Source organism: Enterobacter cloacae complex sp. P29RS (assembly GCF_014893445.1).
Classification (GTDB): domain Bacteria; phylum Pseudomonadota; class Gammaproteobacteria; order Enterobacterales; family Enterobacteriaceae; genus Enterobacter; species Enterobacter intestinihominis.
The window spans coordinates 114,189-169,648 of the sequence record NZ_JADBPZ010000009.1; the positions used below are offsets into that span (position 1 = coordinate 114,189).

Below are 55,460 nucleotides of genomic sequence, written 5' to 3' on the forward strand. Positions count from 1 at the left end.
CTTGCCGGTACGGGCGAAGCCGGTTTGCACTTCGTCGGCAATCAGTAAAATCCCGTGGGTATCGCACAGGGCACGCAGCGCCTGCATAAAATCAGCGGGCGCGACGTTGAATCCGCCCTCGCCCTGGACCGGTTCAATAATGATTGCCGCCACCTGATCGGGCGCGATATCGGCTTTGAAGATGCGCTCCAGGCTTTTTAACGCTTCGGCGGTACTGACGCCGTGCAGGTTGTTGGGGAATTGCGCGTGGTACACCGAGCCGGGGAACGGGCCGAAGCCGAGCTTATAGGGCGCCACTTTGCCGGTCAGCGCCATGGTCATAAAGGTACGGCCGTGGAACGCGCCGCCGAAGGTGATAAGGCCGGGACGTCTGGTGTACGCGCGGGCAATTTTCACCGCGTTTTCGACCGCTTCTGCACCGGTTGAGAAAAAGGCGGTTTTGGCTGGCCCCTCTATGGGTACGCGCTGGTTGATGCGCTCGGCAAGCGCCACATAACCTTCATAGGGGACGATCTGGTAAGCGGTATGGGTAAAGGCATGAAGCTGTTTTTCGATGGCGGCGATAACTTTAGGATGGCGATGCCCGGTATTCAGCACGGCGATCCCGGCGGCAAAATCAATATACTCGTTACCTTCTACATCCCACACCGTGGCGTTTTCGGCTTTATCGGCATAGAAGTTACACATGACGCCGATACCGCGCGGCGTCGCCTGTAAACGCCGGTCGTTCAGTTCGTTATTTTTCACCCTGTCACCCTCTGAAAGTCGCCTGCTTAGCGCATCAGTAAGTGTTTGCCAGGGGGAAGAAATTCGCCAGAGCGGGCGCTAAAAAAACAAAACCCCCAGACTCTCATCCAGGGGTTCTCGGTGTACTTCGCGGAAATTACGCTTCGATAGCGGCGCGAAGTTTTTTCATGGCGTTCTTCTCAAGCTGACGCACACGTTCAGCGGAGACGCCGTAGCGGTCGGCCAGTTCCTGCAACGTGGACTTGTTATCTTCGTCCAGCCAGCGGGCACGGATGATATCCTGGCTACGCTCGTCGAGGCCTTCCATCGCGAAGGTCAGCTTGTTTGCCGCCTGGTCTTCCCAGTTATCCTCTTCAATGCCGTCAGCAAAGTTAGAGGTTTTATCCTGCAGATACAGGACCGGGGCCATCGGCTGGCTGTCGGAGGCATCGTCGTCGGCAGACATATCAAACGTCATGTCCTGCGCGGCCATACGGGATTCCATCTCGCGGACGTCTTTGCTGGAAACGCCCAGCTCGCGCGCCACCATTTCTACTTCATCCTGGTTGAACCAGCCCAGACGCTGCTTGGTTTTACGCAGGTTGAAGAACAGTTTGCGCTGCGCTTTCGTCGTGGCGACTTTCACAATACGCCAGTTACGCAGGACGTATTCGTGAATTTCCGCTTTGATCCAGTGCACGGCGAAGGAGACGAGTCGCACACCCACTTCCGGGTTGAAGCGACGTACCGCCTTCATCAGGCCAATGTTACCTTCCTGAATCAGGTCCGCCTGCGGCAGGCCGTAGCCCGCATAATTACGAGCAACGTGAACAACAAAGCGCAGGTGAGACAGGATCAGCGTTTTAGCTGCTTCCAGATCGCCCTGGTAATGCAGCTTTTCAGCAAGCTCCTTTTCTTCCTCAGCCGTTAACATCGGCCAGGTGTTCGCAGCCCGGATGTAAGATTCCAGGTTACCAACAGGGGCTAAAGCTAAAGTTTGCATTTCTTTGGTCATTCATTCCTCTCAATGTTTCTTCTGGTCCAGGTTGTCCCCGTCAGGCAACAACCATGCCAAAGCGTTTGAGCAACGAGATTAGCATTCACTCTTTTATCAGACAGTGATTTTATCCACAAGTTCCAGGTGCAACAGTGAATAAATTACGCACAAAATGTGACATGAAGATGATTACAGGGGAAGAGACAACAGGGACGCTTTCCCTGCAAGCGAACATCTCGGTGCAGGGAAAGATTATATCACGCTTTTATTAGTCGGGAGTAAAGTGGCGTAAATGTTGAACCGTTGCCAGCCATGCCGCCACCCAGCCGATCATGGAGCAGACCAGCAGCAACAGCAGGCACTCATCGAACCCTAAGCCACTGATATCAAACTTCGTTCCGAAAACCTGCGCCACCTCGGTGACGGCAGACGACAGCCGCATCACCAAAATTTCTGACAAAATCAATGAAAGAAATGCACCAGAAAAACCTAATAACGCGCCGCCATAGAGGAACGGGCGGAGGATGAAACCATCCGTTGCGCCAATCAGTTTCTGCACGTTGATGGTATCGCGACGGGCGAAGATGCTCAGGCGCACGCTGTTACCGATGACGAGGAACACCGCCGCCACCATCAGCACGCCGATCATCGCCGATACGCGCCCCACCAGCCCGGTCAGGGCGGCAAGGCGGGCAAACCAGCTGTCGTCCATGCGCACTTCATCAATCCCATTGATGCGGGTAATGCGGTCGCGCAGGGTGTTGAGCGAATCGGTGCCCTGGAAATCGAGCTTCGGGATCACCACCGCCACGGCGGGCAGCGGGTTCTCTTCCAGCATATCCAGCGCGCCGCCGAACCCGGACCAGTTGCGGAACTCGCCCAGCGCTTCATCGCGGGAAAGATAGTTCACCTTCTCCACGCCCTGCTCGGCCTGAATCTGCCCCACTACCTGAGCCGCCGCGTTATCGTCGAGGGCTTTATCCAGATAAACGGTAATCTGCGGCGACGGATAGTACTGGGATGCCGCCTGGTTCACGTTTTTGTAAACCATGTAGCAGACGCTGGGCAGCGTCAGGGAGATGGCAATCACCATCACCGTCAGGAACGTCGCCAGCGGTTTGCTTTTTAGATCCTGCAACGCGCCCTGGAAGGCGTAGCGCACCTGTTCGTTGAAGACGTTGGTTTTGCGGGAGTTCGGTTTCGGTGTCGCTTTGGCACGCTTAGGCGCATGGCGATTGCCGTCCCCGCCGCCCTGAGGCTTGCGGAAACGGTCAAACCGGTTGCTGAACTGCCGAATCTGGTTCATTGCATCACGCTTATTCACCGTGGCCTCCGTGCAAATGCCCGTCGCTCAGGGTCAGCATGCGGTACGAACGGCGTGAGATAAGCCCCATGTCGTGCGTCGCCATCAGTACCGTGACCCCCACGCGGTTAAATTCCTCAAACAGACGCAGGATCCCTTCAGAGAGGGCATCGTCCAGGTTACCGGTCGGTTCATCCGCCAGCAAGACGGCAGGCTTGTTCACCACCGCACGGGCGATGCCCACGCGCTGCTGCTCACCGCCGGAGAGCTGGATCGGGAAGTTCTTCGCTTTGTCCAGCAGCCCGACCTTATCCAGCGCCGCCGAAACGCGTCGGCGGATATCATCGTAACTGGCGCCGGCAATAATCAGCGGGATAGCGACGTTATCGAAAACCGTGCGATCCATCAGCAGGTGGTGATCCTGGAAAATCATGCCAATCTGACGACGCAGGAACGGCACTTCACGGTTCTTAAGACGGCTAATTTCATGGCCGCTGAACCAGATTTTCCCGGCACTTGGCCGCTCGATCCCACAGATCAGCTTGAGCAGGGTACTTTTCCCCGCGCCGGAATGGCCGGTCAGGAATGCCATCTCGCCTGGCTGGAGGTGGAATGTTACCCCCTGCAGCGCTTGTCTCCCGCCGAGATAGGCCTTGCTGACGTGTTCAAAGCGAATCATTGTTAGTCCTCTCGGGCAAATAGTGCCTCAATAAAGTCGTCCGCTTTAAACGGACGTAAATCCTCAATACGCTCGCCCACACCGATATAACGGATAGGAATGCCGAACTGGTCGGCCACGGAGAAGATCACCCCGCCTTTCGCGGTGCCGTCCAGCTTGGTCAGCGTGATCCCGGTCAGTCCTACCGCTTCATTGAACAGCTTCGCCTGGCTGATGGCGTTCTGTCCGGTGCTGGCGTCGATAGTCAGCATAATTTCATGCGGTGCATCTTCGTCCAGCTTCTTCATGACGCGAACGATTTTCTTCAGCTCTTCCATCAGGTGCGATTTGTTCTGCAAACGCCCTGCGGTATCTGCAATCAGCACGTCCACATTACGCGACTTCGCCGCCTGGATGGCATCGAAAATCACGGACGCGGAATCCGCGCCGGTGTGCTGGGCAATGACCGGAATATTGTTGCGCTGGCCCCACACCTGGAGCTGTTCCACCGCTGCCGCACGGAACGTATCGCCCGCCGCCAGCATCACCGATTTGCCCTGCTGCTCAAACTGGCGCGCCAGCTTGCCGATGGTGGTGGTTTTACCCACGCCGTTGACGCCAACCATCAGAATAACAAAGGGCGTTTTGCCTTCAATATTAAGCGGTTCGTCAACTTTTGCGAGAATTTCACCCATCTCGTCTTTCAGCAGGCCGTACAGCGCCTCGGCGTCACGCAGCTGTTTGCGGTTCGCTCCTTCGGTCAGGTTGGCGATGATTTTCCGGGTGGTCTCCACGCCCACATCCGCAATCAGCAGTTGCTCTTCCAGCTCCTCAAACAGATCGTCGTCGATCTTCTTGCCGCGGAACAGACTGATAAATCCGGAACCTAAGTTTTCTTTGGTTTTGAGCAGGCTGCGCTTCAGGCGCGCGAAGAAACCTTCTTTGGTCGGTTTTTCCTGCTCCTGAACGATCTCTTCTTCGGCCTGCTCTTCCACCGGCACGACGATGACCGCTTCTTCAGCCGCTTCCGCCGCCAGCGCCTGGGCCTCCAGCTCTTCGTCGGTCAGCTCTGGCTCAAGGGCCGCTTCTTCTTCCACCGCCTCAACAATTTCAACGGTTTCCGCTTCGGCCTGCCACTCTTCGGCAGAAACTTCTTCAGCTTTCACCTCTTCCGGCAGCGGCAGCGCTTCGTGTTCGATAGCGGCCTGCGGCGCTTCGGTAAGGGTTTCAACGATAACCGGCTCTGGTTTTTCGCTCTCCTGAACCTGTTCGGTAACCTCAACCACCTCTTCGGCAAAGGATTCAATCTCTTCTTTGCTGTGGGCTGGCTCTTCCGCTTCGACAACCGCAGCGGTTTCGACAGGCGTTTCAGGCTGTGACTGCTCTTCTACAACCTGCTGTTCTTCGGTTTTCTGTTCTGTTTCTTGCTCTTTTTCACCGAAACCCAACCAGGAAAAGAAGCCACGTTTTTTTTGTTTTGCCATCTGCGACTACACTCCTCGCGGCGCTATATACAGGGAAGCTAAAAAAATGATGAAATAGTCTAACACTTTACTTAATTGACATCACCGCCCGCAATCGCAGGGCATTGTTAACAGAGCTTTCCTGAGATGAAGAAACCCACCCGCGCCCCGGCCGGTCAAATTCGCATTATCGGCGGTCAGTGGCGAGGCCGGAAATTACCGGTGCCGGACAGCCCCGGTTTACGCCCTACCACGGACCGCGTTCGCGAGACGCTGTTTAACTGGCTCGCCCCGTCAATGGTAGACGCCCATTGCCTGGACTGCTTCGCCGGAAGCGGTGCATTAGGGCTGGAAGCGCTGTCGCGCTATGCTGCGAGCGCCACGCTGCTGGAGATGGAGCGCGGCGTCGCGCAGACGTTGCAGCAAAATTTGGCTACGCTGAAAGCAACCAACGCCAAAGTGGTGAATACCAACACGCTGAGCTTCCTCGCGCAACAGGGGACGCCGTTCAACGTGGTGTTTGTTGACCCGCCGTTCCGTAAAGGGCTGCTGGAAGAGACATTATCGTTGCTGGAAAAAAATGGCTGGCTGGCAGACGACGCGCTGATTTACGTTGAAAGCGAAGTGGAAAATGGTCTGCCGCCCGTTCCCGTTCACTGGGATCTGCACCGCGAGAAGGTCGCCGGCCAGGTGGCTTATCGTCTGTATCACCGTCAGGCACAAGGAGGATCCGATGCCAGTACTGATTAACGTAGGGCGCTTGCTGATGCTGGGCGTCTGGGCATTTTTGATTTTGAATCTGGTGCACCCGTTCCCGCGTCCGCTGAATATCTTCATTAACGTGGCGCTGATTTTCACCGCGTTCATGCATGCCTTGCAGATGGTGATGCTGAAAAACGGACTGCCGAAAGATAGCCCACCGATGACCGGCTGGCAGCAGCTACGGGTGTTTATTTTCGGCGTATTTGAGCTGCTGGTGTGGATGAAGAAGTTTAAGGCGCAGGTGAAGAAGTAACCGCCTCACCCTAACCCTCTCCCACAGGGAGAGGGGACGCTTACACCCTCTCCCCTTCGGGGAGAGGGCCGGGGTGAGGGGAAAATTACTGCTCCGGTTCAAACCCTTCAAACCGCGACCCTTTGTAGCTCAGCGTGCCTTTCTCCCCCACCGTCAGCTGGTGGTACTGCTGCGCCTCCAGTCGGAAGGTCATCTCCAGCCCGCCGGTTTCCGGCTTAAAGCTCGCTTCATAGCGCATCGTTGTGCCCGCAGGCGTCACCTGCTGCTGGCGGGATCGGCTGTCATTAAGCGGTTTCTCGCGCTTGTTCGTCACCACCACGCGCTTTTGCATCAGCGGCGCGGCATCGTTGTCGGCCTTCTCACGGCGCTGCTGCACGAAGCGAAACGAGGCGGCAATGACGATAATCGCCAGCACGACAATAAAAAACAGCGGCATCTTGCTCATTGAAAAATCCCATCAGATTATGCGGAATTCAGGATACCTCGCCTGCCCCGGCATTGCCAAACGCCCGCTCGCGTCACTACACTGGATCAGAAACTGATCATTCAGCCTCAACAGTTACAGGGAGTTAATATGCTTTGGTCATTTATCGCTGTCTGTTTTTCCGCATGGCTTTACGTCGATGCGTCTTACCGTGGCCCAGCCTGGCAGCGCTGGTTGTTTAAACCCGTCACGCTATTGCTCCTGCTGTTGCTTGCCTGGCAGGCACCGATGTTTAACGCCATCAGCTATCTTGTCCTCGCGGGGCTGTGTGCGTCCCTGATTGGCGATGCCTTAACCCTGCTGCCGCGCCAGCGTCTGCTGTACGCCGTGGGGGCATTCTTCCTGTCGCATCTGCTCTATACCATCTACTTTGCCAGCCAGATGACGCTCTCCATCTTCTGGCCGCTGCCGCTGGTGCTGCTGGTGATTGGCGCCCTGCTGATCGCGGTGATCTGGTCGCGTCTGGAAGAGATGCGTCTGCCGGTGTGTACGTTTATCGCCATGACGCTGGTGATGGTGTGGCTGGCGGGCGAGCTGTGGTTCTTCCGTCCGACAGCGCCTGCGATGTCCGCGTTCTTCGGTGCCGCACTGTTGTTGTTGGGTAACATCGTCTGGCTGGGCAGCCACTATCGCCGCCGCTTCCGTGCGGATAATGCGATTTCTGCCGCCTGTTACTTTGCCGGACACTTCCTGATTGTGCGTTCACTGTATATCTAAATAACGCTTGACTCTGGAGTCGACTCCAGAGTGTATGCTGCGGTTAATGAGAAAATTATCATTACCGGAGACTGCCATGTCGACTCCAGAAATACCTAAAAAAGTTCCCCAATTCTCGGCACTTAAGCTCAGCCCGGTTCCGCCAAAAGAGGACTGCTGCTGCGAGGGCGCATGCGAAACGCAAACTCAAACGCTGCCTGAAAGCGGCAATCACTACAGCTGGGTCGTCAACGGCATGGACTGCGCGGCCTGCGCCCGCAAAGTGGAAAACGCGGTGAAGCAGGTGCCGGGCGTGAGCCACGTTCAGGTGCTGTTCGCTACCGAAAAGCTGCTGGTCAGCGCCGAAAACGACGTCAGCAGACAGGTTGAAGCCGCCGTCAGCAAAGCGGGTTATACCCTGCGCAGCGAAACGGCGCCCGCAGAAAAAACGTCCCCGCTAAAAGAAAACCTGCCCCTTATCACCCTCATCATGATGATGGCCCTGAGCTGGGGGCTGGAGCAGATCAACCACCCGTTCGGCAACCTGGCGTTTATCGCCACCACGCTGGTTGGCCTGTTCCCGATTGCCCGTCAGGCGCTGCGTCTGATGAGAAGCGGCAGCTGGTTTGCCATCGAAACGCTGATGAGCGTGGCGGCTATCGGGGCGCTGTTTATTGGCGCGACGGCGGAAGCGGCGATGGTGCTGCTGCTGTTCTTAATTGGCGAACGCCTTGAGGGCTGGGCGGCGAGCCGGGCGCGTAAAGGGGTGAGCGCGCTGATGGCGCTAAAGCCGGAAACCGCCACGCGGGTTATTGATGGTCAGCGTGAAACGGTCGCCATCAACACCCTGCGCCCGGGTGACGTGATTGAAGTGCCCGCAGGCGGACGTCTGCCAGCCGATGGGGCCCTCGTTACCGCCACCGCAAGTTTTGACGAAAGTGCCCTGACCGGGGAATCCATCCCGGTAGCGCGCGCGGCGGGTGAAAAGGTGCCTGCGGGCGCCACCAGCGTCGACCGACTGGTGCAGTTGACGGTCCTTTCCGAACCGGGCGACAGCGCCATCGACCGCATCCTCAGGCTGATTGAAGAGGCCGAGGAGCGCCGCGCGCCAGTAGAACGCTTTATCGATCGCTTCAGCCGGATTTACACCCCCGCCATCATGCTGGTGGCGCTGCTGGTCACCGTCGTCCCGCCGCTGTTCTTCGGCGCACCGTGGGAGGGCTGGATTTACAAAGGGCTGACGCTGCTGCTGATCGGCTGTCCGTGTGCGCTGGTGATCTCCACCCCGGCGGCGATTACCTCCGGGCTGGCGGCGGCGGCACGTCGCGGGGCGCTGATTAAGGGCGGCGCGGCGCTGGAACAGCTGAGCCAGGTCCAGCACATCGCCTTCGATAAAACCGGCACGCTGACCGTCGGCAGGCCGCAGGTGACCGGCGTGTATCCGCAGGACATCAGTGAAGACGCCCTGCTGACGCTGGCCGCTGCCGTGGAGCAGGGTTCCACCCACCCTCTGGCGCAGGCGATTGTGCGTGAAGCACAGCGCCGCGGGCTGAACATCCCTCCGGCAACGGCCCAGCGAGCGCTGGTCGGGTCAGGGATTGAAGCTGTGGTCGAAGGCAAAAAAGTGCTGATCGCCGCGGCGGACGCGCGCTCTACTCCACAGGTTGAGGCGCTGGAGCAGGCCGGGCAGACGGTCATTACCGTGATGCAGGACGGTGTGCCGATGGGCATGCTGGCGCTGCGCGACACCCTGCGTGACGATGCGAAAGACGCCGTCGACGCGCTACACAGGCTGGGAGTACAGGGCGTGATCCTGACCGGCGATAATCCGCGCGCGGCGGCGGCGATTGCAGGCGCGCTGGGGCTGGAGTTTAAGGCCGGATTGTTGCCTGCGGATAAAGTCAGCGCGGTAACCGAGCTGAACAGCAACGCCCCGCTGGCGATGGTCGGGGACGGAATAAACGATGCCCCGGCAATGAAAGCTTCCAGCATCGGCATTGCGATGGGCAGCGGCACCGACGTGGCACTGGAGACCGCCGATGCGGCGCTGACGCACAACCGCCTGACCGGGCTGGCGCAGATGATAGAACTTGCGCGGGCGACGCGCGCCAATATTCGGCAGAACATCGGCATTGCGCTGGGTCTGAAGGGGATTTTCCTGATCACCACGCTGCTCGGCATGACCGGACTGTGGCTGGCGGTACTGGCGGATACGGGGGCGACGGTGCTGGTTACGGCGAACGCGTTGCGGTTGTTGCGTCAAAGGTAAAAGTGAAACGGCAACCGGGTTGCCGTTTCTCGTGTTTGCCCCCTCTCCCCGCGGGAGAGGGCCGGGGTGAGGGCATCAGGCCGCACGCGTCACTGCATCCCTAACAGCCCCGGCAACCACAATGAAATCGCCGGAATGTACGTCACCATCCCCAGCACGACCAGCAACATACCGTAAAACGGCAGCATCGCCCGCACCACGTGTTCGATCTTCTGCTTACTCACCGCGCTCGCCACAAACAGCACCGACCCGACCGGCGGCGTGATCAGCCCAATCCCCAGGTTAACCATCATGATCATCCCAAAATGCACCGGGTCGATACCCAGTGCATTGGTCACCGGCAGCAGCACCGGCGTGAGGATCAGGATGATAGGCGCCATGTCCATCAGCGTGCCAATCAGCAGCAGCATGATGTTGAGGTACATGAGGATCACGTACTTGTTATCGGAGAGCGATGTGAAGAATTCGGTGATGCGCATCGGCAGTTGCATGTAGGTCATCACCGCCCCAAACGCCGCGGCAAAGCCGATTAAAATCATCACGATGGTGACGGTTTTCACCGTGCGGCACATCAGCTTCGGCAGTTCGCTCCACTTGTAGTCGCGGTAGATAAACATGGTGACGAAGAACGCCCACAGACAGGCCACGGCGGCAGATTCGGTGGCGGTAAAAATCCCGGACAAGATCCCACCTAGGATAATCACCACCGTCATCAGCCCCCACAGGGCATCGAGCATAATTTTCAGCGCCTGCCTGAACGGGATTTTGTCCCCCTTCGGGTAGCCGCGCTTGCGGGCGAAGCACAGGCAGAGCACCATCAGGCTCACCCCCAGCAGCAGGCCCGGCAGCACGCCCGCGATAAACAGCGTGGCGATGGAGACCGTTCCCCCCGCCGCCAGGGAGTAAATCACCGAGTTGTGGCTGGGCGGGATCAGAATCGCCTGCACCGACCCGCTGGCCGTCACCGCCGCCGCGTATTCGCGCGGATAACCCTTCTTCTCCATCTCCGGGATCATCACGCTGCCGATAGACGCCGTATCCGCCACCGACGAGCCGGAAATCGCGCCGAAGAACGTCGAGGCGACAATGTTCACCAGCGACAGCCCACCGCGGATAAAGCCGACGAACACGTAGGCGAAATTCACCAGCCGTCGGGCAATGCCCCCTTCCGCCATGATCGCCCCGGCAAGAATGAAGAACGGGATTGCCAGCAGGGTAAATTTATTGACCCCGCTGGTGATCTGGATCATCAGCGCCTCCAGCGGCAGGTCAATCCACAGCGCGCCCGCCACGGCGCTTAAGCCGACGGCGAAGGCCACCGGCATCCCCAGCGCCAGCAAAATGGCGAGGGTGAATAACAAAACAAAAGCATCCATTGTTCACCCCTTAACTGTGATTGCCGATCAGCACGACCGGACGGTTTTCCTGCGAGCCAAACAGCAGGCGTTCAAGCACAAACAGGATCAAAATGGCCGACCCGACAGGCAGCGGCAGATAGCTTTCGCCGGAGGTCAGGAGCGGAAACTCCGCCACCGGCTGCTCCCACAGCTCAACGCACAGCCAGTAGCTGTACCAGCACATCAGGCCAGAAATCAGCAGCATCAGCAGATCCACTACCCGCGCGCACAGCCTTTGCAGCGACGCGGGCAGGCGGTCGGTAAGCATGTTGACCGCTATATGCGACCCGGCGCGGTAGCTCACCGCCGCGCCGATGAAGGTAAACGTCACCATGCAGATAATGGCGATCGGTTCCGGCCAGGATTCGCCGCGATTGAGCACGTAGCGTGAGAAGATGCCGATGGGGATCACTATCGTCATCACCAGCAGCGAGAGACCCGCCACCGCCATGGCGAGCAGGTACAGACGATCCATCCACTTCAGGTAGAGTTCGGACATACGTACTCCGGATTACTGAACGTCAGCGATGGCTTTCATCAGATCCTGATGCTTGTCGCCATACTGCGCGCGCACCGGCTCTGTCGCCTTGATAAACACCGTTTTATCGATGTCGTGGAACTGCACGCCGCCGGCCTTCATTTTCGCCAGCGCCTGGTCGTTATACGCATTCCACAGCTTGCGCTGCTCGAACTGCGCTTCGCGGGCCAGCGTCAGGATCTTTTGCTGTTCGTCAGCGCTGAGTTTGTCCCATTTCACTTTGGAGTAGAGCAGCATTTCCGGAGTGATAAAGTGGCCGCTCAGCGTGTAGTTTTTGGCGATCGGCATGTAGTTGTGGGCGATAAAGGTTGGCGGGTTGTTCTCCGCGCCATCGATCACCCCGGTCTGCATGCCGCTGTAAACCTCGCTGACGCCCATCGCCACCGAGTTCGCCCCCATCGCTTTCAGCGTGGCCAGCGCCACCGGGCTACCCTGGACGCGGATCTTCTTCCCTTTCAGGTCTTCCGGTTTAACGATCGGCGCTTTGGTGATCAGGTTGCGGGTGCCGGAATCCATCCAGCCGAGGAAGACCAGGCGCGATTTCGGGTTGGCGGTCAGCTTGTCGCCAATCTGCTTGCCGATATCCCCGTCGATCACCTTGTGCATGTGGTCTTCATCGCGGAATACGTAGGGCAGCGTAAACACTTCGATATCCGGCAGGATGGCGGCAACCGGCGCCATAGAGACGCGGATCATGTCAATCGCCCCCATCTGCGCCTGCTCAATCATCTGCTTTTCATCCCCCAGCACGCCGCCGGGGAAGACCTTAATCTCCAGCTTGCCATCGGTTTGTTGTTTGAGTTTTTCACCCATCTGCTGAACCGCCACCACGTTCGGGTAGCCTTCAGGATGCACATCGGCGGCTTTGATGGTCTGGGCAGAAACGGTGCAGGCAAAAGCAGACAGGCACAGAGCAGCCAGTAACGGCTTGAGGGTCGTTTTCATTGAGTCAACTCCAGGGTAGTGAAATAAGCGTTAAAACGATGTTTTAGTTTTTGACGTTTAAAAATTAGACTACGGCTGGAAAAAGGAGGGTGAAGCGCCTCACAAAAAGCGCGAAATTTTGAAACGATGGTTCGAAATTGTGATGAGTACTTGTCGGGTGGCGGCTGCGCCTTACCCGACCTACTACACCCGTAGGCCCGTGCAAGCGAAGCGCCGCCGGGCGTCAGGCCGCACTTACCCCTTACGAATCAAATACCGGTACGGCAAGGTCTCGGTTTGCTGCGCCACCAGCTCATGTTCCATAAAGGTACAAAAGCCGGGGATATCACGGGTGGTAGCCGGGTCATCGGCGACGATCAGCAGCGTTTCGCCGCTCTGCATGTTACGGACGGTCTTACGCACCATCATTACCGGCTCCGGGCAACGGAGGCCCTGAGCATCAAGCGTGTGGTCTGGGCTGGAAAACAGGTCGGTCATGTTCTTCTCGTTCAGGTAAAAACGGCTGTAGTTTACGCCCCGCTATCGCCAATGCAAACCAGGTTAACGATTGCGTGAAAATTAGCCATTGCAAAGTGTCGTTAAAGCAGTATCATGCGGCGGCTTTATTGGGTTCCCTCACCCCAAATATTAATCAAAAAGGTACAATATGAACTCCTTTACACAATCGCAGCGCGTCAAGGCGTTGTTCTGGCTTTCGCTATTTCATCTGCTGGTGATCATCTCCAGTAACTATCTGGTACAGCTCCCCATCTCCATTTTTGGTTTCCATACCACCTGGGGCGCGTTCAGTTTCCCGTTCATTTTCCTTGCGACGGATTTAACCGTGCGTATTTTTGGCGCACCGCTGGCGCGGCGGATTATTTTTGCGGTGATGATCCCGGCACTGTTTGTCTCCTACGCCATCTCCTCGCTGTTTTACATGGGAAGCTGGCAGGGCTTCGAAGCCCTGACGCATTTCAACCTGTTCGTCGCGCGTATTGCCGCCGCCAGCTTTATGGCCTATGCCCTGGGGCAGATCCTCGATGTCCACGTGTTTAACCGCCTGCGTCAGAACCATCGCTGGTGGATGGCACCAACGGCTTCCACGCTGTTCGGTAACGTGAGCGATACGCTGGCCTTCTTCTTCATTGCCTTCTGGCGCAGCCCGGACGCCTTCATGGCAGAACACTGGATGGAAATCGCTCTGGTGGACTACGCCTTTAAGGTGCTTATCAGCCTGGTCTTCTTCCTGCCGATGTATGGCGTGCTGTTGAATATGCTGCTGAAAAGACTGGCAGATAAATCTGAAATCTCCGCATTGCAGGCAGGTTAAGGGTTCGCTTTATCAGTTGTGATAAGATGAACGAATGAGCCGCTATGGCCGTTTATCGAAAGGAAGAAGTCAATGCGCAATCTGGTTAAATATGTCGGGATTGGCCTGCTGGTTGTTGGCCTTGCAGCCTGTGATAACAGCGACACCAAAACGCCTGCTCAGGGCGCGTCAGCAGAAAGCAACGCCACCGGTCAGCCGGTGAGCCTGATGGATGGCAAACTCAGTTTCTCTCTGCCCGCGGACATGACCGATCAGAGCGGTAAGCTGGGCACCCAGGCGAACAACATGCACGTCTACTCCGATGCCACCGGGCAAAAAGCAGTCATTGTGATTGTCGGTGACGATACCAGCGAAGATCTGGGTGTGCTGTCCAAACGTCTGGAAGATCAGCAGCGCAGCCGCGACCCGCAGCTTCAGGTGGTGACCAATAAGTCTATCGAGCTGAAAGGCCACACGCTGCAACAGCTGGACAGCATCATCTCCGCCAAAGGCCAGACCGCTTACTCCTCCGTGGTTCTCGGCAAGGTAGATAATAAACTGCTGACCATGCAGATCACTCTGCCTGCAGATAATCAGCAAAAAGCGCAGGCAACCGCTGAAAACATCATTAACACCCTCGTGATCCAGTAATCGTTCACCAGGATGACGTGGCCTCCGTCGCTTGCGCCGGGGGCCATTTTTTTTCCATGACTTTAAGACTAACGCTCCAGACGAAGCGAATCCGGCGCACTACAATTAGCAAGCCCCCCGGAAAAAGGAATTCTTATGACTGCCAGCCCGCCCGACAAAGCCGGACTTCATATTTTATTAAAACTCGCCTGCCTGGTGGTTATCCTTGCGGGTATCCATGCGGCGGCGGATATCATTGTTCAGCTTCTGCTGGCGCTGTTTTTCGCCATCGTCCTCAACCCGCTGGTGACGTGGTTTTTACGCCGGGGCATCAGCCGCCCGGTCGCGATTACCATTGTGGTGATGGTGATGCTGGTTGTCCTGACGGCGCTGTTCGGCGTGCTCGCCGCCTCGCTGAGCGAATTTTCCACCATGCTGCCGCAGTACAATAAAGAGCTGACGCGCAAGCTGGTCGATCTCCAGCGCATGTTGCCGTTCGTTAATCTGCATATCTCACCGGAACGGATGCTGCGCCGGATGGATTCCGAGAAGGTGATGACCTACGCCACCACGTTGATGACCGGGCTTTCCGGGGCAATGGCCAGCATTCTGCTGCTGGTGATGACGGTGGTGTTTATGCTGTTCGAAGTGCGCCACGTGCCGTATAAGCTGCGTTTTGCCCTGAACAATCCGCAGATCCACATTGCCGGCTTGCATCGCGCGCTGAAGGGTGTGTCCAAATATCTGGCGCTGAAAACGCTGTTAAGCCTGTGGACCGGCGTGATCGTCTGGCTGGGGCTGGTGCTGCTGGACGTGCAGTTCGCGCTGATGTGGGGCGTGCTGGCGTTTTTACTGAACTACGTGCCCAATATCGGCGCGGTGCTTTCTGCCGTTCCGCCGATGATCCAGGCGTTCCTGTTTAACGGTTTTTATGAGTGCATGCTGGTAGGAGCGCTGTTCCTCGTCGTGCATATGGTGCTGGGCAATATTCTCGAACCGCGCATGATGGGTCACCGTCTGGGCATGTCGACGATGGTGGTGTTTTTATCGTTACTGATCTGGGGATGGCTGCTGGGACCGGTGGGCATGCTGCTCTCCGTGCCGCTCACCAGCGTCTGTAAAATCTGGATGGAAACCACGAAAGGAGGCAGTAAACTCGCCATTCTGCTGGGTCCGGGTCGGCCAAAAAGCCGTTTGCCGGGATAACCGGGTGGAAAGGGTTAAAAGTGACGTTTATTCGCCAGCGCGACGACAACATTGTACGATGTGCGCAGCAAATCGCGCTGGCGAAGAAAAAGTCACAGAAACAGGTTTATCGCGGACGCGCGTAGATGAAATTTACACTTACCCTTATCGACTGGCAGGCAAGAGCGCCAGGACTCAGCGATGCCGACGAATGGCAGGCATGGTCACGCCGGTCTGACGCCATCGATCCTGATGCACCGCTGGCGAAACTGACCGATCTGCCGATGATGACCGCCCGCCGCCTGAATTCAGGCAGCAAGCTGGCCGTTGATCTTGGCCTGATGATGCTGCGCAAACACCGCATCGACGCCGTCGTCTACAGCAGCCGTCACGGGGAGCTGGAACGCAATTTTCGTATTCTCCAGGCCCTGGCGGCAGATCAGCCCGTTTCCCCCACCGATTTTGCCATGTCGGTACACAACTCGGCGGTCGGCAATCTCACTATCGCCGCGCGTCAGCCTGTTGTCTCTTCGTCGGTTTCCGCCGGTATGGATACCTTCCAGCAGAGCTTATGCGAGGTGCTGAGCCTGCTGCATGCGGGCTACTCACGCGTGTTACTGGTAGATTTCGACGGTCTGCTGCCGGAGTTTTATCACGCCGGGCTGCCGCCGCAGATGCCCGTCTGGCCCTACGCGCTGGCGCTGGTAATTGAGGCCGGAAATACGCTCAGCTGTGAAACGCACGCCAACCGCAGGCCTGAAGAGCCCGCGCTGCCGCAAAGCCTGCAGTTCCTGCGCCATTACCTGCGGGACGAGCGCCAGTTTACCCTGCCGGGCGAGCGCCTGCTGTGGCAATGGACGCGCCAATGAGAGGGTTACGTTCCCGCCTCGATCGGGTATGGCGCATGCTGATGACCGGATTGTGCTTCGCCCTGTTCGGCCTCGGCGGGCTGACGCTGTCGCTGGTGTGGTTTAACCTGCTGCTGATTTTCCAGCGTGACCGCACCCAACGTCGCCGCCTGGCACGCCGCACTATTTCTGCCAGTTTCCGCCTGTTCCTCGCGGTGGTACGCGGTGTAGGGGTACTGGATTACCGTTTCAACAACCTGGACGTTTTGCGCGCAGAGCGGGGCTGTCTGGTGATTGCGAACCATCCCTCGCTGCTGGACTACGTTCTGCTGGCGTCGGTGATGAACGAAACCGACTGTCTGGTGAAAAGCGCGTTGCTGCGTAACCCGTTCGTCAGCGGCGTGATCCGCGCGGCGGACTATCTGATTAACAGCGAAGCCGACACGCTGCTTGCCGCAAGCCAGCAGCGTCTGGCCCAGGGCGACACCCTGCTTATCTTCCCTGAAGGCACCCGCACCCGGGTGGGGGAAGCCATGACCCTGCAACGTGGGGCGGCGAATATCGCCGTTCGCTGCAACAGCGCCGTGCGCGTGGTGGTGATCCACTGTAGCGAACGGATGCTGGATAAACAGAGCAGCTGGTATAACGTGCCCCCCAACAAACCTGTTTTCACCGTGGATGTTCGCGAACGCATCAACATTCATGATTTTTATGATGCGAGTCAGCACGAACCCGCGCTGGCGGCAAGGCAGTTAAACCGGCATATGCAGCATCAGTTAACAACCGGTCTTCAATCTTTGTCAGGAACGAAAGATGCAAGCGCTCTATCTTGAAATTAAGAATCTCATTATCTCTACGCTGAATCTGGAAGAACTTACCCCAGAGGATATTGATACAGACGCCGCGCTCTTTGGCGACGGCCTCGGTCTGGACTCAATCGACGCCCTTGAGCTGGGGCTGGCGGTAAAAAATCAGTACGGCGTAGTGCTTTCTGCCGAAAGTGACGAGATGCGTCAGCACTTCTATTCCGTTGCCACGCTCGCGGCTTTTATTCATCAACAACGCGCCTGAGAATGACCGCTATGACAGAACAACAAACGATTTATCAGGAAGTCTCTGCGCTTCTTATTACGCTGTTTGAAATCGCCCCGGAGGATATTACCCCTGAGGCACGGCTTTACGAGGATCTGGATCTCGACAGCATTGATGCCGTCGATATGGTAGTGCACCTGCAAAAGAAAACGGGCCATAAAATCAAGCCCGAAACCTTCAAAGCGGTGCGCACGGTGCAGGACGTCGTGGACGTTGTGGAACAGCTTCAGCGCGACGCGTAACGTGCGTTCGATTCCAGTTCTTCCCGCCCTGACGGGGCTGATGCTGCTGGCATGGCCGTTTTTGATCGGCTTCGGGCTGGCGAATAATAGCCTGCACGGGATACTGCCCGTGATGGCGCTGGTGCTGCTGTTACGCGTCTGCCAGGCCCGTCGGCAGGGCGGTCCCCTGCGTTATCTTTTCGTGAGCGTGGCGCTGGCTGGCATAGCGCTTTGCGCGGCGAGCTACGTCCTGCACGCGCACCAGTGGGTGCTGTTTTATCCGGTGGTGGTGAATCTGGTGATGCTGGTGGTGTTTGGTGGTTCGCTGTGGACGGCAATGCCTGTCGTTGAACGGCTGGCGCGCCTGCGTGAACCGGACCTCTCCCCCGTCGGGGTACGTTACACGCGCCGGGTTACCCAGGTCTGGTGCGGCTTTTTTATTATTAACGGGGCGATCGCGCTGTTTACCGTATTACACGCCGATATCCGTCTGTGGACGCTGTGGAACGGGATGATTGCCTATCTCCTGATGGGCACGCTGATGGCCGGCGAGTGGCTGGTGCGACAACGGGTGATGAAAAACGATGCTTAACCCTCTCCCGCTTAGCCAGTGGCTCAGTGCCCCCCGCCCTGACGACACCCCTGTCGCCTGGCAGGACAACCATCTCTGGACGCTTGGCGATCTGCGCCACGACGTCACTCAGTTGGTCGACACGCTGCGTGATGAAGAAGGCGAGCGCTGGGCGCTGTGCATCGAAAACGGCTATCTGTTTATTGTCGCGCTGCTGGCGACGCTGCATGCGGGTAAAACGCCGGTCCTCCCCGGGCACAGCCGGGCGGCACAGCTTAACGAACAGCGGGCGCTGTTCAGCGGCGTCCTGAGCGACACCACGCTCGATTTTCAGGGGCGACAGCTGCGGGTGGCTTCCGCTCAGCGGGCAGGCCATCCCTTTTCACCGCTGCCTGCCATCGATGAGATGCGCACGATCGAGCTTTACACCTCCGGCTCGACCGGCACGCCGCAGCGGGTGAGTAAGCCGGTGGTCAGCCTGGATCGTGAGGCTCGTCTGCTGGCGGAACATTTTGGCGAGCGTCTGGCAGGCTGTCACGTCGTCGCTTCCGTGGTGCTGCACCACCTGTATGGCCTGACGTTTCGTGTCGTCTTACCCATGGCGCTCGGCCTGCCGCTGCACGCCAGCCTGCTCAACTATGCCGAGCAGCTCTCTGCCCTTCCCGACAATAAACGCTATCTTTTCATCAGCAGTCCGGCGTTTCTCAAGCGGCTGGACGCGTCACTGACGCCGCCCCCCGTCAACCTGCTCTTCTCCGCTGGCGGCGCGTTGCCCTGGCAGGAGGTCGCCGCGGTTCAGGCCTGGCTCAACGTCTGGCCGGATGAAATATACGGCAGCACAGAAACGGGGGTTATGGCCTGGCGCTACCGTCAGGAGGAAAGCATCCGCTGGCAGCCTTTCCCCGGTGTGACGTTTCACGGCGATCGCGTGACGTCGCCGCTGATCCCCGAGGCGGAGGGGGTCCTGCTGGATGATATCCTGCACTTCACGGCTGACGGGCAGTTCAGCCTCGTCGGGCGCCGCGGTCGGGTGGTCAAAATTGAAGATAAGCGCATTTCGCTCGATGACATTGAGCGCCGCCTGCTGGCGCTGGACGGCATCCGCGAAGCCGCCGCGCTGACGGTGACGCGCGGCGGGCGCCAGGGTATTGGCGTATTGCTGGTGCTGAATGAAGCGGTGCGTCAGCAACACGAACAGAGCAAAAAAGCGCAGGAGCTCGCCTGGCGACGCGCCCTTCGCCCCTGGCTTGAACCGGTTGCCGTACCGCGCTACTGGCGGATCGTTGATGAAATTCCGGTCAACAGCATGAACAAGCGCGTAACTGCCCAGCTACAGGAGTTGTTTCATGAAAATCCCTGAAATCGAACGCCGCGAGCCTGGCCCCGGGTATCTGGAGATAACCCTTTATCTTGATCCTGACCTGCTCTGGTTTAAGGGACATTTCGCCGTACAGCCGCTGCTGCCGGGCGTGGCCCAGCTCGACCGGGTGATGCATTACGCTGCCGCGCTGGCGCCGGGCTACCGTGTTCACAGTATTCAGAACGTAAAGTTCGCCGCCCCGCTGTTGCCGGAGAACACGGTCACGCTGCTCCTTGCCTGGCAGCCCGAACGCCAGATGCTGACCTTTAGCTACCAGCGCCATGCGGGTAACGAGCGCCACACCGCCAGCAGCGGGAAGATTCGCTTATGTCAGTAACCTTCCGTCCCTGCGTGCTGATCCCGTGCTACAACCACGGGGCGATGATGGCTTCGGTGCTGGCGCGCCTGGCGCCTTTCGATCTGCCCTGTCTGGTGGTGGACGACGGCAGTGATGAAACCACGCGCCGCACGCTTGAAGCGCTGGCGGCGGATCGTCCGCAGGTCACGCTGCTGCGCCTCGCCGAAAACAGCGGCAAAGGCGCGGCGGTGATGCAGGGGCTGAAAGCCTGTGCCGATCGCGGCTTCACCCACGCCGTTCAGGTGGACGCTGACGGCCAGCACGCTATTGAAGACATCCCCAAACTGCTGGCGCTGGCCGAACGCCATCCCGATGCGCTCATTTCCGGTCAGCCCGTTTATGATGACTCGATCCCCCGTTCGCGCCTGTACGGGCGCTGGATAACGCACGTCTGGGTCTGGATTGAAACCCTCTCCCTGCAACTGAAAGACAGCATGTGCGGGTTTCGCGTTTACCCGATAGCGCCGGTAATGCGCCTGGCGGCGGGCACGCCGCTCGGCAGGCGGATGGATTTTGATACTGAAGTGATGGTGCGCCTCTACTGGCAGGGCAACACGAGCTATTTTCTGCCCACCCGCGTGACCTATCCGCCGGACGGGGTATCCCATTTCGATGCCCTGAAAGACAACGTGCGCATCTCGTTGATGCATACCCGTCTGTTTCTCGGCATGCTGCCGCGCATTCCTTCCCTGCTGATGCGTCGCCGCTCGCAGCACTGGGCGCAGCAGCAGGAGGTGAAAGGATTATGGGGCATGCGCCTGATGCTGCGCGTCTGGCAGTTGCTGGGGCGAAAGGCGTTTACCATCCTGCTGTGGCCGGTTACGGCCGTCTACTGGCTGACCGCCCGCGCTGCGCGTCAGGCGTCGCAGCAGTGGCTGACGCGGGTTAAAACGGTGATGGCACAGCGGCAAATGCCGCAACCCGTACGGCTTAACAGTTTTTCCCACTTCCTGCGCTTCGGTCATGCCATGCTGAACAAAGTGGCCAGCTGGCGCGGCGAAATGAAGCTTCATCGCGATCTGGTCTTTGCGCCAGGCGCGCAGGAGGCGCTGGGTCTTGACGATCCTCAGGGCAAACTGCTGCTCGCGTCGCATCTTGGCGATGTGGAAGCCTGCCGGGCGCTGGCCCAGCGCGAAGGGGCGAAAACCATCAACGCGCTGGTCTTTAGCGACAATGCTCAGCGTTTTAAACAGGTGATGGAGGAGATGGCGCCGCAGGCGGGCATTCACCTGATGCCGGTCACCGACATTGGCCCGGAGACCGCCATCCTCATTAAAGAGAAGCTGGATCGCGGCGAGTGGGTGGCGATCGTGGGCGATCGCATCGCCGTCACCCCGCAGCGCGGCGGCAGCTGGCGGGTGATATGGAGCGAATTTATGGGCCAGCCCGCGCCGTTCCCGCAGGGACCGTTTATCCTGGCGTCCCTATTGCGCTGCCCGGTGGTGCTGATTTTTGCCCTCTGCCAGCAGGGAAAGCTGACCCTGCACTGCGAGCCGTTTGCCGACCCGCTGCTGCTGCCACGCGGCGAACGCCAGCAGGCGCTACAGCAGACCGTCGATCGCTATGCGCAGCGGCTGGAGCATTACGCGCTCTTGTCGCCGCTCGACTGGTTTAATTTTTTCGATTTCTGGCAGCTGCCAGAGGTCAACGAGAAGGAGTAAAGGGTGCTGACCGATCCCCGCTTTACGGCTGAAGTTGAAATCACCGTTCCGTTCCACGACGTCGATATGATGGGCGTGGTGTGGCACGGCAACTATTTCCGCTATTTTGAGATTGCCCGCGAAGCGCTGCTCAACCAGTTTGATTACGGCTATCGCCAGATGAAAGCGTCCGGCTACATCTGGCCGGTGGTGGATACCCGGGTGAAATACCGCGACGCGGTGACCTTCGAGCAGCGCATTCGCGTCCGCGCCCACATTGAAGAGGTTGAAAACCGTCTGCGCATCGCCTATCAAATCTTCGACGCGCAAACCGGGAAACGCACCACCACCGGCTACACCATTCAGGTGGCGGTGGAAGAAGCAAGCCGGGAGATGTGCTTTGTCAGCCCGGCCATTCTGTTCGAACGCATGGGGATCGCGCCATGAAGTGGATAACGCTACTCGCGCTGCTGGTAAGCCCGCTGGTGAACGCGGTCACGCTGGATGAACTGCAACAGCGGTTTGCGGAGCAACCGGTGGTGCGCGCACACTTCGAACAGACCCGCACGATCAAGGACATGCCTCAGCCCCTGCGCTCGCAGGGGGAGATGCTGATCGCCCGTGACAATGGCCTGCTGTGGGATCAAAAAGCGCCGTTCCCGATGACGCTGCTGCTGGATGACAAACGAATGGTGCAAATCGTCAACGGTCAGCCGCCGCAGACCATTACCGCCGACACTAACCCGCAGATGTTCCAGTTCAACCATCTGCTGCGGGCGCTGTTCCAGGCCGACCGCAAGGTGCTGGAAGAGAACTTCCGCATCGATTTCAAAGACCTGGGCGAAGGCCGCTGGTCGCTGGTGCTGACGCCCGTTACCACGCCGCTGGACAAGATTTTCTCCACCCTTGATTTGAAGGGCGCGATCTATCTGGAATCCATTCGCCTGAACGATAAGCAGGGCGACACGACGGATATCGCCCTCTCCCGCCACCAACTGACGCCCGCCCGCCTGACCGATGCAGAACGCCAGCGCTTTGCCGCACCGTAACGCTCTGCGCCCGGCGCTGCTGTGGGCCGCGGTATGCCTGATCCTGCTGGGCGTGCTGCTGTCGCTGCTGCCCGGCGCGCGGCTGAACAGCAGCGTGCTCGCCATGCTGCCGAAACAGACGCTCGGCGCGATCCCTCCCGCCCTCAACGACGGATTTATGCAGCGCCTCGACCGCCAGCTCATCTGGCTGGTCAGCCCTGGTAAACAGCCGGACCCGCGCGTGGCGCAGCAGTGGTTAACCCTGCTGCAACGCAGCCAGGCGCTGAGTGTCGTAAAAGGTCCGCTGGATGCCGCCGGGCAACAGGCCTGGGGAGATTTCTTCTGGCAGCACCGCAATGGCCTGGTCGATCCGGCCACCCGCGCCCGCCTGCAAAACGGCGGTGAAGCGCAGGCTCAGTGGATCCTGTCCCAGCTCTACTCCGCTTTTTCCGGCGTGAGCGGCAAGGAGCTGCAAAACGATCCGCTGATGCTGATGCGCGGCGCGCAGCTCGCGTTGGCGAAGAACAGCCAGAAGATGCAGCTGATGGACGGCTGGCTGGTGACAAAAGATGCGGCCGGGAACTACTGGTATCTGCTGCACGGCGAGCTGGCAGGCTCTTCGTTTGACATGCAGCAAACCCACCAGCTGGTGACCACCCTCAACGCGATGCAGCAGACGCTGAAAAGCCAGTATCCACAGGCGCAGCTGCTGTCGCGCGGGACAGTGTTCTACAGCGATTACGCCAGCCAGCAGGCTAAAAAAGATATTTCCACGCTTGGCGTCGCCACGGTGCTCGGGGTGATCCTGCTGATTGTGTCGGTGTTTCGCTCCGTACGTCCGCTGCTGCTGAGCCTGCTCTCCATTGCCATCGGCGCGCTGGCGGGGACGGTCGTGACGCTCCTGCTGTTCGGTGAGCTGCACCTGATGACGCTGGTGATGAGCATGAGCATCATCGGCATCTCGGCGGACTATACGATTTACTACCTCACGGAGCGGATGGTGCACGGCGCGGAACACTCGCCCTGGCAAAGCCTGGCAAAAGTGCGTAACGCGCTGCTGCTGGCGCTGCTGACTACCGTCGTGGCGTATCTCTTCATGATGCTGGCCCCCTTCCCCGGCATTCGTCAGATGGCGGTGTTCGCCGCCGCAGGGCTGAGCGCCTCGTGCCTGACGGTAATTTTCTGGCACCCGTGGTTGTGCCGTGGCATGCCGGTTCGCCCGATCCCCCTGAGAGGGATGATGCAGCGCTGGCTGAACGCCTGGCGCGACAGTAAAACCCTCTCCGTCGGGCTGCCGGTAGCACTGGCGCTGCTCTCCGCCATCGGGATCGCCAGCCTGCGGGTGGATGACGATATCGCCCGGCTTCAGGCGCTGCCGCAGGACATTCTGGCGCAGGAAAAAACCATCACCGCCCTGACCGGGCAAAATGTCGATCAGAAGTGGTTCGTGGTGTATGGCGCGTCGGCTCAGGAAACGCTGGAGCGGCTGGAGGCGTTTACCCCGGCGCTGGCGCAGGCGCAAAAAGCCGGAGAATTAACCCGCTGGCGCACCTTGCCGCTGAACTCGCTGGCGCGGCAGAACAGCGATCTGCAACTTCTGCGTAACGCCGCGCCGACGGTGACGAAAATGCTGCAAAGCACGGGGCTGAATGCCGTCGCCCCGAATCTGAACGCCATGCCTGTCAGCGTGGAGGCGTGGCTCGCCAGCCCGGCCAGCGAGGGCTGGCGTTTGCTGTGGCTGACGCTGCCGAACGGCAAAAGCGGTGTGCTGGTCCCGGTCGATGGCGTCAGAAACAGCGCTGCGCTCGGTGAGCTGGCCGCCCGCCATCCCGGAGTCGTCTGGGTTGACCGTAAGGCCAGCTTCGACAGCCTGTTTGCACTCTACCGCGCGCTGCTGACGGGGCTGCTGGGCGTGGCGCTGGCGGTGATTACCTGCGGCGCGGTGGTGCGCCTCGGCTGGCGAAAAGGGCTGGTGGCGCTGGTGCCGTCCGTGCTGTCGCTGGGCGGCGGGCTGGCGACGCTGGCCGTGACGGGCCATCCGGTGAACCTGTTTTCCCTGCTGGCGCTGGTGCTGGTCCTCGGCATTGGCATCAACTACACGCTGTTTTTCAGCAACCCGCGCGGCACGCCGCTGACCTCCATGCTGGCGATTACCCTCGCCATGATGACCACCCTGCTGACGCTGGGAATGCTGGTGTTCAGCACCACTCAGGCCATCAGCAGCTTTGGCATTGTGCTGGTGAGCGGTATCTTCACCGCGTTCCTGCTCGCCCCGCTGGCGATGCCGACTAATAAAGAGAACTTACCATGACCCGTTTCATTCGCCTGGCGGCAGTGATGATGGCCCTGTTGCTGGCGGGGTGTAGCCATACGACGAACCGCGATGACGCGCGCCCTCAGGCCTGGCTCCAGCCAGGCACCCGCGTCACGCTGCCACCGCCGGGCATCACGCCTGCCATCCGCGCGCAGCAGTTGCTTACCGGCAGTTTTAAAGGCCAGACCCAGTCGCTTCTGGTGATGCTGAACGCCGATGGCGATAAAGTGACGCTTGCCGGCCTCTCCTCCGTCGGGATCCGCCTGTTCCTCGCCACCTACGACGACACCGGGATCCACACCGAGCAGTCGGTTGTGATGCCGCAGTTGCCGCCCGCCAGCCAGGTGCTGGCCGACGTGATGCTCAGCCACTGGCCCCTCAGCGCCTGGCAGCCGCAGTTGCCGAAAGGCTGGACGCTGAACGATACTGACACCAGACGCGAACTGCGCAACCCCGATGGCAAGCTGGTCACGGAAATTGCCTACCTGAACCGTAACGGCAGGCGCGAACCGATTAGCATTGTGCAGCACGCTTTTCACTACCACATCACCATTCAATATCTGGGTGACTGAGATGATTTACCTTTCTGCCGTTGGCATGGTCAACGCGCTCGGCAACTCGGCTGATGAAATAGCGGCAAACCTGAACGCTGGCGTGGCCCCCGGGATGCACCAGCGTGCGGGCTGGCTACAGGGCCTACCCGAGGCCGTGCTGGGCGGGGTAGAGGGTGATCTTCCCCCTGTCCCCGGGTCTTTTTCTGCGCATCGAAGTCGCAACAACCAGCTGCTGCTGGCGGCGCTGGCGCAAATCCGGCCCGCCGTCGATGCGGCCATTGCGCGCGTGGGGCGCGACCGCGTGGCGGTGGTGCTGGGCACCAGCACCTCCGGACTGGACGAGGGTGATGAGTACGTGCGCCGCGCGCAGAACGGCGAGCGCAGCCCGCAGTGGCAATATCCGCAGCAGGAGCTGGGCGATCCGTCGCGCTTTCTCGCCAGCTGGCTTGCGCTGGACGGCCCGGCGTATACCATCTCGACCGCCTGCTCCTCCAGCGCACGGGCGATCATCAGCGGTCGACGCCTGATCGACGCCGGTCTGGTGGACGTCGCCATCGTCGGCGGAGCCGACAGCCTGAGCCGAATGCCGGTCAACGGCTTCAACAGCCTGGAATCCTTCTCCCCCACCCTGTGCGAACCGTTTGGCCGCAACCGTCGGGGGATCACCATTGGCGAAGCGGCAGCACTGATGGTACTGACCCGCGAGCCGGGCGAGATTGCGCTCCTGGGCGCGGGGGAATCCAGCGATGCGTACCATATTTCCGCCCCACATCCGCAGGGCGAAGGGGCGATCCGCGCCATCACCCAGGCGCTGAACGAGGCGGGCATGACGGCGGCGGACGTCGGTTATATCAACCTGCACGGCACCGCCACGCCGCTGAACGATCGCATTGAGGCGCAGGTGATCCACGATCTCTTTGGCGACCGCGTGCCGTGCAGCTCCACGAAACATCTTACCGGCCACACGCTGGGCGCCGCCGGGATCACCGAGGCCGCCCTGAGCTGGCTGATCCTGACCCGAGACCTGCCGCTGCCGCCGCAGGATTTTTCCCGCTACGCGCCGGACGACACCCTGCCTGCCTTCGGCCTACTGCACCAGAGCGCACCGCTGAAAAAAGCGGTGATCCTGTCAAACTCCTTCGCGTTTGGCGGCAACAACGCCAGCCTTCTGCTGGGGAGAGTATGATGCGCTACTTACCACCCGGGGATTATCTTCCTCACGACACGCCGATGCTGCTGCTTGAGAGCGTGGAAAGCGTCACCGATGACCGCGCCGTTTGCAACGTGACGGTGAACGATCGGGGCGTTCTGGCGCCGTTTCTGGACGCAGGCGGCAACCTGCCCGGCTGGTTTGCGCTGGAGCTGATGGCTCAGACCGTGGGCGTCTGGTCTGAATGGCACCGGATGCAAAAAGGGCTGCCGCACTGTGCGCTGGGTATGGTGCTGGGCGCGCGCGAGCTGGTGTGCGACGCAGGGCATTTTGCCGCAGGCAGCACACTGATCATCACCATCGAACGTCTGATGCAGGATGAGCGCTTTGGCAGCTTCGAGTGCACCATTCATGCGGATAATATTTCCCTCGCCACGGGCCGCGTAAACACCTTCCAGCCGAGCGAGGAAGAATTAACCACACTTTTTAACCAGGGAACACCATCATGAGATCCGTACTGGTCACCGGCGCCAGCAAAGGCATTGGCCGCGCTATCGCCCTTCAGCTTGCGGCGGACGGTTTCACCGTCGGCGTGCATTACCATCGTGATGAAGCGGGCGCGCAGGAGACGCTTGAGGCGATTGTCCAGGCAGGCGGCGCGGGCCGTTTACTCACCTTCGACGTGGGCAACCGCGAGCAGTGCCGTACGGTGCTGGAACAGGCGATCGCTGACCACGGCGCGTGGTATGGCGTGGTCAGTAACGCCGGTATTACCCGCGACGGCGCATTTCCGGCGCTCAGCGACGATGACTGGGACAGCGTGATCCACACCAATCTCGACAGTTTTTATAACGTCATACATCCCTGCATTATGCCGATGATCGGCACCCGCAAGGGCGGGCGGATCATCACCCTGTCGTCGGTGTCAGGCATTATGGGCAACCGTGGGCAGGTGAACTACAGCGCGGCGAAAGCCGGGATCATCGGCGCCACCAAAGCGCTCGCCACCGAGCTGGCAAAACGCAAAATCACCGTCAACTGCATCGCTCCGGGGCTGATTGATACCGGTATGATCGAGATGGATGAAGCCGCGTTGAACGCGGCGATGTCGATGATCCCGATGCAGCGTATGGGCCAGGCCGAGGAAGTGGCCGGGCTGGCGAGCTACCTGATGTCGGATAAAGCAGGCTATGTGACGCGACAAGTGATATCGATCAACGGAGGCATGCTATGACCCGCCGGGTAGTGATTACGGGCATGGGCGGCATCACCGCATTCGGCGAGGACTGGCCGACCATCTCGCGCCGTCTGCGCGAGTATGAAAATGCGGTACGTACCATGACGGAGTGGCAGGCGTATGACGGCCTGCAAACCCTGCTCGCCGCGCCGATTGAAGATTTCACTCTGCCCGCTCACTATACCCGTAAGCGCATTCGCGCCATGGGCCGCGTGTCGCTGCTCTCAACCCGCGCCACCGAGCTGGCGCTGGAGCAGGCGGGACTGATCGACGACGCGGTGCTGACCAACGGTCAGACCGGCATCGCCTACGGCTCGTCGACGGGCAGCACCGGACCGGTCAGCGAGTTTGCCTCCATGCTCACCGAAAAGCACACCCACAACATCACCGGCACCACCTACGTGCAGATGATGCCGCACACCACGGCGGTGAATACCGGACTGTTCTTTGGCCTGCGCGGACGGGTGATCCCCACCTCAAGCGCCTGTACCTCTGGCAGCCAGGCGATTGGCTACGCCTGGGAAGCGATTCGTCACGGCTACCAGACCGTGATGGTGGCAGGCGGCGCGGAAGAGCTGTGCCCGTCGGAAGCGGCGGTTTTCGATACCCTGTTTGCCACCAGCCAGCGTAACGACGCGCCCAAAACCACGCCGTCGCCGTTTGACGTTCAGCGCGATGGCCTGGTGATTGGCGAAGGGGCGGGCACGCTGGTGCTGGAAGCGCTGGATCACGCCAGAGCACGCGGGGCGACAATCTATGGCGAGATCGTGGGCTTTGCCACCAACTGCGATGCGGCGCACATCACCCAGCCCCAGCGTGAAACCATGCAGGTGTGTATGGAGCAGTCGCTGGCGATGGCGGGCCTTAGCCCTCAGGACATTGGCTACATTTCTGCCCACGGCACGGCAACCGATCGCGGGGATATCGCCGAGAGTCAGGCGACCGCCGCTATTTTCGGCGACAGCGTGCCCATCTCATCCTTAAAGAGCTATTTCGGCCATACCCTGGGTGCCTGCGGCGCGCTGGAAGCCTTGCTGAGTCTGCATATGATGCGGGAGGGCTGGTTCACGCCGACGCTCAATTTAAGACAACCGGATGAGCAATGCGGCGCTTTAGATTATATTATGGGGGAAACCCGCCCGATTGATTGCGAATTTATTCAGAGCAATAACTTTGCCTTTGGCGGCATTAATACCTCGATAATCATTAAACGCTGGGCGTAACTATGTACCAGTTTGTACTGGGAAAGATCTCCACCCTTAGCGCGGACCCCCTGGCGTCAACGCTCGCAGATATGGCACCTCAGGGTGCGCGATACGCTTCCTGGCTTGCAGGCCGGACGCTGCTCGCCAGAACTTTATCCCCCTCACCGCTTCCCGAGATAATCTACGGCGAGCAGGGAAAACCGGCCTTCGCTAACGGCCATCCGCTGTGGTTTAACCTGAGCCACAGCGGGGACGACATTGCCATGCTGATAAGCGATGAAGGCGAGGTTGGCTGCGATATCGAAGTGATCCGCCCGCGGGAGAACTGGCAGGCGCTGGCGAATGCCGTTTTCAGCCTCACCGAGCATGACGAGCTGGAGCGTGAAGCACCGGAAGAGCAGCTTTCCGCATTCTGGCGCATCTGGACGCGCAAAGAGGCGATCGTCAAACAGCGTGGCGGCAGCGCGTGGCAGATTGTCAGCATTGACAGCACCGCCCAGTCGCTCCCGGTCAGCCAGCTGCGCTTCGGCTCGCTGAGTCTGGCGGTCTGTACCCCTACGCCTTTCACCTTAACGGCGGAATCGGTGACTTACTCCGGTATTTCTGCAGCATAAAAAACGGCCATTCGGGTTAAAACCGAAATGGCCGATGCGCATTTAACGCGTTGCTAAGCTTATTTTAAATTATCAGGAAAGTTTTTTGGCAACTCGCTGGCAGCACACGCAATAACGCTATCGTCATTCGCACCGCAGTCGCGTACAAAAGTAATCGTCGCAAATTCATCAATCACTTCGGTTGGATACGCTGGCCCGGCATCACGGTAGCTGTTCATCAGCGGAATGTGATCGTTCTGGAAGCAGACGGTTTTTTCCGGATTATTCATGACCCAGCGTGGGAAGAAGATGGTGCCGTGGAACAGGCGGTCGCCCAGGTTCACAATCAGGCTCACGTCGGTACCGGTTGGCTCCGTCCAGGAAATTTTATAGATGCTTTCCCCGACGCGGACAATGCAGGCCTGCTGATCTTTCACCCAACGATTGCCCACCAGACCACTGTGAATACGGTAGTCGAGCGTGTTCTCGTTTTTAACGTAAATTTCGTAGTTCCAGCCATTGTCGTAGGTATATACCAGATGTTTGCCGACGAAGCCGCTTAAATCATGTTTATCGAAGGTGCTCATAAGATGTCTCCTTTGTTTTGATGAGACGATCGTACCCCTTCAAAAAATGAATGAATAACGCTATGTTTGAATCAAATTCATCCAAAATTTAGATTAATCATGCACAAGACGACGCTCGAACAGTGGGCCTTGCTGGAAAGAGTCATCGAGGCTGGCAGCTTCGCTAAGGCGGCGGAAGAGACCCATCGCAGCCAGTCCTCGGTCAGCTATAACCTGTCGCTTTTGCAGGAGCGGCTGGGCGTAGCGCTCCTGATGACAGAGGGACGCCGTGCCGTGCTGACCCCGGCGGGTGAGTTGTTGCTGAATCAGGTTAAACCGCTGCTGAAAGCCTTCGCCTACGTTGAAACGCGCGCTGCAACCCTGCGCAGCGGGATGCGAACCCGTATCGACCTGATGGTAGACAGTATTTTTCCGCGCAGTCGGCTGTTCGCGATTTTGCGCCAGTTTCAGCAGCTGTACCCGCAAACGCAGGTGCGGCTTACCGAGGTGCTGGAAAACAGCCGCGCAGATGCGCTCAATGATGAGGCCGACGTGATGGTCTTAACCCGCCGCCAGGACATTACCGGCCTGGGCGAATGGCTGATGAATATCGATTTTGTTGCCGTCGCGCATCACGCGCACCCGCTGTTTGCGCTGGATACACCGCTTAACGACGAGATGCTTCGACCGTGGCCGCGCATTCAGATCGCAGACAGCCAGCCCACCGTTCGCCCCACCGGGGAGTCGTGGACATTCTCCACCATCGATGCCGCGATCGAAGCAGTGATGTATCAGGTTGGATATGGCTGGTTACCGGAAGAACGCATTCAGACCCCGCTCCAGCAGGGCATCCTCAAAATCCTGCCCCTCAGCCACGGCGTTCGACGCGCCACGCCGCTGCACCTCATCGTTAAACGCTCCCTCAGCCCGCTGGACGAGCAGGTTGAGACGCTGTTGCGCCTTTTTAAACAGGAGCCGTCATCGTCAACTGCTACGCTTTAAGTTTTGAACCATAAAACGACAAGGAGTGAACGATGAAAATCGATTTAACGGGGAAAGTAGCGCTGGTGACCGCGTCCACCGGCGGTATTGGGTTTGCCATCGCCCGCGGACTGGCGGAGAGCGGTGCGGAAGTGATCGTCAACGGGCGCAGCGTCGACTCGGTGAACAAAGGCATTCAGGCGCTCCAGCAGGTGGTGCCAGGCGTACAGGTCCGTGCCGCCATCGCCGACCTGAGCTCGCAGGAGGGCGTTGACGAACTGCTCAGGGTCGCCACGCACGTCGATATTCTGGTGAATAACGCCGGGATCTATGGCCAGCAGGATTTTTATTCCACCGACGACGAGACCTGGGAACGCTACTGGCAAACCAACGTGATGTCCGGCGTGCGCCTCTCCCGTGCCCTGCTGCCCGGTATGGTACAAAAAGGCTGGGGTCGGGTAGTGTTTATCTCGTCAGAATCGGCCTGCAATATTCCTGCGGATATGATCCACTATGGCGTGACAAAAACCGCCCAGCTCTCGTTGGCGCGCGGTCTGGCGAAGTTCGTGGCAGGCAGCGGCGTCACGGTGAACAGCGTGCTGCCGGGCCCGACAATGTCGGACGGTTTTGCCGCGATGATGAAAGACGAGATGGAGAGAACCGGCAAATCGCTGGAGCAGCTGGCGAAAGCGTTCGTGATGGAGAATCGCCCCAGCTCGGTTATTCAGCGCGCCGCAACGGTAGAAGAAGTGGCGAATATGGTGGTGTATGTCTGTTCCATGCAGGCCTCCGCGACTTCCGGCGCGGCGCTGCGCGTTGACGGTGGCGTGGTGGATGACATAGTTTGACCCGTCAGGCCACAGGTTCGAGAAAAAATGAGATCGGATAGAAGGACTGTGAAGGTAAAGCAGGTAAACTAGTGAACAGAATGTGTATTTCAGCTAAGACGTATTTATGACCAATATGATTGCCGACGAAGCCGTGGCGAAGTCCAGCGTGCTCTCTGTCTTTGACTTTGATGGTACGTTGACGCACCACGACAGTTTTATTCCGTTCCTGCGCTTTGCCTTTGGCAAGCGCTACTTTGCGGGTCGCCTGGTGCGCATGGCCCTGCCCACGCTGCACTGCGTGCGTCGCAAGCTGACGCGTGATGAGCTGAAAGAGGTGTTGATCAAAACCTTCCTGACGGGGGTGGATGAGCACTGGTTACGTCAGCAGGCAGAGGCCTTCTGTGAAAAATACTGGAACAAGCTGATGCGCCCGGAAGGGGTCATGGCTGTCGCCAACGAAGTTAATTCCGGTGCGGAAGTGACGATTTGCTCCGCCTCCCCGGCGCTGGTATTGCAGCCGTGGGCCGATAAGCTCGGCATTAAGCTGATTGGCACGCAGCTGGAAGTGAAAGACGGCAAGCTGACCGGGCGGATCACCGGCAACAACTGCCGCTGCGCGCAGAAAGTGGCGAGGCTGGAAAAGGTGTATGGCGATCTGAACGCATATCACCTGCGCGCCTGGGGCGACACACGTGGCGACCACGAGCTGCTGGCGGCGGCGCAGGATCCGCACTGGCGCCATTTCCATCATCCGCGCAAGCGCCGAAACTCACCGATAATAAAGTAGCCTTTTGCCGGGTGGCGGCTGCGCCTTACCCGGCCTACATCCCAGTCGTAGGCCCGGTAAGCGAAGCGCCACCGGGCGATACATCAGGCCTCACGTTTCCCCGGGAACATCACGCTCGCAATAATCCCCAGCGCCAGTACCCCCAGCACCACAAACAGGCTTGCCGTGGCACCGATGTTATAACCGTGATGCCAGAAGTGATCGGTCGCATTCAGCCCCAGCTTGAACGCCACGAAGAACAGCAGTAACACTACCGCTTTCTCAAGATGCACCAGATACTGCTTCAGCGCTTCCAGCACGAAGTAGAGGGTACGCAGGCCGAGGATTGCGAACATCATGGCGCTGTAGATAATCAGCGGCTCGCGGCTGACGGCAATGATCGCGGGAACGGAGTCGAAGGCGAACATCACGTCGGACAGCTCTACCACCGCCACGCAGAGCAGCAGCGGCGTCGCGTAGCGCTTCGCCTTCTTCACGCGACCTACCATCACATCCTTGTTTTCAGGCTTCTCCAGCTCGGCGTCCACCTCTTTTTGGGTCAGGATAAACGCGTGGCTGCTGATTTTTGGCCAGACCGGATAGAAGCGTTTTACCAGGCGGTACGCCAGATGGTTGGAGTAATCCTCGACTTCATCACTCTCTTCATTGCGTTTCAGCATCATCACCGCCGTCCAGCCGACGACCAGCGCAAAAATCACCTCAACGTATGGCCCCAGGCTCAGCAGGCTGGTGCCGATGGCAACAAAAATACCGCGGAACACAATCGCCCCCAGCACGCCCCAGTAGAGCACGCGGTGACGATACTTATCCGGCACGCCGAACCAGGCGAAGATCGCCATCATCACAAACAGGTTGTCGACGGAGAGCACCTCTTCCAGTGCATAGCCGGTGAGGAACAGACTGGCCATCTCCGCGCCGTGGTGCACGTATAAGAAGCCAGCAAACGCCATCGCCATCATGACCCAGAAGATGGACCACATGGCCGCGCTTTTCAGCGAGATCGGTTTATCGTGACGGTGCATGAAGAGGTCGATAAACATCGCCCCAACGGCCATCACCACAAAGACAACAACGGTTTCCGTCGGGAAACCGAGATGAGCAGCAGACATAGACAACCCTTTTAAGAAGACAAAACACAACACCATGCAGGCTGGCGTAAACCAGAAGTGAGAATGGGGGAACGTGTTATTCGCCTATACCCCACAAAACCGCAGCTCTTTGGCTGCGCAAGGTGTGTACTTTACCTCACAACGGGGGGTGGCGCATCTGTCGTTTAGGCTCACGAGGTAAAGCCCGTTAACTGTGAGTCACGTCTTATTTACATCATTTAAACCTTCCATTAACTGGATAAAAAGAAGGCGCCGACGCTATAGTGGTTTTGTTTAATAAAACCGAGTTGTACCTGATAAAACCAAGAACAGACCCTGCGAGGAACACATGACAGAACATATTCGTAATGGCACTGCCGCCACTGAGGACATAGAAAGAGAGACTATGCGCAAGGTGATCTGGCGTATCCTCCCGTTTCTGATAGTCAGTTATCTGGTCTCCATTATCGATCGCGGCAATATCGGCATGGCTTCGCTACAGATGAATGAGGATCTCGGTCTCAGCAAAGCGGCATTTGGCTTCGCCAGTAGCCTCTATTTCGTGGCGTATTTTCTGTTTGAAGTTCCAAGCAATCTGGCAATGCAGAAAGTTGGCGCACGTCTGTGGATCCCCCGCATTATGATCAGCTGGGGGGTGGTATCCATGTGTATGGCACTGGTACAAAACACGACGTCGCTTTATATCGTGCGTTTTCTGCTGGGTGCCGCGGAGGCGGGCTTCTTCCCCGGCGTCGTACTCTTTCTGACCTGGTGGATCCCTTCCCGCTACCGTGCGCGAATTATCGCGTCCTTTATGGTCGCGATCCCGCTGGCCAATTTTATTGGCTCGCCGCTGTCCGGGTTGATTCTGTCGCTGGATGGATGGCTGGGTCTGCGCGGCTGGCATCTGCTGTTTATCATTGAAGGTTTACCCGCCGTCCTGCTGGGTATTGCCGCCTGGTTTGTTCTTCGCGATCGTCCGCACCAGGCTAACTGGCTTAACGCGGAACAGAAAAAATGGCTGGAAACGACGCTTGAAACCGAGCGTCAACAGCAAAAAAATATCGGACACCAGACGACATGGCAGTTGCTCAGGCATCGTCAAATCTGGCTGCTGGCGCTGATTTACGCAGGCGCGTCATCAGCGGGCACCACCATCAGCGTCTGGTCACCGCAGCTGCTGAAATCGTTCCACCTGGATAATCTGGAGACGGGTCTGTTCAACGCCATTCCTTACGGTCTGGCATCCGTACTGATGATTGTGTGGGGACGCAGTTCGGACCGAACCAACGAACGCCGCTGGCATACCGCTCTGACCCTTTTCATTATTGCCGCAGGCGTATTTGCCGCCTTTGTCAGCGTCTCTCTTTCCGCCACCATTGTTATCCTGAGCATCATGCTGATAGGGGCGTATTCAATGAAGGGGCCTTTCTGGGCGCTGGCGTCAGGCTGGATGAGCAGCACGTCGGCGGCTGCGGGGCTGGCTGCAATTGGCGCCATCGCTAACCTTATCGGCGGTGCGGTGATGGTCAACGCTTACGGTATTATCAACGAACGGACGGGTAGCCACACGCTGGCCATGCTTCCTCTGGCGGCGTTATGCGTTACGGGGGGTATCGCGGTATTGGTGATGGGACGCCAGGCCCGCAATGCTCAGTTGCATGAAAAGCAGGTCACCCATTAGACATAACAAAAGCGGGACGCACGTCCCGCTTTATGCTTAGAAACTCTCTTCCGCAGTATCCTGCGTTTCCCCATAAAACTGCTGGCAAAAAGGCTTACTGGCCCCCATTTTCTGTGACAGGCGGCTGGCGGTGGCATGCATTAGCTGGCTGATCCCCTGTTCACGGCGATCTTCAGTCAGTCTGGAGATGGGCCCGGTCAACGCCAGCGCCGCAATCAGCTTGTCATTGACGCCGAAGACGGGCATTGCGAACGCCGCAGTATGCGGGTCACGGGCGCCTGCGGTATAGAGCGGAACAGCGGGCTCCCCCTCTGGCAGCGCGTCATTAAGGCCCCAGTGGCGAAGCACTTTACTGATGGCAGAATCGTCCAGCGGAAACTGAGTACCCGGCAGATTGCTGTGACGCAACCCGTGCGATGCTTCTGCCCGGAACAGGCACAGACGTTGCCCGCCTTCTAACACATACCAGCTGGCGCTCTCCTGAGAGGCCTGTGATAACGCCTGAAGCTCAGGCTGCACCACCCGGGAAAGATGGAAAGATTGTTCATAAAGTTTGCCAAGGTAAAGCAGACGTGGGCCAAGCGCATAATTGCCGTCATCATGCCTGACGACATAGTTCATTCGCTCAAGCGAATTCATTAACCGGTAAACCGTGGTTTTGTGATAACCCGATAGCTGCGCCAGCGCGGTCAGCGTCAGGCTCTCATCGCCGGGACGGAAGCAATCCAGTAAAGCCAGCGCCTTTTCGACCGCTACAACGCCTTCGTTACCCATCATCATCTCCTTTTCTGCTCGGCAGTGAGTGTACCTCAATTTTTGTGAGTCACTTCGTGTTTACATCACAAACGCCATCGCAGATCTGGCTAATGGGAAAGTAACACCGCTATAGTTGTTTTGTATTGTACACCTGCATTGTACACAGTAAAACAATATGGAGGCATATATGTCCGTTTCTGAAAAATCATTGATTAATCGTCAGGTTGAACGCGTATCGGCTGAACAGGTTCACCAGGCTGCCGAGTATCAGGCCGCCATTCTGGCGGATGTTGCCGGTCGCCGCGGTACACTCCATGGTCGTATCAAACCGCTCGCGCCTCACATGGCCGTTGCGGGCCCGGCAGTCACCGTGGAGGTGCGCCCGGGAGATAATCTGGCCATCCATGCCGCAATGGCCGTAGCACAGCCTGGCGATGTGTTGGTTGTTGACGGGAAAGGCGACCTGACCTGTGCGCTGCTCGGTGAGATTATGGCGACGCAGGCCCAGGCAAGCGGTATTGCGGGCATCATCATTGACGGGGCGGTACGTGATGCCGATACCCTGAGTAAAGGGCACTACCCCGTCTTCGCCGCCGGTCTTAACCCCTGTGGCCCGACAAAATCAATTCCTGGCCGGGTTAATCACCCCATCTCTATCGCTGGTGCAACGGTACGAGCCGGGGATCTGGTGGTCGCGGATATCGACGGCGTGGTGGTGATCCCGCGTGATGAAGTGCAGGCCGTTATCGCCATGGCCAAAGGGAAACTCGAAACAGAGACCCGACGTCTTGCTGCTATTCGTGAGGGCGATTTACGTCCACACTGGCTTAACGACGCGCTGCGTAAGGCAGGCATGTTATCTGACGGGGAGACGCTGTAATGGAAGATAAACGCGTTGTACTGGTCACGGGATGCGACCTGGCGGACCAGGCTGTCAGCATGCTGCGAGACTTTGACGTGGTGTATGCCGGTCACCAGCCCACAGAAGATCAGCTGGTTACGCTGTGCGAACGGCACAATCCTGTGGCCATCCTGGTGCGTTACGGCAAAATAACCGCAAGGATCATGGATGCAGCCCCTGCATTACAGGTTATATCTAAACACGGAAGCGGCATTGACGTGATAGACCAGCCAGCGGCAGCGGCGCGTAATATCGCCGTTCGTTCCGCCCCCGGCGCCAATGCGGCAGCGGTTGCAGAACATACCTGGGCATTGATTCTGGCTTGTGCCAAATCCGTGGTCACCCTCGATAAACGCCTGCGCGACGGGCACTGGGATAAAGCCACGCACAAATCTATCGAGCTGGAAGGCATGACGCTGGGGCTTATCGGTCTGGGGGCGATTGGCTCGCGGGTTGCGCTGGTGGGGCAGGCATTCGGCATGCAGATTGTGGCGTATGATCCTTACGCTAAAACGATGCCATCTGGTTGTGAACGGGCAAACACCTTACCCGACCTTTTATCCCGTGCCGATGTTATCTCATTGCATTGTCCGCTCACTGACGACAACAGAGGAATGATCAACGCAGACACGCTCGCGCACTGTAAACGTAACGCGATTCTGGTGAACACAGCGCGCGGCGGGTTAATTAACGATGAAGCCCTGTTACACGCGCTGAAGGATGGAACCTTGCACAGCGCAGCACTCGACAGCTTTACCAGCGAGCCACTGACCGCCCCGAACCTGTGGCAGACCGTCGATAACGTCATCATTTCGCCGCACATTGGCGGCGTCAGCGCAGCGTCATACATCAAGATGGGAACCGTGGCCGCCAGCAATATTCTGGACGTTGTACACCTGGCTGACGTCGCCGTCAGCCCCTGAAATGCAATGATGAATGACCGCGCCCGCTTGTCATTTACCCTCAGCGAGTGCCTGCGCGCATGCCCAGGCACTGGCCCACGCCCACTGGAAGTTATACCCGCCGAGCCAGCCGGTCACGTCCATCACTTCACCAATGAAATAAAGACCCGGCACGTTGCGGGCTTCCATCGTGCGGGATGAGAGTTCGTTTGTATCCACGCCGCCCAGCGTCACTTCCGCCGTGCGGTAGCCTTCGGTGCCGTTTGGCTGCACGCGCCAGTTCGTCAGCGTCTCCACCAGCGTGTCCTGCTCGCGGCTGTTGAGCTGCTTAAGCGCAACATCCGGAATTTGCCCTAACACCTGCAAGCACTCCACGAGACGCTTCGGCAGCTGCATCGCCAGGGTATTTTTCAGGCTTTGATTCGGGTGCGCGGCGCGTTGCTCATTGAGGAAGGCGTCCAGATCGCAGTCCGGCACCAGGTTTACGGAGACAAACTCCCCCGGCTGCCAGTAGCTGGAGATCTGCAATACCGCTGGCCCCGAGAGACCGCGATGGGTAAAGAGCAGGTTTTCGCGGAACACCGTGCCGTCTTCGGCCGTAATGACCGACGGCACAGACACGCCGGAGAGCGTCTGAAGCTGTTCCAGCAGCGGCTTATGCAGCGTGAACGGCACCAGCCCGGCGCGCGTGGGTAATACTTTCAGGCCAAACTGCTCGGCGATTTTGTAGCCGAACGGTGAGGCACCCAGCCCCGGCATCGAGAGGCCGCCGCTGGCGATCACCAGGTTATCGGCGCTGACGGTTTCGCCGTTGAGTTGCAACGTGTACCCCTGCTCGTTACGGGCGACGTCCAGCACTTCGGTGCGCAGGCGCATGACTACGCCGCCTTTCTCGCACTCGGCCACCAGCATATCCACGATTTGCTGGGCGGAGTCGTCGCAGAACAGCTGTCCCAGCGTCTTCTCATGCCACGCGATGCCGTGTTTACCCACCATTTCGATGAAATCCCACTGCGTGTAGCGCGCCAGCGCAGATTTACAAAAATGACGGTTCTGGCTCAAATAGGCCGCAGGCTCGACATAAAGATTAGTGAAATTGCAGCGCCCGCCACCGGACATCAGGATCTTGCGGCCAGGCTTTTTTCCGTTATCCAGCAGCAGCACACGACGACCCGCTTGTCCGGCCATTGCCGCACAAAACATACCCGCCGCACCGGCGCCAATTACTACGGCATCAAACCTTTCCACGTCAAAATCCTCTTCGTTAACTGCCGCGGATTGTAAAGTTTCCTCAGTGGTCGCACCAGCGTAAAAAGATATTACAAAGCCATTTCATTGATATTTAAAGATTATCTATTCAGGCACATTTCTCAAATCAGGTGGTATGTCAAAAAAAGTCTATATTTCACTTTGCCCGTTGCGCATTTGTCCTGGATAATGCGCCGCGTTCATGTCCTCAAAATGGCGTAACGTCCTATGCTACATTTGTTTGCCGGCCTGGATTTACATACCGGGCTTTTATTATTGCTTGCTCTGGTTTTTGTGCTGTTTTACGAAGCGATCAATGGCTTCCACGACACTGCAAACGCAGTTGCAACGGTTATCTACACTCGCGCAATGCGATCGCAGCTTGCGGTCGTTATGGCGGCGGTATTTAACTTTTTTGGTGTCCTCCTGGGCGGACTGAGCGTTGCCTATGCCATTGTGCATATGCTGCCAACGGATCTGCTGCTTAACGTGAGTTCCGGTCATGGCCTGGCCATGGTGTTCTCAATGCTGCTTGCTGCGATTATCTGGAACCTCGGTACCTGGTATTTCGGCCTGCCGGCATCCAGCTCTCACACCCTTATCGGCGCGATTATCGGTATCGGTTTAACTAACGCCCTGATGACCGGTACATCGGTTGTTGATGCGCTGAACCTTCCTAAAGTACTGGGTATTTTCGGCTCTCTGATCATCTCCCCTATCGTCGGTCTGGTGGTAGCAGGTGGATTGATTTTCATCCTGCGTCGCTACTGGAGCAACACGAAGAAACGTGCACGTATCCACCTGACGCCAGCAGAGCGTGAGAAGAAAGACGGCAAGAAAAAGCCGCCGTTCTGGACGCGTATCGCGCTGATCATTTCCGCTATCGGCGTCGCCTTCTCTCATGGCGCGAACGATGGTCAGAAAGGTATCGGTCTGGTGATGCTGGTTCTGATTGGCGTCGCACCGGCAGGCTTCGTGGTTAACATGAACGCCTCTGGCTATGAGATCACCCGTACCCGTGATGCGGTAAACAACGTTGAGACTTACTTCCAGCAGCATCCTGATTTGCTGAAGAAAGCGACCGGCGTAGACCAGTTGATCCCTTCTCCTGACTCTGGCGCACTGACTGCACCGGGCGAGTTCCATTGCCACCCGGCAAACGCGATTAACGCGCTGGAACGTGCGAAAGGCATGCTGGCCGATATCGAAAGCTACGACAAACTGGCTGTAGAACAGCGTGGTCAGCTGCGTCGTATCATGCTCTGTATCTCCGACGTGACCGATAAAGTCGCGAAGCTGCCAGAGGTCAATGCTGACGATAAGCGTCTGCTGAAGAAACTGAAAGGCGATATGCTCAACACCATTGAGTACGCGCCAATCTGGATCATCATGGCGGTCGCGTTGGCGCTGGGTATCGGTACGATGATTGGCTGGCGTCGTGTGGCGACCACCATCGGTGAGAAGATCGGTAAGAAAGGCATGACCTATGCTCAGGGCATGTCCGCGCAGATGACGGCGGCAGTGTCTATCGGTCTGGCGAGCTACACCGGTATGCCAGTCTCCACCACCCACGTACTCTCTTCGTCCGTGGCAGGTACCATGATTGTTGACGGCGGCGGTTTGCAGCGTAAAACCGTGACCAACATTCTGATGGCCTGGGTGTTCACCCTCCCGGCGTCCATCCTGCTGTCTGGCGGTCTGTACTGGATTTCGCTGATGCTAATTTAATCGGCTGAAGGCGACAAAAAAGCGGGTCAGGAAACTGGCCCGCTTTTTTTATGCTCAGTGCCATATCATCAGCGCAATCATACTCACCACAACCAGACCACACAGGGCGCTGGTCAAAATGAACTGACGACGCAGGCGCTCGCAGCGACGGATAAACTCTTCATCGTGGTGATCGCGGTAGCGCTGGTAGTAGATATACCCCACCAGACGCATCTGCTTGCTGGGCTGTCCGTGCGAGGTGAAGAACCCTCCACCGTCCACATATTGATAAAGCAACGGATCGCAACCACGAAGTACCACTAACAGCGCACGTAACGATGAGAAGTAGCGCGCCATATTCACTATGCAAACCACGCATAACGCCCAAAACAATGCGACGGTGCTAATCATACATCCTCCCCGGCGTCCACCCACGAAGCAAGGCTCCTGAGCTACCGCACCCCAATGCCCTGACAGACAGTTCAGTGAAAGAATGACTAAAAGTCGATCCGGTTCGCGTTTTAATATCCGAACGGCTCATTAAATAGTGTAGGAGATCCGTTAATTTTTTTGCCACAAGGTTAATCGTTATCAACACCAAAGCTTGAAAAATATGTTTAACTGGGCCGTAATGAAAGCATCAGACGACGGCTTTCCCATTTAGTCATCGATAACTTAAGGAAGGAGTAACACTATGGCTTACAAACACATTCTTATCGCGGTAGACCTCTCCCCGGAGAGTAAAGTGCTGGTTGATAAAGCAGTATCCATGGCACGTCCCTACAACGCGAAAGTTTCGCTGATTCATGTTGATGTGAATTACTCCGACCTCTACACCGGTCTGATCGACGTGAATCTCGGCGATATGCAGAAACGCATCTCCGAAGAGACTCACCACGCGCTGAGCGAGCTTTCTACCAACGCGGGCTATCCAATCACTGAAACCTTAAGCGGTAGCGGCGATCTGGGCCAGGTGCTGGTTGATGCGATTAAGAAATACGATATGGACCTGGTGGTATGCGGTCACCATCAGGACTTCTGGAGCAAACTGATGTCTTCCGCACGTCAGCTGATTAACACCGTACACGTGGATATGCTGATTGTTCCACTGCGTGACGAAGAAGACGAGTAAGTGCAAATAAGCCCGGTGGCGCTAACGCATACCGGGCCTACAAGCGGCACTGAATGTAGGCCGGGCAAGGCGAAGCCGCCACCCGGCTTTTTTTATTCCGGCGTACCTGAGTAGATATCAAAGCGATGCCCTTTGGTGGTCACCGCGTTAGTGGTCGCAACGTCCGCCAGCGGCGGCGCATAGTCAGGACGTTTCACCACCACCCGCTTCGTCGCCAGTTGACGAGCCGGCTCCAGCAGGCCATCGGCATCTAAATCTGGCCCCACCAGCGACTGAAACACCCGCATCTCTTTCTTCACCAGCGCGCTTTTCTGCTTATGCGGGAACATGGGGTCGAGATAAACCACCTGCGGGCGCGGGGTGATATCGGTCAGCGCCGTCAGGCTGGAGGCATGAATAAGTTGCAAACGTTCCTGTAACCACGAGCCGATTTCCAGGTCCGCATAGCCTCGCGTCAGCCCGTCGTCGAGCAGCGCGGCGACAACCGGATTACGCTCCAGCATCCGCACACGGCAGCCCACCGAGGCCAGCACAAACGCATCGCGCCCCAGCCCCGCCGTGGCGTCCACCACGTCCGGAAGATAGCTCCCTTTAATGCCAACCGCCTTGGCCACCGCTTCGCCGCGACCGCCGCCGAACTTACGCCGATGCGCCATCGCGCCGCCGACAAAATCGACAAAAATCCCGCCAAGCTTTGGCTCATCGCGCTTGCGCAGCTCCAGATGTTCCGGCGTCATCACCAGCGCCATCAGGTTCTTTTCATCATGTTCCAGCTCCCAGCGGGCCGCCAGAACAGATAAGGCGCCGTCACCGGCGCCTGTTTCATCTACTAAGCAGATCTTCACGTAGCAATCAGCCTTTGATTCCGTAATGCTCCAGCATCGCATCCAGCTGCGGCTCGCGGCCACGGAAGCGTTTGAACAGCTCCATAGGCTCTTCTGAACCGCCGCGGGTCAGGATGTTGTCGAGGAACGACTGACCGGTTTCGCGGTTGAAAATCCCCTCTTCTTCGAAGCGCGAGAAGGCATCCGCCGCCAGCACGTCGGCCCACAGGTAGCTGTAGTAGCCTGCGGCGTACCCGCCTGCGAAGATATGGCTGAACGCGTGCGGGAAGCGTCCCCAGGTCGGGCCTGGAATGACGGCAACCTGCTTTTTAATCTCAGCCAGGGTTTCGAGGATTTTCGCCCCCTGCTCCGGGCTGAACTCGGCGTGCAGGCGGAAGTCGAACAGGCCGAACTCCAGCTGACGCAGGATAAACATCGCCGCCTGGTAGTTTTTCGCCGCCAGCATTTTATCCAGCAGTTCTTTCGGCAGCGGTTCGCCCGTTTCGTAATGACCGGAGATAAACGCCAGCGCGTCCGGCTCCCAGCACCAGTTCTCCATAAACTGGCTTGGCAGCTCGACCGCATCCCATGGCACACCGCTGATACCGGCGACGCCAGCGGTTTCGATGCGGGTCAGCATGTGGTGCAGGCCGTGACCGAACTCGTGGAACAGGGTGATCACTTCATCGTGGGTAAACAGAGCAGGTTTGCCGCTCACCGGACGGTTGAAGTTACAGGTCAGGTAGGCAACAGGTTTTTGCAGGGAACCATCCGCTTTACGCATCTGGCCCACGCAGTCGTCCATCCACGCCCCACCGCGCTTGTTCTCACGCGCGTAGAGATCGAGATAGAAGCTGCCGCGCAGCTCGTTGTTCTCGTCATACAGCTCGAAGAAGCGCACGTCCGGATGCCAGACGTCGATGTCGGTACGCTCTTTCGCGGTAATGCCGTAGATGCGCTTCACTACCTCGAACAGACCGTTGACGGCTTTGTTTTCCGGGAAGTACGGACGCAGTTGTTCGTCGCTGATGCTGTAGAGGTGCTGTTTCTGTTTTTCGCTGTAGTATGCGATATCCCACGGCTGAAGCTCGTCCACGCCGAACTCCGCTTTTGCAAAGGCGCGCAGTTGGGCTAACTCTTTTTCACCCTGAGGACGGGCGCGTTTCGCCAGATCGGTCAGGAAGTCGAGCACCTGCTGTGGGTTCTCGGCCATTTTGGTGGCGAGGGATTTATCCGCGTAGCTGTCGAAGCCCAGCAGCTGTGCCAGCTCGTGGCGCAGGGAGAGGATCTCCGCCATCACCGGGCTGTTATCCCACTTACCGGCATTCGGCCCCTGATCGGAGGCGCGGGTGCTGTAGGCGCGGTACATCTCTTCGCGCAGGGCCTGGTTGTCGCAGTAGGTCATCACTGGCAGATAGCTTGGGATATCCAGCGTTAACAGGAAGCCTTCCTGCTCTTTCGCTTCGGCCTGGGCTTTTGCCGCCGCCAGCGCACTTTCCGGCATACCGGCCAGTTCGGATTCATCGGTAATCAGCTTCGTCCAGCCCATGGTGGCGTCGAGGACGTTGTTGCTGTACTGGTTGCCCAGCTCGGACAGGCGCGCGGCGATTTCGCCGTAGCGAACCTGTTTTTCTTTTGGCAGGCCAATCCCGGACAGTTCGAAATCACGCAGCGCGTTATCAACCGATTTTTTCTGCGCCGTGTTCAGTTCGGCATAATGGTCGCCGTCGCGCAGGTCGCGGTAGGCTTTGTAGAGCCCCTCGTGCTGGCCGACCCAGGTGCTGTACTCGGAGAGCAGCGGCAGGGTCTGTTCGTAGGCTTCGCGCAGCTCCGGGCTGTTTTTCACCGAGTTCAGGTGGCTCACCGGGGAGAAAATGCGCCCCAGCACGTCGTCCACTTCGGCCAGCGGCTGACACAGATTTTCCCAGGTGTACGGCGCGCCCTGCGCGACCACGTTCTCTACCGCCGCGCGGCAGTTTTCCAGCGACTGGGTAACGGCTGGAACCACATGCTCAGGGAGGATTTTAGAAAACGGTGGCAACGAAAAAGGCGTCAGTAATGGATTGGTCATAAACGCTGTCCTGTTGAAATAGATGAATGAAGCGCGCATCCGGCGCTGTGCATATTGTTTTCTGTAATGGGGTTAAGTGTAGAGGATTTCAATGCCGGAGGTTGTCGAAAAACGCCCTGTGGCGCTGCGCTTACCGGGCCTACGGGTAATCTGTGCCGTTCTGCTGTAAACTGTGGAAAATCGTCAATTCAGCGGAAAATCATTACCCATGCTCAGTTATCGCCACAGCTTCCACGCTGGCAACCACGCCGACGTCCTTAAACACATCGTTCAGAGCCTGATCATTGAAGCGCTTAAAGAGAAAGACAAGCCGTTTCTCTACCTGGACACCCACGCGGGGGCGGGCCGTTATCAGCTGAGCGGCGAACATGCCGAGCGTACCGGTGAATATCTGGAAGGCATCGCCCGTATCTGGCAGCAGGACGATCTGCCTGCCGAACTGGAGCCGTACATCGGCGTGGTGAATCATTTCAACCGCAACGGCCAGCTGCGCTATTACCCTGGCTCTCCGCTGATTGCCCGCCAGCTGCTGCGCGAGCAGGACAGCCTCCAGTTGACCGAGCTGCACCCAAGCGACTTCCCGCTGCTGCGCGCTGAGTTTCAGAAAGATAACCGCGCCCGCGTGGACAAAGCCGATGGCTACCAGCAGCTAAAAGCCAAACTACCGCCGGTTTCGCGTCGCGGCCTGGTGCTGATCGACCCGCCGTACGAAATCAAAACCGACTATCAGGCGGTGGTGGCCGGTATCAACGAAGGTTACAAACGCTTTGCGACCGGAACCTATGCCCTGTGGTATCCGGTAGTGCTACGCGCGCAAATTAAGCGCATGATCAAGGATCTGGAGGCGACCGGCATCCGCAAAATCCTGCAGATTGAGCTGGCGGTGCGCCCCGACAGCGACCAGCGCGGCATGACCGCGTCCGGCATGATTGTGATTAACCCGCCGTGGAAGCTCGAAGCGCAGATGAACAACGTGCTGCCGTGGCTGCACAAAACGCTGGTGCCAGCCGGTACGGGCCACGCCACCGTAAGCTGGATCGTGCCGGAGTAATCGCAGCCATCGGTGGAACCTATTGATTTCAGGTATACAATCGCGGCAATTCACGATTAAGGACAAAAGCTATGACTAAGCATTATGACTACATCGCAATCGGCGGCGGCAGCGGCGGCATCGCCTCCATCAACCGTGCGGCCATGTACGGCCAGAAGTGTGCGCTGATTGAAGCCAAAGAACTCGGCGGCACCTGCGTAAACGTGGGTTGTGTACCGAAGAAAGTGATGTGGCATGCCGCGCAAATCCGTGAAGCTATCCATATGTATGGCCCGGACTACGGCTTTGACACCACCATTAACCACTTCGACTGGGATAAGCTGATCGCCAGCCGTACCGCCTATATCGACCGTATTCACACCTCGTACGATAACGTGCTGGGCAAGAATAACGTCGACGTGATCCGCGGCTTCGCCCGTTTCGTGGATGCGAAGACGATCGAAGTGAACGGCGAGACGATCACTGCCGATCACATCCTGATCGCCACCGGTGGCCGTCCGAGCCATCCGAACATTCCGGGCGCGGAATACGGCATCGACTCCGACGGGTTCTTCGAGCTGCCTGCTCTGCCAGAGCGCGTTGCCATTGTAGGCGCGGGTTACATCGCGGTTGAGCTTGCTGGCGTGATTAACGGCCTTGGGGCGGAAGCGCACCTGTTTGTGCGTAAACACGCGCCGCTGCGTAGCTTTGATCCGCTAATCGTCGACACGCTGGTCGAGGTGATGAACGCCGAAGGCCCAACCCTGCACACCAACGCCGTGCCAAAAGCGGTGGTTAAAAATGCGGACGGTAGCCTGACCCTGGAGCTGGAAGATGGCCGCAGCCAGACCGTTGATTGCCTGATCTGGGCGATTGGTCGTGAACCGGCCACCGACAACTTCAACCTGGCCGCAACCGGGGTGAAAACCAATGAAAAAGGCTACATCGTCGTTGATAAGTTCCAGAACACCAGTGTACCGGGCATTTATGCCGTTGGTGATAACACAGGTGCCGTAGAACTGACGCCGGTTGCCGTGGCCGCGGGGCGTCGTCTTTCCGAGCGTCTGTTTAACAACAAGCCGGACGAACATCTGGATTACAGCAACATCCCGACCGTGGTCTTCAGCCACCCGCCAATCGGCACCGTCGGCTTAACCGAGCCGCAGGCGCGTGAGCAGTACGGCGACGATCAGGTGAAAGTGTATAAATCGGCGTTTACCGCGATGTATACCGCGGTCACCTCGCACCGTCAGCCGTGCCGCATGAAGCTGGTCTGTGTGGGCCCGGACGAGAAGATCGTCGGCATCCACGGCATAGGCTTTGGCATGGACGAGATCCTGCAGGGCTTTGCGGTGGCGCTGAAGATGGGCGCAACGAAAAAAGACTTCGATAACACCGTGGCGATCCACCCCACTGCGGCAGAAGAGTTTGTAACAATGCGTTGATATTGATGCCCCTCTTCAAAGGGGCATTTTTTTAACATTCATAAATCGTTGCAAAACGAATGCTCCGAAAATCGTGATCTACCGCACATATCCCTCCACATCCACCGAAGCGAATGTCTACGCTTATAAGACGCCCGGAAAAACCTGTCTTTTAGAACACACAACCGGAGGTCCTTATCACCATGTTCAACCAGAAACTACAGGCTACCGAGAACATCGAGTTCGAGATTGCAGAAGAGCTGCGCTACGAGACCGATCCCTGCGAGTTGAAACTGGATGAAATGATTGAGGCGGAGCCGGAACCCGAAATGATCGAGGGGCTACCTGCCTCCGATGCCCTGACGCCTGCCGATCGTTATCTTGAACTGTTCGAACATGTGCAGTCGACACGGCTGTTTGCGGACAGCAAAACTTTCCCAGACTGCGCGCCGAAAATGGACCCGCTGGATATCCTGATCCGCTACCGTAAAGTGCGTCGTCATCGGGATTTTGACCTGGCGCGCTTTGTGGAGAATCACTTCTGGCTGCCGGAGGACTACAGTAAAGAGTATGTCTCTGATCCCGGCTTCTCCCTGAAAGAACACATTGATAACCTGTGGCCGGTGCTGACGCGCGAGCCGCAGGATCACATCCCGTGGTCGTCGCTGCTGGCGCTGCCGCAGGCCTATATTGTGCCCGGTGGGCGATTCAGCGAGACCTACTACTGGGATTCTTATTTCTCCATGCTGGGGCTGGCAGAAAGCGGTCGTAACGATCTGCTGAAATGCATGGCCGATAACTTCGCCTGGCTGATTGAGCGCTACGGACATATCCCGAACGGCAACCGCACCTACTACCTCAGCCGCTCCCAGCCGCCGGTTTTTGCCCTGATGGTGGAGCTGTTTGAAGAGGACGGCGTGCGCGGGGCGAAGCGCTATCTTGAGCATCTCAAGATGGAGTACGCCTTCTGGATGGACGGGGCGGAATCGCTGCTGCTCAACCAGGCCTATCGCAGTGCGGTGCGCATGCCGGATGGCTCATTGCTCAACCGCTACTGGGACGATCGCGATACGCCACGGGATGAATCCTGGATTGAGGACGTTGAAACCGCCCGTCATTCCGGTCGCCCGCCGAACGAGGTGTATCGCGACCTGCGCGCCGGGGCAGCCTCAGGATGGGATTACTCGTCCCGCTGGCTGCGCGATCCTGCGCGGCTGGCCAGTATCCGCACGACGCAATTTATCCCCATCGATTTGAACGCATTCCTGTTCAAACTGGAGAGCGCTATCGCCAATATCTCAGCGTCGAAAGGGGATAAAGAGACGGCTGAACTATTCCGCCAGAAAGCCAGCGACCGGCGCGCGGCGGTGAACCGCTATCTGTGGGACGAAGAGAACGGCTGTTATCGTGATTACGACTGGCGCCGTGAAGCCCTGGCGCTGTTCTCTGCGGCCAGCATTGTGCCGCTGTATGTGGGCATGGCGACCCATGAGCAGGCTGAACGGCTGTCCGATGCCGTTAAAGCCCGTCTGCTCACGCCGGGCGGTATTCTCGCCACCGAATATGAAACAGGTGAGCAATGGGATAAGCCGAACGGCTGGGCACCGCTACAATGGATGGCGATCCAGGGGTTCAAGCAGTACGGCAACGACTCGCTGGGGGATGAGATCGCCTGGAGCTGGCTGCACACGGTAAACCATTACTACAAAACCCATCATAAGCTGATTGAGAAGTACCACATCGCCAGCAGCACGCCACGCGAAGGTGGCGGGGGTGAGTATCCGTTGCAGGATGGCTTCGGCTGGACGAATGGGGTGGTGCGGCGGTTGATTGGGCTGTATGGGGAGCCCTGAGTCTCACCCCTCACCCTGACCCTCTCCCCTGAGGGGAGAGGGGACTTAACGGTGCGGCCTTTTCTCCCTCGCCCCTTTGGGGAGAGGGCCGGGGTGAGGGGGAAAAATAATCAGCGGATCACTTCATAAATGGCAGTCTGGATGGACTGCCATTTTTTTGTGCTGGCATCGGGCTGCGTCTTCGCGCGGCGCGTTGCCATATCGGCGTCGTGCTGCTGACGTTTCACTACCGCCGGGACGGTACAGAATGCTTTCAGGTACTGCTTACGCATAGACGTCAGCGATTCGCCGTTCGCCATCGCATGGCTAAGCGTATTAATAAAGCGTCGGCAGGGCTTTTGCTCTGTCATTTGCAGGCGGTAGCGCAACATCACTTCCAGCACGTCATCGTAGCCTGCCGACAATGCCTCCTCCGTCCATGACATTTTCCAGTCCATGCCACCCTGCAAGAACAGGAGCGCCACGCGGGTATCGTTGCGGCTAATCGCTGAACGGAAGTTGTTTTCATCCCAGGTGACACCCATGCGCGTCAGCGTTTCTCGCGAGGAAGGCGTTTCGCGCATCTCCTGCACCGGTGCGGGAGATGCCGTACTGGCCACAGCCGGCTGCGGTTTACTGCTGGTCACCAGCCAGAATCCCCCCACGACAATCGCGATAACCATCACGCCAACCGCTCCCCACAGCACGCCGGAAATCAGCTGTTCGCGCTGCTCTGGCGTACGCGCGGCGCGCTGAGTCGGTTTCTCTATGCTGTTACGCACTTCAAACAGATCGCCGCCTGTTGTGCGGTCTATTTTTTGCGCCTTTTCCCAGAATGCATGCAGCTCGCTTTCATCCACCGCCATCAGCGCCGCCGGGTTAACGCGTGTCCGCCCTTCCTCAAACGCGCGCTGAACGGAGCGGGTGATCTGCGTGTAATAGCTGTCGAGCAGCTGGATTTGCGCCCCGCTCAACGGCTGCTGCACGGTGATGCTGTTGCGGATTTGACGGATATCTTCGAGGAAGGTTTGCAGGGTTTTGCGGGGTTCTACCAGCAGCGTCAGCATGTCCGGGGCGTTAAACAGCGACGCGTAGTAGCGGCTAAATTCTTTCTTATCCACCAGCAGCTGGGCCAGCTCACTAAATAACATGCCGCTCAGAACATCATTAATTTCACCGTTTTTCAGCCAGCGACGCACACGTTCAGCATTAAACAAGGTCTTAAGATGATTATTCAGCCGCACCGGATCGGGCCATGCCTGCTGTATCAATCCTTTTATCATCAGCTCAATGGCACGCACCTGTTTCTGCGCCTGGAGCTGGCTCGCCTTGTCTGGCACCCTCCCGGTATCGTAGGTCAGAAGGGGCTGTTGCAGACGCAGATATTCAAGGGATGTGACGAAGCGCATCGCCGCAATCAGCTGGTTTTCGCTGACATCCTGCCCGCTTTCATACTGGGGAACGCGCTGCTGAAGCAAGCGTAATTGCAGCGTAAAGGCCGTCATTTCCGCATCATTCAGGTTCAGCTTTCTGGCTACGGCACCCCACCCGCCCAGCCCCAGGCGGGCGCTATCCAGTTGTTCCAGAAACCAGCGTGGATCTTTTCCTTCAGAAACATGTACATTCAACAGAAGTAAGATTTCAACAGACGCCTGGCGGATCGCCGCCAGACAGTGTTCAAACTGTTCGCGGGTATGATGCGATGAGCTAATCATCATTGTTTTCCTTGAGAGACAATGAGTACCGCCAAAGCGGCATTAAAAGTCGTTTTTCTTTTTATTTATAGGAGGTTAAACATACCTGACTTTCTGTTGAAATAAAGTGACAACCCTATAATCATTTGCAATGTCTCCGGAGGATCGTCATGCCCGCCTTAACCACCGCGCGTCTCACCTGCTTGCCGCTGCAAGAGCAAGACTGGCCCTTTTTTCTGTCGCTACAGCAAAATCCTGACGTGATGCGTTTTGTCGCCCATGAGCGTAGCGAGGCTGACATTCGGGAGGCCTTTGTGTCTCGTCTGTTGCCGTGGGCACCGGGCAGCTCGCACTGGCTCTGCCTTGTGGTGCGTGAGACGGCCAGCCAGATGCCGCTGGGCGTAACCGGCTATGTGCACCGGGAAGCAGATTGTGCCGAAGTCGGTTTTCTCTTTGCGCCCTCTGCGCAGGGGAAAGGTTACGGCTTTGAATCTCTGCGGGCGGTGTGTGATTTCGCGCTGACCCAGGGCAATATCCGTCGGCTCACCGCGACCGTGACGGCGGGAAATATCGCCTCAAGGCGACTGCTGGAAAAAACAGGTTTTCAGCTGGAAGGTGAGTTGCGCGAGAGTTATTTCCTTTCAGGGCAATGGCATAACGACTGGCTATTCGGTTTACTGAAAAAGGAATATCCGTTCAGTAAAACCTGATCAACGGCCATTTGGCGGATATTCCCCGGGCTGTTTTCCCTTTATAGTTCCGCCATAAAGAGGAAACGCTTATGACGGGTTATGCAATGCAGATATCTTCTGCTGCAATCGCATTAATTAAAAAACAGCAGGGTCTTTCCCTGGAGAAATACCGTGACGAAAAGGGAATATGGGTTATAGGTTACGGTCACGTGATTCGCCAGTGGGAAAAATTTAACGGCCTCATCACGCCGACTGAGGCGGAGAATTTGCTTTTCAATGATATTCATTTATGTGAGTCGCTGCTGCGGGAAATGAACAAACGCCCATTAACCCAACAGCAGCATGATGCACTGGTATTAACGCTCTTCAGTTTTGGGGAAGATTCCCCTCTGCCAGAGAAGATCCTTCAGGCCGTCGCCCGGGTATAGTACATCGCGGCCTGCGTCCGGTTTTTGACATCAAGACGACGGAAAAGCGTCTCAAGATGGGCTTTTACCGTTGCCGCACTGATATTGAGATTACGACCTATCTCTTTATTTGACTCTCCGGCCGCCAGTAATTTCAATACCTCACGCTGGCGCTCACTTAACAATGACAGCTCATCATGAGAGGAGTGCTGGTTCATCCACTCGCCGGGAAAACAGACCATCCCTCGCGATACAGAATCCAGCACGGCGGAAAAGCGTTCGGGATTCGCATTACGAGGGATTATTGCCACCACGTTGCGCTGTAGCATTTGCTCAACCCAGCGAGGCTCTTTTTTCGTTAACACCAGCACCACGCGCGCTGTTGGAAAACGATTCATAATCTCTTCCGGTAAAGCCACACCGTTATCATGAATTAAATACCCATCTATCATGACGATAGCGGAAGGTGACGCGGATAAGTGTGCCCATAATTCATCAGTCTGACGAGTTCCTGTCAAATCTATTTCCGGAATTAATTTCTGCAAACTGCACTTCGCTCCATGAATAAATATTGACTGCCTGTCAAACATGATTACTCGCATCGTATTACTCCTCTGAGAATAGCGAAGGGGGATTCTACAGAGGCATTTTTTAAGAAAAAACTCAATGAATGGAGAGGTTACAATTCACCCAGCTCTCTTTATATCTTTCATCATTTAGACACACCTGCTTTAAGGATTTCCTTAAAAGGGTTCCCTCCCCCTTAAGTCTGAACATTACAGGAACATACCGCCTGAAACTTCAATACGTTGCGCATTCATCCAGCCCAGTTTGTCACTGAGCAACGCCGCAATGGCGTCACCGATATCATCGGGCAGGCCCACCCGTCCCAGCGCCGTCTGCGAGGCCAGCAGCTGGTTAAGCTCCGCATTATCCCTTACGCGTCCGCCTCCAAAGTCGGTTTCAATCGCGCCAGGCGCGATGATATTGACGGAAATTCCGCGCACGCCAAGCTCTTTTGCCTGATAGCGGGTCAGCACTTCCATCGCCCCTTTCATTGCCGCGTAAGTCCCTGAACCTGGCTGAGTAAAACGGGCCAGTCCGCTTGAGACATTCAGGATCCGTCCTCCGTCTTTTATGAGCGGCAGCAGCTGTTGTGTGAGGAAAAACGGACCTTTGAAGTGAATATTCACCGCATCATCAAACTGCGCTTCTGTCGTCTCGGTATAGGGTGCGTATAACCCTGTACCTGCGTTGTTCACTAAATAGTCAAAGGTGTCACGTTGCCAGACGTGTGTAAGGGTTTCCTTCACCTGTTGAGCGAAGCGCGCAAAACTTGCCGTATCGCCGACGTTAAGCTGCAATGCTGCCGCTTTTCTACCTTTTCCCTCAATTTCGCGTATAACTTCCTGCGCCTCCTGCTGACTGCTGTTCCAGGTCAGGATGATATCTGTCCCTTCCGCAGCAAGCTTCAAAACCGCATTTTTACCCAGGCCGCGGCTACCGCCCGTCACTAATGCAATACGTTCACGCATAATTCACCTCGTTTCGACTGCGATGAAGATTGAGAATGAGCTTATTAGATGGTAGAAAATCAATAAATAGTGCCGCCAACGCTTCACTGTTTCATTTCAAACAACAATGACCCATATCTATGGATAAAATATACGCAATGCAGCTTTTCCTTCGCGTCGCGGAACTGGAGAGTTTTACCCGCGCGGCGGAGACGTTAAGCCTGCCGAAGGGGAGTGTCTCGCGGCAGATCCAGGCGCTGGAGAACGCGCTTGGCACTCAACTGCTGCACCGCACTACCCGCCGCGTCAGCCTGACGCAGGACGGCATGGTTTATTACGAACGCGCAAAAGATCTGCTGATGAATCTGGACGAACTGGACGGCATGTTTCTGCACGACCCTTCCACCATCAGCGGTCGGCTACGTGTGGATATGCCCGTTGCCATTGCACGAAATGTCGTCATTCCGAAACTGCCTGCATTTTTACAACAGTTTCCCGGCATTGAGCTTGAGCTAAGCAGCAGCGATCGTCTGGTCGATGTCATCCGCGAAGGATTTGACTGCGTGGTTCGCGTGGGAAACTTGAAGGACTCCGGGCTTATCGCCCGCCCGCTTGGGAAGCTTTCAGTGATTAACTGCGCCAGCCCGGATTATCTCACGCGATTCGGCTACCCTGAGACGCTGGATGATTTGGGCTCACACGCCCTCATTCATTACTCCGCCACGCTGGGCACCCGTCCTCTGGGTTTTGAGTATTTCAACGGCAGCGCGACCCAGTGGATAAAAACGGGAGGCGTTTTGACGGTTAACAGCACGGAAACCTACCAGGCCGCCTGTATCGCCGGGCTTGGCATTATTCAGGTCCCGCGCGTCGGGGTGCGTGATGCCCTGCGCACGAAAAAACTCGTTGAGATCCTGCCGCAATATCGGGCTGAACCAATGCCCGTCTCCCTCATTTATCCCCACCGCCGTAACCTCTCCCGTCGGGTGCATGTGTTTATGGAGTGGCTTACCGAACTCACAAAAAGTTACGTGGACTAGTCGCAAGCTATAATTCAATAACATCCAGCTCAACGAAAAGGAAAATGCGCGTGACGCCGGAAAATAACCCGCAACGACCGACTCAACATTTAGATTATGAACCCATCAAAAAGATGGATAACGAGCCTGAAGCGCCGAAGGAGCCTGGAACGACCAGCAAAGCGCTGGGCACCGTGACCGGCATAGCCGAAAAAATTCAGCAGATACCCGCGATTGCTCACCTGATCCGCGCCGCTGAGCGCTTTAACGACCGCATGGGAAATCAGTTTGGCGCGGCGATCACCTACTTCTCTTTCCTGTCGATGATCCCTATCCTGATGGTGTCGTTTGCTGCCGCCGGTTTTGTTCTGGCGTCTCACCCGACGCTGTTGCAGGACATCTTCAATAAGATCCTGACCAACGTCAGCGACCAGACGCTCGCCACGACGCTCAAAAGCACCATCAATACCGCCGTGCAGCAGCGTACCACCGTGGGTATCGTCGGGTTGCTGATTGCGCTCTATTCCGGGGTTAACTGGATGGGCAACCTGCGTGAGGCCATTCGCGCCCAGTCGCGTGACGTCTGGGAGCGTACGCCGCAGG

General features: G+C 57.7%; 59 protein-coding genes (2 of these 59 cut by a window edge). 39 read left to right on the top strand and 20 right to left on the bottom strand.

Features of this window, described 5'->3' with window-relative positions; genetic code table 11:
• From IM282_RS08995 to ftsY, 5 genes are all read right to left on the bottom strand, one after another.
• On the bottom strand, positions 1–747 hold the 5' portion of the coding sequence (locus tag IM282_RS08995) for a 4-aminobutyrate--2-oxoglutarate transaminase (protein WP_192970331.1). It extends 519 nt beyond the left edge of the window; only the first 747 of its 1,266 coding nucleotides appear in the window; the start codon lies at positions 745–747; its stop codon lies beyond the left edge, outside the window.
• Positions 748–883: 136 nt separating this feature from the next.
• Positions 884–1,741, bottom strand: a complete 858-nt coding sequence (rpoH, locus tag IM282_RS09000) for an RNA polymerase sigma factor RpoH (protein ID WP_000159624.1) — start codon at positions 1,739–1,741, stop codon at positions 884–886.
• Between the two features lie 250 nt (positions 1,742–1,991).
• Positions 1,992–3,047, bottom strand: a complete 1,056-nt coding sequence (gene ftsX / locus IM282_RS09005) for a permease-like cell division protein FtsX (RefSeq protein WP_022649667.1) — start codon at positions 3,045–3,047, stop codon at positions 1,992–1,994.
• Positions 3,040–3,705, bottom strand: coding sequence for a cell division ATP-binding protein FtsE (gene ftsE / locus IM282_RS09010; protein ID WP_006812284.1), 666 nt, complete (start codon positions 3,703–3,705; stop codon positions 3,040–3,042). The genes ftsX and ftsE overlap by 8 nt, the downstream gene beginning before the upstream one ends.
• 2 nt (positions 3,706–3,707) lie before the next feature.
• Positions 3,708–5,168, bottom strand: a complete 1,461-nt coding sequence (gene ftsY / locus IM282_RS09015) for a signal recognition particle-docking protein FtsY (protein WP_192970332.1) — start codon at positions 5,166–5,168, stop codon at positions 3,708–3,710.
• A gap of 126 nt (positions 5,169–5,294) precedes the next feature.
• Between ftsY and rsmD the strand changes: the two genes are divergently transcribed.
• Positions 5,295–5,897 carry a 16S rRNA (guanine(966)-N(2))-methyltransferase gene (rsmD, locus tag IM282_RS09020; RefSeq protein ID WP_022649669.1) on the top strand — a complete coding sequence of 201 codons (603 nt, stop codon included), beginning with the start codon at positions 5,295–5,297 and terminating at the stop codon, positions 5,895–5,897.
• Positions 5,881–6,162, top strand: coding sequence for a DUF1145 family protein (locus tag IM282_RS09025; protein WP_022649670.1), 282 nt, complete (start codon positions 5,881–5,883; stop codon positions 6,160–6,162). The genes rsmD and IM282_RS09025 overlap by 17 nt, the downstream gene beginning before the upstream one ends.
• An 85-nt stretch (positions 6,163–6,247) precedes the next feature.
• Here the strand turns inward: IM282_RS09025 and IM282_RS09030 are convergent, their stop codons facing one another.
• Positions 6,248–6,607 carry a DUF2500 domain-containing protein gene (locus tag IM282_RS09030; RefSeq protein WP_192970333.1) on the bottom strand — a complete coding sequence of 120 codons (360 nt, stop codon included), beginning with the start codon at positions 6,605–6,607 and terminating at the stop codon, positions 6,248–6,250.
• A gap of 129 nt (positions 6,608–6,736) precedes the next feature.
• Here IM282_RS09030 and IM282_RS09035 point away from each other — a divergent pair, with 129 nt between their 5' ends.
• Entirely contained in the window at positions 6,737–7,363 is a 627-nt protein-coding gene (locus IM282_RS09035; RefSeq protein WP_022649672.1) for a lysoplasmalogenase, read from the top strand.
• A 76-nt stretch (positions 7,364–7,439) separates the two neighbouring features.
• Positions 7,440–9,611: a Zn(II)/Cd(II)/Pb(II) translocating P-type ATPase ZntA gene (gene zntA / locus IM282_RS09040; RefSeq protein WP_192970334.1), complete on the top strand. Its 2,172-nt coding sequence runs from the start codon at positions 7,440–7,442 to the stop codon at positions 9,609–9,611.
• 89 nt (positions 9,612–9,700) lie between these two features.
• Here the strand turns inward: zntA and IM282_RS09045 are convergent, their stop codons facing one another.
• From IM282_RS09045 to tusA, 4 genes are all read right to left on the bottom strand, one after another.
• Complete coding sequence (locus IM282_RS09045; RefSeq protein ID WP_022649674.1) at positions 9,701–10,987, bottom strand: TRAP transporter large permease; 1,287 nt, start codon at positions 10,985–10,987, stop codon at positions 9,701–9,703.
• 10 nt (positions 10,988–10,997) lie between these two features.
• Positions 10,998–11,507, bottom strand: coding sequence for a TRAP transporter small permease (locus IM282_RS09050; protein ID WP_023298808.1), 510 nt, complete (start codon positions 11,505–11,507; stop codon positions 10,998–11,000).
• A gap of 12 nt (positions 11,508–11,519) precedes the next feature.
• The gene (locus tag IM282_RS09055; protein ID WP_192970335.1) at positions 11,520–12,491 is read right to left on the bottom strand and encodes a TRAP transporter substrate-binding protein; all 972 of its coding nucleotides are present in this window, start codon (positions 12,489–12,491) and stop codon (positions 11,520–11,522) included.
• Positions 12,492–12,725: 234 nt separating this feature from the next.
• Positions 12,726–12,968, bottom strand: coding sequence for a sulfurtransferase TusA (tusA, locus tag IM282_RS09060; protein ID WP_000130627.1), 243 nt, complete (start codon positions 12,966–12,968; stop codon positions 12,726–12,728).
• Between the two features lie 169 nt (positions 12,969–13,137).
• On the opposite strand from tusA, the gene IM282_RS09065 reads away from it, so the two are divergent.
• From IM282_RS09065 to acpT, 20 genes are all read left to right on the top strand, one after another.
• Positions 13,138–13,803 carry a 7-cyano-7-deazaguanine/7-aminomethyl-7-deazaguanine transporter gene (locus IM282_RS09065; protein ID WP_022649676.1) on the top strand — a complete coding sequence of 222 codons (666 nt, stop codon included), beginning with the start codon at positions 13,138–13,140 and terminating at the stop codon, positions 13,801–13,803.
• Positions 13,804–13,875: 72 nt separating this feature from the next.
• On the top strand, positions 13,876–14,433 hold the full coding sequence (locus tag IM282_RS09070; protein ID WP_022649677.1) for a DcrB family lipoprotein: 558 nt from the start codon (positions 13,876–13,878) through the stop codon (positions 14,431–14,433).
• Positions 14,434–14,568: 135 nt separating this feature from the next.
• Positions 14,569–15,618 carry an AI-2E family transporter gene (locus tag IM282_RS09075; protein WP_003861270.1) on the top strand — a complete coding sequence of 350 codons (1,050 nt, stop codon included), beginning with the start codon at positions 14,569–14,571 and terminating at the stop codon, positions 15,616–15,618.
• 125 nt (positions 15,619–15,743) lie between these two features.
• Positions 15,744–16,466, top strand: a complete 723-nt coding sequence (locus IM282_RS09080; protein WP_023307137.1) for a beta-ketoacyl synthase chain length factor — start codon at positions 15,744–15,746, stop codon at positions 16,464–16,466.
• Positions 16,463–17,278, top strand: coding sequence for a 1-acyl-sn-glycerol-3-phosphate acyltransferase (locus IM282_RS09085; RefSeq protein ID WP_048966280.1), 816 nt, complete (start codon positions 16,463–16,465; stop codon positions 17,276–17,278). Before IM282_RS09080 ends, IM282_RS09085 begins: the two co-directional genes overlap by 4 nt.
• A complete protein-coding gene (locus tag IM282_RS09090; protein WP_003861263.1) occupies positions 17,259–17,516 on the top strand; it encodes a phosphopantetheine-binding protein in 258 nt (85 codons plus the stop codon). The genes IM282_RS09085 and IM282_RS09090 overlap by 20 nt, the downstream gene beginning before the upstream one ends.
• 11 nt (positions 17,517–17,527) lie before the next feature.
• Complete coding sequence (locus IM282_RS09095) at positions 17,528–17,779, top strand: acyl carrier protein (RefSeq protein ID WP_003861262.1); 252 nt, start codon at positions 17,528–17,530, stop codon at positions 17,777–17,779.
• Positions 17,751–18,350 (top strand): hypothetical protein, encoded by a 600-nt coding sequence (locus IM282_RS09100; protein ID WP_045622193.1) that lies wholly within the window; start codon positions 17,751–17,753, stop codon positions 18,348–18,350. Before IM282_RS09095 ends, IM282_RS09100 begins: the two co-directional genes overlap by 29 nt.
• Positions 18,343–19,689, top strand: a complete 1,347-nt coding sequence (locus IM282_RS09105) for an AMP-binding protein (RefSeq protein ID WP_038416875.1) — start codon at positions 18,343–18,345, stop codon at positions 19,687–19,689. The genes IM282_RS09100 and IM282_RS09105 overlap by 8 nt, the downstream gene beginning before the upstream one ends.
• Positions 19,676–20,026, top strand: coding sequence for a hydroxymyristoyl-ACP dehydratase (locus IM282_RS09110; RefSeq protein ID WP_192970336.1), 351 nt, complete (start codon positions 19,676–19,678; stop codon positions 20,024–20,026). Before IM282_RS09105 ends, IM282_RS09110 begins: the two co-directional genes overlap by 14 nt.
• Complete coding sequence (locus tag IM282_RS09115; RefSeq protein WP_022649684.1) at positions 20,017–21,708, top strand: glycosyltransferase; 1,692 nt, start codon at positions 20,017–20,019, stop codon at positions 21,706–21,708. The genes IM282_RS09110 and IM282_RS09115 overlap by 10 nt, the downstream gene beginning before the upstream one ends.
• Before the next feature lie 3 nt (positions 21,709–21,711).
• On the top strand, positions 21,712–22,134 hold the full coding sequence (locus IM282_RS09120; protein ID WP_033488082.1) for a thioesterase family protein: 423 nt from the start codon (positions 21,712–21,714) through the stop codon (positions 22,132–22,134).
• Positions 22,131–22,736 carry an outer membrane lipoprotein carrier protein LolA gene (locus tag IM282_RS09125; RefSeq protein ID WP_017384113.1) on the top strand — a complete coding sequence of 202 codons (606 nt, stop codon included), beginning with the start codon at positions 22,131–22,133 and terminating at the stop codon, positions 22,734–22,736. Before IM282_RS09120 ends, IM282_RS09125 begins: the two co-directional genes overlap by 4 nt.
• Positions 22,705–25,026 (top strand): MMPL family transporter, encoded by a 2,322-nt coding sequence (locus IM282_RS09130; RefSeq protein WP_192970337.1) that lies wholly within the window; start codon positions 22,705–22,707, stop codon positions 25,024–25,026. Before IM282_RS09125 ends, IM282_RS09130 begins: the two co-directional genes overlap by 32 nt.
• On the top strand, positions 25,023–25,601 hold the full coding sequence (locus IM282_RS09135; RefSeq protein ID WP_023307143.1) for a DUF3261 domain-containing protein: 579 nt from the start codon (positions 25,023–25,025) through the stop codon (positions 25,599–25,601). Before IM282_RS09130 ends, IM282_RS09135 begins: the two co-directional genes overlap by 4 nt.
• A gap of 1 nt (position 25,602) precedes the next feature.
• Positions 25,603–26,769 carry a beta-ketoacyl-[acyl-carrier-protein] synthase family protein gene (locus IM282_RS09140; RefSeq protein ID WP_192970338.1) on the top strand — a complete coding sequence of 389 codons (1,167 nt, stop codon included), beginning with the start codon at positions 25,603–25,605 and terminating at the stop codon, positions 26,767–26,769.
• Positions 26,769–27,242, top strand: coding sequence for a dehydratase (locus IM282_RS09145; protein ID WP_023307145.1), 474 nt, complete (start codon positions 26,769–26,771; stop codon positions 27,240–27,242). The genes IM282_RS09140 and IM282_RS09145 overlap by 1 nt, the downstream gene beginning before the upstream one ends.
• Positions 27,236–27,967, top strand: coding sequence for a 3-ketoacyl-ACP reductase FabG2 (locus IM282_RS09150; RefSeq protein ID WP_032626847.1), 732 nt, complete (start codon positions 27,236–27,238; stop codon positions 27,965–27,967). Before IM282_RS09145 ends, IM282_RS09150 begins: the two co-directional genes overlap by 7 nt.
• Entirely contained in the window at positions 27,964–29,193 is a 1,230-nt protein-coding gene (locus tag IM282_RS09155) for a beta-ketoacyl-ACP synthase (RefSeq protein ID WP_023298820.1), read from the top strand. The genes IM282_RS09150 and IM282_RS09155 overlap by 4 nt, the downstream gene beginning before the upstream one ends.
• 2 nt (positions 29,194–29,195) lie before the next feature.
• Positions 29,196–29,789 (top strand): 4'-phosphopantetheinyl transferase AcpT, encoded by a 594-nt coding sequence (gene acpT, locus IM282_RS09160; RefSeq protein ID WP_022649693.1) that lies wholly within the window; start codon positions 29,196–29,198, stop codon positions 29,787–29,789.
• A 59-nt stretch (positions 29,790–29,848) separates the two neighbouring features.
• Here the strand turns inward: acpT and IM282_RS09165 are convergent, their stop codons facing one another.
• Positions 29,849–30,355 (bottom strand): phenolic acid decarboxylase, encoded by a 507-nt coding sequence (locus tag IM282_RS09165; protein ID WP_192970339.1) that lies wholly within the window; start codon positions 30,353–30,355, stop codon positions 29,849–29,851.
• A gap of 99 nt (positions 30,356–30,454) precedes the next feature.
• On the opposite strand from IM282_RS09165, the gene IM282_RS09170 reads away from it, so the two are divergent.
• The 3 genes from IM282_RS09170 to IM282_RS09180 all read left to right on the top strand — a co-directional run bounded on the left by IM282_RS09170 (position 30,455) and on the right by IM282_RS09180 (position 32,932).
• Positions 30,455–31,336 (top strand): LysR family transcriptional regulator, encoded by an 882-nt coding sequence (locus tag IM282_RS09170; RefSeq protein WP_023298821.1) that lies wholly within the window; start codon positions 30,455–30,457, stop codon positions 31,334–31,336.
• 32 nt (positions 31,337–31,368) lie between these two features.
• Positions 31,369–32,163, top strand: a complete 795-nt coding sequence (locus IM282_RS09175) for an SDR family NAD(P)-dependent oxidoreductase (RefSeq protein WP_022649696.1) — start codon at positions 31,369–31,371, stop codon at positions 32,161–32,163.
• A 106-nt stretch (positions 32,164–32,269) separates the two neighbouring features.
• Positions 32,270–32,932, top strand: a complete 663-nt coding sequence (locus IM282_RS09180; protein WP_063201337.1) for an HAD family hydrolase — start codon at positions 32,270–32,272, stop codon at positions 32,930–32,932.
• Between the two features lie 83 nt (positions 32,933–33,015).
• On the opposite strand, the gene IM282_RS09185 is transcribed toward IM282_RS09180, so the two are convergent.
• On the bottom strand, positions 33,016–34,041 hold the full coding sequence (locus IM282_RS09185) for a TerC/Alx family metal homeostasis membrane protein (protein WP_023298822.1): 1,026 nt from the start codon (positions 34,039–34,041) through the stop codon (positions 33,016–33,018).
• A 328-nt stretch (positions 34,042–34,369) separates the two neighbouring features.
• On the opposite strand from IM282_RS09185, the gene IM282_RS09190 reads away from it, so the two are divergent.
• Complete coding sequence (locus tag IM282_RS09190; protein ID WP_045308786.1) at positions 34,370–35,704, top strand: MFS transporter; 1,335 nt, start codon at positions 34,370–34,372, stop codon at positions 35,702–35,704.
• Positions 35,705–35,740: 36 nt separating this feature from the next.
• Here IM282_RS09190 and IM282_RS09195 read toward each other — a convergent pair whose 3' ends face one another.
• Entirely contained in the window at positions 35,741–36,478 is a 738-nt protein-coding gene (locus IM282_RS09195) for an IclR family transcriptional regulator (RefSeq protein ID WP_045308787.1), read from the bottom strand.
• Positions 36,479–36,647: 169 nt separating this feature from the next.
• On the opposite strand from IM282_RS09195, the gene IM282_RS09200 reads away from it, so the two are divergent.
• Positions 36,648–37,340, top strand: coding sequence for an RraA family protein (locus IM282_RS09200; protein WP_022649701.1), 693 nt, complete (start codon positions 36,648–36,650; stop codon positions 37,338–37,340).
• The gene (locus tag IM282_RS09205; RefSeq protein WP_038416882.1) at positions 37,340–38,284 is read left to right on the top strand and encodes a hydroxyacid dehydrogenase; all 945 of its coding nucleotides are present in this window, start codon (positions 37,340–37,342) and stop codon (positions 38,282–38,284) included. Before IM282_RS09200 ends, IM282_RS09205 begins: the two co-directional genes overlap by 1 nt.
• Positions 38,285–38,314: 30 nt before the next feature.
• Here the strand turns inward: IM282_RS09205 and IM282_RS09210 are convergent, their stop codons facing one another.
• Positions 38,315–39,511 carry an NAD(P)/FAD-dependent oxidoreductase gene (locus IM282_RS09210; RefSeq protein WP_192970340.1) on the bottom strand — a complete coding sequence of 399 codons (1,197 nt, stop codon included), beginning with the start codon at positions 39,509–39,511 and terminating at the stop codon, positions 38,315–38,317.
• 228 nt (positions 39,512–39,739) lie between these two features.
• On the opposite strand from IM282_RS09210, the gene pitA reads away from it, so the two are divergent.
• Positions 39,740–41,239, top strand: a complete 1,500-nt coding sequence (pitA, locus tag IM282_RS09215) for an inorganic phosphate transporter PitA (RefSeq protein ID WP_192970341.1) — start codon at positions 39,740–39,742, stop codon at positions 41,237–41,239.
• 54 nt (positions 41,240–41,293) lie between these two features.
• Here pitA and uspB read toward each other — a convergent pair whose 3' ends face one another.
• Positions 41,294–41,629, bottom strand: a complete 336-nt coding sequence (gene uspB / locus IM282_RS09220; RefSeq protein ID WP_003861224.1) for a universal stress protein UspB — start codon at positions 41,627–41,629, stop codon at positions 41,294–41,296.
• Positions 41,630–41,912: 283 nt separating this feature from the next.
• Between uspB and uspA the strand changes: the two genes are divergently transcribed.
• On the top strand, positions 41,913–42,350 hold the full coding sequence (gene uspA, locus IM282_RS09225) for a universal stress protein UspA (protein WP_003861223.1): 438 nt from the start codon (positions 41,913–41,915) through the stop codon (positions 42,348–42,350).
• A gap of 92 nt (positions 42,351–42,442) precedes the next feature.
• Here the strand turns inward: uspA and rsmJ are convergent, their stop codons facing one another.
• Positions 42,443–43,195: a 16S rRNA (guanine(1516)-N(2))-methyltransferase RsmJ gene (gene rsmJ / locus IM282_RS09230; RefSeq protein ID WP_048966516.1), complete on the bottom strand. Its 753-nt coding sequence runs from the start codon at positions 43,193–43,195 to the stop codon at positions 42,443–42,445.
• Between the two features lie 7 nt (positions 43,196–43,202).
• The gene (gene prlC, locus IM282_RS09235; RefSeq protein WP_048966515.1) at positions 43,203–45,245 is read right to left on the bottom strand and encodes an oligopeptidase A; all 2,043 of its coding nucleotides are present in this window, start codon (positions 45,243–45,245) and stop codon (positions 43,203–43,205) included.
• Between the two features lie 208 nt (positions 45,246–45,453).
• Here prlC and IM282_RS09240 point away from each other — a divergent pair, with 208 nt between their 5' ends.
• The 3 genes from IM282_RS09240 (at position 45,454) to IM282_RS09250 (ending at position 49,552) form a co-directional block, all read left to right on the top strand.
• Positions 45,454–46,296 (top strand): 23S rRNA (adenine(2030)-N(6))-methyltransferase RlmJ, encoded by an 843-nt coding sequence (locus IM282_RS09240; protein ID WP_192970342.1) that lies wholly within the window; start codon positions 45,454–45,456, stop codon positions 46,294–46,296.
• Between the two features lie 71 nt (positions 46,297–46,367).
• Positions 46,368–47,720: a glutathione-disulfide reductase gene (gene gorA, locus IM282_RS09245; protein ID WP_022649710.1), complete on the top strand. Its 1,353-nt coding sequence runs from the start codon at positions 46,368–46,370 to the stop codon at positions 47,718–47,720.
• Between the two features lie 182 nt (positions 47,721–47,902).
• A complete protein-coding gene (locus IM282_RS09250; RefSeq protein WP_022649711.1) occupies positions 47,903–49,552 on the top strand; it encodes an alpha,alpha-trehalase in 1,650 nt (549 codons plus the stop codon).
• A gap of 110 nt (positions 49,553–49,662) precedes the next feature.
• Here IM282_RS09250 and IM282_RS09255 read toward each other — a convergent pair whose 3' ends face one another.
• A complete protein-coding gene (locus tag IM282_RS09255) occupies positions 49,663–51,249 on the bottom strand; it encodes an STY4199 family HEPN domain-containing protein (RefSeq protein WP_192970343.1) in 1,587 nt (528 codons plus the stop codon).
• A gap of 146 nt (positions 51,250–51,395) precedes the next feature.
• Between IM282_RS09255 and IM282_RS09260 the strand changes: the two genes are divergently transcribed.
• Together IM282_RS09260 and IM282_RS09265 are read left to right on the top strand one after the other, a co-directional pair.
• Positions 51,396–51,935: a GNAT family N-acetyltransferase gene (locus IM282_RS09260; RefSeq protein WP_192970344.1), complete on the top strand. Its 540-nt coding sequence runs from the start codon at positions 51,396–51,398 to the stop codon at positions 51,933–51,935.
• Positions 51,936–52,006: 71 nt separating this feature from the next.
• The gene (locus tag IM282_RS09265; RefSeq protein ID WP_022649714.1) at positions 52,007–52,345 is read left to right on the top strand and encodes a lysozyme; all 339 of its coding nucleotides are present in this window, start codon (positions 52,007–52,009) and stop codon (positions 52,343–52,345) included.
• Here IM282_RS09265 and IM282_RS09270 read toward each other — a convergent pair.
• Together IM282_RS09270 and IM282_RS09275 are read right to left on the bottom strand one after the other, a co-directional pair.
• A complete protein-coding gene (locus IM282_RS09270) occupies positions 52,324–52,926 on the bottom strand; it encodes a response regulator transcription factor (RefSeq protein ID WP_048966371.1) in 603 nt (200 codons plus the stop codon). The genes IM282_RS09265 and IM282_RS09270 overlap by 22 nt on opposite strands.
• Before the next feature lie 174 nt (positions 52,927–53,100).
• Complete coding sequence (locus IM282_RS09275) at positions 53,101–53,859, bottom strand: SDR family NAD(P)-dependent oxidoreductase (protein ID WP_048966370.1); 759 nt, start codon at positions 53,857–53,859, stop codon at positions 53,101–53,103.
• Between the two features lie 119 nt (positions 53,860–53,978).
• Here IM282_RS09275 and IM282_RS09280 point away from each other — a divergent pair, with 119 nt between their 5' ends.
• Together IM282_RS09280 and yhjD are read left to right on the top strand one after the other, a co-directional pair.
• A complete protein-coding gene (locus tag IM282_RS09280) occupies positions 53,979–54,878 on the top strand; it encodes a LysR family transcriptional regulator (RefSeq protein ID WP_032621978.1) in 900 nt (299 codons plus the stop codon).
• A gap of 50 nt (positions 54,879–54,928) precedes the next feature.
• Positions 54,929–55,460, top strand: the 5' portion of a protein-coding gene (gene yhjD, locus IM282_RS09285; RefSeq protein WP_022649719.1) for an inner membrane protein YhjD. The gene runs 494 nt beyond the window's last position; only the first 532 of its 1,026 coding nucleotides appear in the window; the start codon lies at positions 54,929–54,931; the stop codon falls past the right edge of the window.

Excerpts from the sequence above, each read along its gene's own strand:
- rpoH (WP_000159624.1), bottom strand. The coding sequence starts at position 1,741 with ATGACCAAAGAAATGCAAACTTTAGCTTTAGCCCCTGTTGGTAACCTG.
- ftsE (WP_006812284.1), bottom strand. The coding sequence starts at position 3,705 with ATGATTCGCTTTGAACACGTCAGCAAGGCCTATCTCGGCGGGAGACAA.
- ftsY (WP_192970332.1), bottom strand. The coding sequence starts at position 5,168 with ATGGCAAAACAAAAAAAACGTGGCTTCTTTTCCTGGTTGGGTTTCGGT.
- rsmD (WP_022649669.1), top strand. The coding sequence starts at position 5,295 with ATGAAGAAACCCACCCGCGCCCCGGCCGGTCAAATTCGCATTATCGGC.
- IM282_RS09025 (WP_022649670.1), top strand. The coding sequence starts at position 5,881 with ATGCCAGTACTGATTAACGTAGGGCGCTTGCTGATGCTGGGCGTCTGG.
- IM282_RS09030 (WP_192970333.1), bottom strand. The coding sequence starts at position 6,607 with ATGAGCAAGATGCCGCTGTTTTTTATTGTCGTGCTGGCGATTATCGTC.
- IM282_RS09035 (WP_022649672.1), top strand. The coding sequence starts at position 6,737 with ATGCTTTGGTCATTTATCGCTGTCTGTTTTTCCGCATGGCTTTACGTC.
- zntA (WP_192970334.1), top strand. The coding sequence starts at position 7,440 with ATGTCGACTCCAGAAATACCTAAAAAAGTTCCCCAATTCTCGGCACTT.
- IM282_RS09045 (WP_022649674.1), bottom strand. The coding sequence starts at position 10,987 with ATGGATGCTTTTGTTTTGTTATTCACCCTCGCCATTTTGCTGGCGCTG.
- IM282_RS09050 (WP_023298808.1), bottom strand. The coding sequence starts at position 11,507 with ATGTCCGAACTCTACCTGAAGTGGATGGATCGTCTGTACCTGCTCGCC.
- IM282_RS09055 (WP_192970335.1), bottom strand. The coding sequence starts at position 12,491 with ATGAAAACGACCCTCAAGCCGTTACTGGCTGCTCTGTGCCTGTCTGCT.
- tusA (WP_000130627.1), bottom strand. The coding sequence starts at position 12,968 with ATGACCGACCTGTTTTCCAGCCCAGACCACACGCTTGATGCTCAGGGC.
- IM282_RS09065 (WP_022649676.1), top strand. The coding sequence starts at position 13,138 with ATGAACTCCTTTACACAATCGCAGCGCGTCAAGGCGTTGTTCTGGCTT.
- IM282_RS09070 (WP_022649677.1), top strand. The coding sequence starts at position 13,876 with ATGCGCAATCTGGTTAAATATGTCGGGATTGGCCTGCTGGTTGTTGGC.
- IM282_RS09075 (WP_003861270.1), top strand. The coding sequence starts at position 14,569 with ATGACTGCCAGCCCGCCCGACAAAGCCGGACTTCATATTTTATTAAAA.
- IM282_RS09080 (WP_023307137.1), top strand. The coding sequence starts at position 15,744 with ATGAAATTTACACTTACCCTTATCGACTGGCAGGCAAGAGCGCCAGGA.
- IM282_RS09085 (WP_048966280.1), top strand. The coding sequence starts at position 16,463 with ATGAGAGGGTTACGTTCCCGCCTCGATCGGGTATGGCGCATGCTGATG.
- IM282_RS09090 (WP_003861263.1), top strand. The coding sequence starts at position 17,259 with ATGCAAGCGCTCTATCTTGAAATTAAGAATCTCATTATCTCTACGCTG.
- IM282_RS09095 (WP_003861262.1), top strand. The coding sequence starts at position 17,528 with ATGACAGAACAACAAACGATTTATCAGGAAGTCTCTGCGCTTCTTATT.
- IM282_RS09105 (WP_038416875.1), top strand. The coding sequence starts at position 18,343 with ATGCTTAACCCTCTCCCGCTTAGCCAGTGGCTCAGTGCCCCCCGCCCT.
- IM282_RS09110 (WP_192970336.1), top strand. The coding sequence starts at position 19,676 with ATGAAAATCCCTGAAATCGAACGCCGCGAGCCTGGCCCCGGGTATCTG.
- IM282_RS09115 (WP_022649684.1), top strand. The coding sequence starts at position 20,017 with ATGTCAGTAACCTTCCGTCCCTGCGTGCTGATCCCGTGCTACAACCAC.
- IM282_RS09125 (WP_017384113.1), top strand. The coding sequence starts at position 22,131 with ATGAAGTGGATAACGCTACTCGCGCTGCTGGTAAGCCCGCTGGTGAAC.
- IM282_RS09130 (WP_192970337.1), top strand. The coding sequence starts at position 22,705 with ATGCAGAACGCCAGCGCTTTGCCGCACCGTAACGCTCTGCGCCCGGCG.
- IM282_RS09135 (WP_023307143.1), top strand. The coding sequence starts at position 25,023 with ATGACCCGTTTCATTCGCCTGGCGGCAGTGATGATGGCCCTGTTGCTG.
- IM282_RS09140 (WP_192970338.1), top strand. The coding sequence starts at position 25,603 with ATGATTTACCTTTCTGCCGTTGGCATGGTCAACGCGCTCGGCAACTCG.
- IM282_RS09145 (WP_023307145.1), top strand. The coding sequence starts at position 26,769 with ATGCGCTACTTACCACCCGGGGATTATCTTCCTCACGACACGCCGATG.
- IM282_RS09155 (WP_023298820.1), top strand. The coding sequence starts at position 27,964 with ATGACCCGCCGGGTAGTGATTACGGGCATGGGCGGCATCACCGCATTC.
- acpT (WP_022649693.1), top strand. The coding sequence starts at position 29,196 with ATGTACCAGTTTGTACTGGGAAAGATCTCCACCCTTAGCGCGGACCCC.
- IM282_RS09165 (WP_192970339.1), bottom strand. The coding sequence starts at position 30,355 with ATGAGCACCTTCGATAAACATGATTTAAGCGGCTTCGTCGGCAAACAT.
- IM282_RS09170 (WP_023298821.1), top strand. The coding sequence starts at position 30,455 with ATGCACAAGACGACGCTCGAACAGTGGGCCTTGCTGGAAAGAGTCATC.
- IM282_RS09175 (WP_022649696.1), top strand. The coding sequence starts at position 31,369 with ATGAAAATCGATTTAACGGGGAAAGTAGCGCTGGTGACCGCGTCCACC.
- IM282_RS09180 (WP_063201337.1), top strand. The coding sequence starts at position 32,270 with ATGACCAATATGATTGCCGACGAAGCCGTGGCGAAGTCCAGCGTGCTC.
- IM282_RS09185 (WP_023298822.1), bottom strand. The coding sequence starts at position 34,041 with ATGTCTGCTGCTCATCTCGGTTTCCCGACGGAAACCGTTGTTGTCTTT.
- IM282_RS09190 (WP_045308786.1), top strand. The coding sequence starts at position 34,370 with ATGACAGAACATATTCGTAATGGCACTGCCGCCACTGAGGACATAGAA.
- IM282_RS09195 (WP_045308787.1), bottom strand. The coding sequence starts at position 36,478 with ATGGGTAACGAAGGCGTTGTAGCGGTCGAAAAGGCGCTGGCTTTACTG.
- IM282_RS09200 (WP_022649701.1), top strand. The coding sequence starts at position 36,648 with ATGTCCGTTTCTGAAAAATCATTGATTAATCGTCAGGTTGAACGCGTA.
- IM282_RS09205 (WP_038416882.1), top strand. The coding sequence starts at position 37,340 with ATGGAAGATAAACGCGTTGTACTGGTCACGGGATGCGACCTGGCGGAC.
- pitA (WP_192970341.1), top strand. The coding sequence starts at position 39,740 with ATGCTACATTTGTTTGCCGGCCTGGATTTACATACCGGGCTTTTATTA.
- uspB (WP_003861224.1), bottom strand. The coding sequence starts at position 41,629 with ATGATTAGCACCGTCGCATTGTTTTGGGCGTTATGCGTGGTTTGCATA.
- uspA (WP_003861223.1), top strand. The coding sequence starts at position 41,913 with ATGGCTTACAAACACATTCTTATCGCGGTAGACCTCTCCCCGGAGAGT.
- prlC (WP_048966515.1), bottom strand. The coding sequence starts at position 45,245 with ATGACCAATCCATTACTGACGCCTTTTTCGTTGCCACCGTTTTCTAAA.
- IM282_RS09240 (WP_192970342.1), top strand. The coding sequence starts at position 45,454 with ATGCTCAGTTATCGCCACAGCTTCCACGCTGGCAACCACGCCGACGTC.
- gorA (WP_022649710.1), top strand. The coding sequence starts at position 46,368 with ATGACTAAGCATTATGACTACATCGCAATCGGCGGCGGCAGCGGCGGC.
- IM282_RS09250 (WP_022649711.1), top strand. The coding sequence starts at position 47,903 with ATGTTCAACCAGAAACTACAGGCTACCGAGAACATCGAGTTCGAGATT.
- IM282_RS09255 (WP_192970343.1), bottom strand. The coding sequence starts at position 51,249 with ATGATGATTAGCTCATCGCATCATACCCGCGAACAGTTTGAACACTGT.
- IM282_RS09260 (WP_192970344.1), top strand. The coding sequence starts at position 51,396 with ATGCCCGCCTTAACCACCGCGCGTCTCACCTGCTTGCCGCTGCAAGAG.
- IM282_RS09265 (WP_022649714.1), top strand. The coding sequence starts at position 52,007 with ATGACGGGTTATGCAATGCAGATATCTTCTGCTGCAATCGCATTAATT.
- IM282_RS09270 (WP_048966371.1), bottom strand. The coding sequence starts at position 52,926 with ATGCGAGTAATCATGTTTGACAGGCAGTCAATATTTATTCATGGAGCG.
- IM282_RS09275 (WP_048966370.1), bottom strand. The coding sequence starts at position 53,859 with ATGCGTGAACGTATTGCATTAGTGACGGGCGGTAGCCGCGGCCTGGGT.
- IM282_RS09280 (WP_032621978.1), top strand. The coding sequence starts at position 53,979 with ATGGATAAAATATACGCAATGCAGCTTTTCCTTCGCGTCGCGGAACTG.